This is a genomic window from Ruthenibacterium lactatiformans (assembly GCF_000949455.1).
Classification (GTDB): Bacteria; Bacillota; Clostridia; order Oscillospirales; family Ruminococcaceae; genus Ruthenibacterium; species Ruthenibacterium lactatiformans.
The window spans coordinates 1-45,059 of record NZ_JXXK01000030.1 but is presented as its reverse complement, the minus strand read 5'-3'; the positions used below and the strand labels follow the sequence as shown (position 1 = coordinate 45,059).

Sequence of the window (45,059 nt, the reverse complement as noted above, 5' to 3'; positions counted from 1 at the left end):
ACGGCGTTCGGCTCGGACGGCGGCGCGGACCAGTGGACGATGCCGCTGAGCGCACAGCAGATGGAAGATCTGGGAATTCTTTATACGAAATAAGTGGTAAGGAGGCTTACAAACATGACAAAGGAAGAAATGTTTAAAGAAATGGAAAAAATGGCCCCGGTGTTGGAACGGAACGGAGTAGATATTGTGCTGGGAAAAAGAATCCCAGGCTCTTTTACGAGAGGCTATTTTTTCAACGAGGAAGCGGGCTTGTGGGAGGTGTATTCCTGCGGGGAGCGAAATGAATATTTTGTACGGAAGCAGACCGGCTCGGAGCAGGAGGCGGTGGAAAAGTTGTACCGCATGGCAAAGTATGAGTACGAATCAGCCTTGCGGCATCTGGAACGAGAGCGGCAGAGAAAAGAGAGAATGCAGAACGGGCAGAAATGAGCCTTTCGGAGCAAAGCAAAAAAGGAAAGCGGGCGCGCTTTCCTTTTTTGGCATACGCGGCAAGGTGCGGAGAAGCAATTGGATCACAACTCCAATGAGAGACGGAAAAAAGAAATTGTTTATTGCTATGCAGAATCCCCAAAAAATATGCCGACGAGGCGGCGGGCGAACTGCTTCAGGTGTTGGGGAGAGGGAAATAGAGCCAGGAAACTGAAAAGGTGTTAAATCCGCGGCGGGGTATCCCCGCCGCGGATTTTTGTGTATCGGTGCGCCCCGGAGCCGATGCAAAAAAAGGGTGGGGGACAGATGAAAAAAACGGAAAATTCCGGAGAAACGGACATCCGGAAGCGTACAATTGTTTTAGGATGAAACGGAGCTGAGCGCCGGGGTGCGAGCGCGGGGCCGCATTTGAGCAAAGCGAAAATGGGGCAGCGAGCACGTTGCCCCCGGCGGGGGCAACGACCGGCCAGCGCGGTTTCGCGCAGGCGAAATGGAGCCGAACGGCGACAAGCGCCGGGGTTTTGCCGTTGGGGCCCCGGCGCGGCGCAGCCGTGACGGGAACGGCAAAATAGCGGCCCCGGTGGGGCCGATGACCGGCCAGCGCGGTTTCGCCGCAGGCGAAATGGAGGGCGAATGAAGCCCGACAAGCGCCGCCCTGCTCCATGCGGGACAAACGTCCGCGCGGCGGGCGGGGCGCGGCTTCCGGGGCATGCGGACGGAAACAGAAGGGAGATGCAGGAATGACATTGGGTGAAGCAAAAAGCGAAGTGCTGAAACTGCTGGATGAAACAAAGCCGAAGGCGGACCTGACGGGCAGGCTGGACCGCTTTTTTGACATGGGACAGAAAGAGGTAGCGTTGTATTACCCCATCTGGCGCGAAAAAACGTACGCGGCGGAGGATGAAAAAACGCTGCCGCAGGACTGCTGTAAACCGCGCTACGTGATCGTAGACGGCATTGCACATCCGTACACAAAATATTCGCAGCTGCCGGATGCGTTTACGCTGCGCTATGAGGCATACCCGGCGGACATTCCGGACAATGCGCCGGATGAAACGGAGTTTGATTTGCCGGATGAAGCAGTGTTGGCCGTGATTTTATTTGTCGCGGCGCAGACGCAGAGCATGGAATACGACCAGCGGTTTTTCCAGAGCTTTTACGCGCAGTATCAGGGCAAGCTTTCAAACCTTTCCGGCATGACAGATGGACCAACTGCGGTTGTAATGGGTGGCTGCAATGTTTAAGCAGACAAATATGCCGCGCGCGTCGGCTCCCACGCTGTCCCAGGTGAAAATTGATACCTTTTTAGGCGCGGACCTGACAAACAGCCCGGCCAACGCGGACGAAAACCGCTCGCCCGACTGCGAGAACATGATCCGCGATGTGCCCGGGAAGGTGCGCAAGCGCATGGGATGGCAGGTGAAGCGGACGCTGGACGGGCGAATCAACGGATATCACGCGCTGATGGGGCACGACCCGCTGGTACACGCGGGCACAAAGCTGTACAAGGGCGATTCCGTGGTGTATTCCGACGCAAACGACGCGCGCAGCCGCTCGTGGGAATTTGGCGAAAAACTGTACATCGCGGACGGAAAGGCGATGCTGTGCTACGACGGCACGGCCGTGACGCGGGTGGACGCGGACGCATACATCCCCACGCTGACCATCGCGCGCGCCCCAAACATCGGCGGGGAAGAATATGAAAACGCCAATTTGATATCTCCGAAATACCGGGAGCAGTTCCTCGGGACAGAAAATGATAAGGTGTATCAAATGTCCCTTGTGCCGCTGGACAGTACGCCCGTGGAGGTAGAGCTGTTACAGGCGGACGGAAGCTGGAAGCCGATGGCGGAAAACAGCGGCTTTACTGTAAACCGCACGGCAGGCACGGTCACGTTCACCACCGCGCCGGGCGTATCCCCGGTGGCGGGGCAGGACAATGTGAAAATCACCGCATCACACACAGTTGAGGGCTATGCGGACCGCATCAACAAATGCCGCATCGGCATCCAGTTCGGCGTGAACGGCGCGACGGACCGTTTGTTTTTGTCCGGCAGCCCGCAGCTCATCAACTACGACTGGTACAGCGGATTGAACGACCCCACCTACTGGGGAGACCAGGCCTATTCGGTGCTGGGCCAGAGCGACAGCGCCATTGTGGGATATTCCATTGTAAACGCCCGGCTGGCGGCGCACAAGGATTCCACCGATTCCGACCGGAACGTGATCGTGCGGGAGGGAACCCTTGTGGACAACAAGCCCGCGTTCCGCATTGTGAACATTTTACAAGGAGAAGGGGCAGTTGCTCCATATTCGTTTGGGTATTTGGGCACGGAACCGCTGTTTTTGACAAAGCTGGGCGTTTACGCCATCACGGCGCAGGACATTACCGGGGAAAAATACAGCCAGAGCCGCAGCTTCTTCCTGAACGGGAAGCTGCTGGAGGAAAATGGGCTGGAGGAAGCGTTCGCGCTGGTTTATAAAGATATGTACTGGCTGTGCCTGAATGGGCGTGCATACATTCTGGACGGGCTGCAGGCCACGCAGACGGACCGCTCGGCCCCCTATTCCACGCGCCAGTATGCGGGCTTTTACTGCACCAATATCCCGGCCCGCGTGTTGTGGGAGCAGGACGGCGCGCTGTGGTTCGGCACGGCGGACGGCAGGCTCTGCGCATTTGCAAACGAACCGTCCGACCCGCTGAACTACAACGACAACGGCGAGGCGATCTACGCGTGCTGGCGCACGCCGGACCTGAGCGGCCGGACCTTTTACCGCAACAAAACGTTCAGCCGGTTTTATGTGGCGCTGGCCAGCGCGCTGGCGACGGGCGTGCGGGCGTGGGGGCGCGTTGCGGGCATATGGGAAGAGTTGTTCAGCGATTTTGTGACGGCGCGGTATTTTTCCTATGCGCATCTGATCTATTCCAAGTTCACTTACTCCAACGACGACACGCCCCGCACGCTGGGGGACAAAATCCGGTTGAAAAAAGTGGACAAGGCGGGGTTCAAGGTGGAAAACGGCGTGCTGAACGAGCCGTTCGGGCTGGACAGCATCGGCATTGAATTTGTGGAGACCGGGTATTACCGGGCCTGAGAAAAGGAGGAGCTTATGGCGTTTCGAAAAATTACAGAAGGGGATATGCTGGGCAAGGGGAACGTGGGGCGGCCGGACACGCCCGGCGTTTCCACCGCCGAGATGCAGCGCATTATGGACGAGCTGCCGCGGGAGGTGCTTGCGCCCGCGTTCAACGAGCTTGCCGGCCAGCTGGAGGCCGAAACGGCGGCCGCCGACATCGGCGCCGCGGCGCCCGAGGGGGTGACGGCCGCGCCGGCGGGAAAGCTGCAGGCGGTGCTGAACGGACTGCGGGACCTTGTAAAAGCGCACACGGACCGCGCGGACAACCCCCACGGGGTGACGGCGGCGCAGGCGGGGGCCTATTCCAAGGCTGAGACGGACGCGGCCATCAGCGCGAAGGTGGTGGAGCTGGGCGCGGGCGACATGGCGAAAAGCATCTATGACCCCGGAAACGAGCAGCAGCCGCTTTTGCCGCGCAACGGGGACGGCTCCAACGTAACGGCATCTTTTACCGAGGCGGAGCAGGATGCGGATATCCAGACGGGGGAAGAGCTGACCGTGCTGTTCGGGAAGATCAAGAAGCGGTTTTCCACCTATGACGCGGACGGCGACGGCGTGGTGGACCGGGCGGCAGCGGCGGACCGGGTGGCTAAAAAGTTCATCCTCCAAAACAACGCCGGGCAGCAGATGGCTGAATTTGACGGGTCGGCCGACAGGACGGTACAGCTTACGCCCGGCCAGGTGGGGGCCGAACCCGCCTTCACGAAAAACAACGCCTTCAACAAGAACTTTGGTTCAGCGGCGGGCACCGTGTGCCAGGGCAACGACGGCAGGCTTTCCAATGCACGGCGGGCCAGCAATATATCAATGAGCCTGTCCGGCACCACGCTGACAATCAACTATTCGTGAGGCGGTGAGGGCATGGCTTTGGTTTTCAACAATGTCACAGTGCCGCAGAGCGGGAATGTGATCTATAACGGCACGTCGTTATCTGTAGTGAAACACGGAAACACGCAGGTATGGAAGCGCGCGCCGGAGTACCTGTACAACAATGGAGATCAGTGTTCCGGATTTACCGGGGGCTGGGATGCCCGCGCCGCTTATTTTCTGAATACCGATACTTATTACCGCAACCAGACGGGCACGAAGCCTGTTTTCAACACCGGAAATATTTCATTGACGTGTACCGGAAGCTATCTGGGCGGCGGCAGCGTCATCACAAACTGGCCTGTCGATCTGTCGGCGGTTTCATCACTGACGGCGAGTATCAATAAATTCGACCCTACCGAAACCTATTCAGCTTTCAACATCTATCTGCTCAGCGCGTGGCCTACGATCAACGCGGACAACTCATACGTTGCTGCAGTCCGTGTGCTGGGCAACCAGCAAGCGACCAGCGTGACGTTGAACACTTCCGGCTATAACGGCAGCTATTATGTTCTGATGGGTTTTTCAAACAACAATTCCCGTAGTTTTACAGGCTATATTTACAGCCTGAAATGCAATTTTTAGGAGGTACACAGAATGCTGAAAGTCACACTGAAAAACGGAAATGAATATGAACTGTTGGAAGATACAACAGTATACCCCAGCGGCAGCCCGAACGCCCGCAGCCGTATGGAAATCCACATGGGCGAGGATGCCATGACAACGGCCGAGTTCGAGGCCGCTTTTATGGATGAGGCCGCGACGGCGAAAATCCGATTGACAAAAACGACGGACGAGGACAACACGAAAATCGTGTTTGATACGGTGTACCAGCACTATTGCCTTGTGGCGAGCATCGGCAAAAAGCGCGTGAGCAAAACAGACATTGCCACCGGGCAGGTCGTTGAAGAAATGCACCTTGTGGCCGAGCTGGAGCAGCGCACCTACATCGAACAGCAGCTTGCCGCGCTGGGGCTGTAAAGGAGGCATGGCGTATGGCAATTTTTAAGGGCCGTGTGCGGGTGCGGTACGGGTACAGCCGGTGGGGCTATACCCGGAACAACGGCAAGGGCTGGCATGGCGGCAGCGACGAGGAGGGGCTGGACAGCACCACCATCCGAATGCCCGATTACAAGGGCAAAAGCATTTCCGGGCGGGTCGTTACGGCCCGCAAGGTGGACAGGTCCACGGGCAGCAAAACGTGGGAATGGGGCTGGTACGTGTGTGTGGAGCTGGACGCGGGCCAGACGCCGGACGCGGTGAACTGCCTGTATTTCTGCCACAACGCGCGGAATCTGGTATCCGTGGGCCAGCGGGTGAAAAGCGGCGACGCGCTGGCGGTGATGGGCAGCACGGGCAACGCGTCGCTGGCAAGCCCGCCCTTTGCGCACTGCCATTTCGAGGTGCGGGCCACAGCCGCCGGGGCGGGGCTTGACCCAACGGCATACACCGGGCACCCCAACGCCGTGGGTACATACGGTGAAGCAATCGACGAAACGGAGGACAGCGACATGAAGTTTCTGGAAGTGACGAGCGGCAAATGTGAGGTGTTCACCGCGCCCGATGTGAATGCGGTGGACAAGCACTATAACGGCGGAAAGCTGACCGAGGGCGTGTGCTACCCGGTGCAGGCCGAGGTGGGCAGCTCCGGCGGATACAGCTGGGTTCGCATCTTCGTGGCGGGAGTGCAGCGTTACGCCGCCGTGCTGGCCGACCGCTGCCAGCTTGTGACGCTCTCCCCGGGCGACGCGTTCGCGGCCTGCGTGGCGCAGGGCGGTGATGCGGCCGGGCAGCGCGCGCAAAGGGACGGGCGGCAGGCGGGCGCGTACGCGCAGCGCACGGAGGCATCCGGCACCGCGCCGGGGGTGTAGGAGCGATGGAGAGCATCATCGTCGCGCTCATCACGGGCGTGCTGTCCCTGGTTGGCGTGGTAATTACCAATACGGCGGCCGCCCGGCGAACAGAGAACAAGATCACCACAGCGCAGGCCGTGACGGACACAAAGCTGGACGAGCTGACGCGGGAGGTGCGGGAGCACAACGGCTTTGCCCGGCGCATGCCCGTTGTGGAGGAACAGATCAAGGTGGCGAACCACCGCATCAGCGATCTGGAAAAATGGATGGAGGGAAAACGGCAATGAACAGGACCGTACTTGTACTTATGATGGCCGTAACGGTGGAGGCGCTGGTGGAATACGCCAAGACCTTCGGCAAAGCGATTCTTGAAAAGCAGTGGAAAACCGCCGCCACGCAGGCGGGAGCCGTGGCGCTGGGCGTATCGCTGTGCTTCAGCGCCGGGGCGGATTTTTACGCTGCGCTGGGCGTGAGCTTCAACGCGGCGTGGCTGGGCGTTGCGCTTACCGGCGTCTTTGCCAGCCGCGGCGCGAATTATGTGAGCGACCTTGTGAAGAAGCTGCAGGCGCTGGGCGCGGCGCAGGCGGAGCGATGAAACGAAAAAGCCCGCCCGGAGAAAGCCCGGGCGGGCGTGGAAGGAGAAGAGAAAATGGCATATGTAAAGGGCGATGGAGTCAGTAATTCGTCGGGAAATTATAAATATTTTACAACGAATGATTGGAAGACAAAAATTCAGGGGTTGGAGGATAGTTATAATAAGCTGCTGGCCTCTGTAAAAAGTAATTCACAGACGAATGTTCCTTCTGGTGCGAATAATACAAGAAGCGGAAATGACTCTACGGCAAATCATTACGCCGCCCTGCTGGCCCAGGTGCAGGCACAGCAGGACGCAGCCGCCCGCCGGGCCGAAGAGCTGGCCCGGCAAAAACAGCAGGCGGCGCAGGCCGCCTATGACAAAAACATGGGATATCTGAACGAGGCATATGCAAACCGCAGCAATTTGCTTCAGCAGAACTACAACGATGCGCTGGCACAGCTGCAGGCCAGCTATGACAGCGGAGCGCGCGGGGTGAACCGGAACGCCGACAGCGCCCAGCAGCAGGCGTATATCAACTATATGATGAGCAAGCGTGACCTTCCCCAGGCGCTGGCGGCGCAGGGGCTGACGGGGGGCATGTCGGAAAGTGCGCTGGCGGGCATGTACAATTCCTACGGGAACAACCGAAACACGATTGACCGCGGGCGCAACGAAAGCCTTGCAGCGCTGCTTGACACCTTGAACAGCAATCGATCTTCGGCGCTGCAGAGCTACAACAGCCAGCTTTCGGCGGCCGAGCAGCAAAAAATGGCATACCAGATGCAATTGGAGCAGGCCCTTGCCAACGGCAGCGCCGAAATCCTGCAAAACAAGTATGATACGCTGCAGAATCTGGACAATGCCTATGCACAGCAGATTCTTGCCTTGCAGCAGGCGGCGGCCCAGGCGGCGCAGAAACGCTGGTAGCCGATGCAAACGGCGGCCAGGAAGGCGTGTCCGGAAAGCCGCCGGCGGAAAAAATGAGCCTTCCTTGCCGCCGGTTTCCCGGAGATCCCGCCGGGATTTGCGGCGGCCTGCCCTGAAACAAAAGCGGAGCCCGCCGCTGCACGACCCGCAAACCGGCCGGAGCAGACCCGGGCACAGTGCGGCGTGCCTGTGCCCGCACCGCGGGAAGCCGCTGCTATGGCTCGACGGCTGTTGTAAACCGTATTGGGAATGGACGTCTTTCCCGCGCGGCAACACGGTCTTGCTTCCGGGCTCCCCTGCAAAGCTGCCCCATACCTTTTTCGAGGATCCGATGGCGTGCGCGCCGTATTCCGTCAACTTGATGGGTGCGCGCACGCGCTGGCATGCCTCCGCGATGGACGCCGTCCCGCATCCGCTGCCGTCCGTGATGTTCCCGACTGTACCCGGGCTTTCAGGCGTGATGCCTGCAAAAGAAATTCCGCTGTCCGATATCGTGGTCTGGTACACCTGCCCGGCCGTCTTTCCAATGGGGCCGTGAAAATTCGGCGGACGGGGAGAAGCAGCGGCTTTTACGTCGCGTGCCGGGGCAAAAAAATGCCGCCGGACGGTACGCGGAAAAGCGAAGGCCCTGCGGAACGGGAATTTCTCTGCCGGCGGTTGGGGCGGCCGGTACTGGGCGGCTGCCCGCGGGCGGAGGCAAAGCAGCGGGCCTTTCCAAAGCGGGAAATGCCGGCGCCGGTGCGCGGACGGTTCCTCCGCATTTTTTACACAGAAGCAGAAGTGTGCGCCCATACCTGATGCAAAGCGCCCCGGACATTTGTCCGGGGCGGCGGTGTTTTTATTTAAAGGTCGTCGGGCAGGCAGCGGTGCTTCAAAAGATAAAGTTTGGCCGCGTCCACGGTGCTGAAATCCAGCGGGACGCCGAAAACGTACGTTAAAAATTCGCTCCAGGCCTGCGCGTCGTCCGCTGCCACCTTACAGTGCCGTACAGAGGCGGCGGGCCAGGAGATATAGCTTCTGTATCGAAGATCGGATTCAAAACAGTCTAATTCTTTTGCGAAATACTGATACAAATCCACTTGCTGCCCGTCTCCTTTCGATTTCCCTGTTTTTCAGTATAACAAAGCATTTTCAAATAATCAATCTAAAAACGCGAAAAACCCGTTTTAAAATGGTTATTTGACAAAGCTATTAACGATACTCTTATTACGGGAGGCGGTCTTGTGGAATACGATCTGCAATTGATCGGCGCGCGGCTGCAGGCAGCGCGCAAAGCAAAAGGATATACGCAGGATTATGTGTCTGCCCGTGCGGATATCACTGAAAAATTTCTCAGCCAGATCGAGCGGGGGAAGGCGGGACTTTCCGTTCAAACGCTGATCGCGCTGTGCGATATTTTAGAAATCACGCCGAATTATGTGCTGCTGCCGGACGCTGCGCGCGTGCTGGAGGAGCCGATTGGCCCTTTGCTGAAGGGCATGAGCCAGCGGCAGCTTCAGGACGTGGAGGAGATGGTGCGCATTTTTGTGCGCAACTGCCGCCACGAGGAAAAGGGCAGGCCCAGGGGCGGGCGCAGAAACATGCGGTGAACGCCCGCCGGGCCGTAACGAGGCCCGTGCGGGCAGCGCGCTGGCCGCCCTGGCTTTGAGGGCTTTTGCGCAAAATCGGGCGCGGCGTTTCGCCGCGCGAAACGACCCGGTGCGGTTTGTCCGCTTCGCGGCCATGGCTTCGCCACCCCGCACCGCTCTTTTGCCGTCCCGTCACGGCTGCGCCGCGCCGGGTCCCCAACGGCAAAACCCCGGCGCTTGCTCCCCACCGGCTCCATTTCGCCCGCGGCGAAACCGCGCTGGCCGGTCATCGGCCCCACCTTTTGGGTTTGCCGCGCAAAATCGGGCGCGGCGTTTCGCCGCGCGAAACGACCCGGTGCGGTTTGTCCGCTTCGCGGCCATGGCTTCGCCACCCCGCACCGCTCTTTTGCCGTCCCGTCACGGCTGCGCCGCGCCGGGTCCCCAACGGCAAAACCCCGGCGCTTGTCGCCATTCGGCTCCATTTCGCCTGCGGCGAAACCGCGCGGCAGGTTACCGGCCCCACCGGGGCCGTTATTTCCGCACTTTTGCCCGGCACGATTGTAAATCGGCCGGGTTTTCTTTATAATAAGAGGCAGGATTCCTATCATACATAAAGGGGCGCTTTTTATGGCGTATATTGACTGTAAGCTGAAATCGCAGATCCTCGGGACCACCGTGGGCGTGAAGCTGTATTTTCCCACAGACCTGCCCGCCGATGTGGGCTATACCGTGAAAGGTGTGCTGACGCTGCTGCACGGCTATACCAACAGCGGAGACGACTGGATGCAGATGACGGCCGCGCCGCGCTACGCGGCGGACAACGGTTTGGTGCTGGTAATGCCGGACTGCGGCAACTCGTTTTACCAGAACATGATGCACGGCGGCGCCTATAAGACCTTTGTCACGGAAGAGCTGCCCATGCTGCTGGGCCGTATGTTCAAGCTGCCGGCGCGCAGGGAACAGAATTTTATCGCGGGGCTTTCCATGGGAGGCTACGGCGCGCTGTTTCTGGGCCTTTCCCGGCCGGACCTGTACGCGGGCTGCGCCAGCTTTTCCGGTGCGGTGGACCTTTCGATGATGCTGGCGGACCCCGCGGCGCCCGGCGTGCGGGAGGTGTTCGGCCCGGTGTTCGGCGATGGGCTGCTGCTGCCAAAAAGCAGCGACCTGCGGGTGCTGGCCCAGCGGGTGGCCGCGCTGCCGGCCGCGCAGCAGCCAAAGGTGCTGCTGACGAACGGCCTGCAGGACGTGGAGCCGTATTTCATTCTGCAGCAGAACGACGCCATGCATAAATTCCTGAAGCCTCTGGGGCTTGCCGGCTACCGCCGCCTGCAATGGAACGGCGTGCACGAATGGAATTTCTGGGACCGCAGCCTTGTGTACGCCATCGATTATTTCCTGAACAACGGCTACGCCGCAAAAAAACTGAACGACTGGCGCAGCGCCGCGGTGGTATCCTGACGCGCGCGCCCGTTTCAAAAAGGAGAAGCTATGCAATCACCACTTGCCGACCGTCTGCGCCCGCGCACCCTTGCCGAGGTGTGCGGCCAGCAGCATCTGCTCGGCCCGGGGCGCGTGTTCCGCAAGGCCATCGAAAGCGGCCGCGTGCCCAATATGATCTTCTACGGCCCGTCCGGCGTGGGCAAAACCACCGTGGCGCGCATCATTGCCGAAAACAGCGGCATGCGCCTGCATAAGCTGAACGGCACCAGCGCGGGCACGGGGGACATCAAGGCCGTCATGGCCGAGATCGGCACGTTTCAAAGCCGGAACGGCCTGCTTTTGTATCTGGACGAGATACAATATCTGAACAAAAAGCAGCAGCAGAGCCTGCTGGAATGCATGGAGGACGGAACGGTCACGCTGATCGCCTCCACCACCGAGAACCCGTATTTTTATATTTACAACGCGCTGCTCTCCCGCGCAACGGTGTTTGAGTTCAAGCCCCTGACGCCGGAGGACGTGCGCCGCGGGCTGGAGAACGCTCTGCATAAGCTGGAGGAGCTGGACGGCGTGCGCATTGAAGCGCAGCCGGAGGCGCTGGACGCGCTGGCGGCGGCCTGCGGCGGCGACATGCGCAAGGCGCTGGGCAGCCTGGAGTTTGCCGTGGCGGGCGCCGCCGAGACGGACGGCGCAAAGCGGCTGACAACAGAGGCCGTGCGCCAGGTGACGCAGCGCTCCAGCCAACGCTACGACAAAAGCGACGACATGCACTACGACTGCATCTCGGCGCTGCAGAAAAGCATTCGAGGCTCGGACCCGGACGCCGCCGTGCATTATCTGGCGCGCATTCTGGAAGCCGGGGATCTGCTGTCGGCCTGCCGGAGGCTGCTGGTCATCGCGGCGGAGGACGTGGGCCTTGCGTACCCGCAGGCCATTCCCATCGTGAAGGCCTGCGTGGACAGCGCCCTGCAGCTGGGCCTGCCGGAAGCGCGCCTGCCGCTGGCGGACGCGGCCGTGCTGATGGCAACCGCGCCCAAAAGCAATTCGGCGCACAACGCCATTCTGGCCGCGGAACAGGACCTGCGCCGGGGCAAAACCGGCCCGGTGCCCCGCCAGCTGCAGAACAAGCATTTCGACGGCGAGGACGCGGCGCAAAAGGGGCAGAATTATCTGTACCCGCACGATTATCCGGGCCATTGGGTGAAGCAGCAGTACCTGCCGGACGCGCTGGCGGGCGTGCGCTACTACGAATACGGACAAAACAAAAACGAGCAGGCCGCGAAGGCTTACTGGGACAAAATCAAGAAGTAAGGGCCCGGCAGGCCGGGGCGGAGGCCGGAAGAGCACCGCCTGCGCCTGCGGCGCGGGCGGCGGGAGGCCGCCGGGAACAGGTGCGTAAAATACGATTTTTGGAGAAATACAATGAGTAAAAGAAAAATACTGAGTAACCCGTGGGTGGTGGCCGTGCTGGCGCTTTTTTGTGCGGCGCTGTGGGGCAGCGCGACGCCTTTTATAAAAATAGGCTATGAACTGATCCTGCCGGAAAAAAACGTGCCGTCCACAATTTTATTTGCCGGGGTGCGGTTTTTCTTTGCGGGCGTTATCACTGTTTTGATCTACAGCATCGCCAGCGGAAAGCTGCTGTACCCCCAAAAAGCCAATATCGGTAAAATTGCACAGGTAAGTGTTTTTCAAACGGTTTTGCAGTACATCTTTTTTTACGTGGGGCTTGCCAATACCTCGGGTGTAAAAGGCACGATTTTAAGCGGGACCTCCGCGTTTTTTTCGCTGCTGATCGCAAGCCTTATTTTCAAACAGGAAAAATTGACGCCCGGGAAAATCATAGGCTGTATTTCAGGCTTTGCGGGAATCATCTTTGTGAATTTAAACGGTTTGGATTTTACCATGAATTTTACGGGAGACTGCTTTGTGCTTTTTTCGGCTGTTGCACTGGGCTTTTCCTCCGTATTGATGAAAAAATATTCCAAAGATGAAAATCCTGTTGTGATAAGCGGATACCAGTTTATTATGGGCGGCATTGCAATGGTGCTGATCGGCATTGTGTTTGGGGGTAAGATCGTTGTAAGCGGGGGAAAGGCGCTGGGCGTTTTAACCTATTTATCGTTCCTCTCCGCAGCGGCATATGCCATTTGGGGCGTGCTCCTGAAAAACAACCCGGTTTCCAGGGTCACTGTTTACAGTTTTATGACCCCCGTTATGGGCGTTCTGCTTTCCAATTTGCTGCTTACGGAGCAAAACGGCGTTTCCGCCGTGAATTTGGTCGTTACGCTTGTGCTTGTGTGTGCGGGAATTCTTATTTTGAATTACAAAAAGGCGTGACGGAACCGGAGGGGCTGATTTTGCCGGCCTGCGCCGCAGGCGGCTGTTGGGGCGGGGGCAAAAAAAGGGCGCGCCGCACGGAAAATCCTCGGGGCGGAAAGTTTTTCGCCGCGTCTCTCGTTTTATGACTGAGCGCCGGGCGACCGGCACCGCAGCGGCCGCGGCACAAAGGCGTGTTTTCTTACGTCAGCACGCCGGAGGGCCCGGCGTATGGCCTAAGGCAAGGCCGCACAATTCACGGCTGACGCCTGAAGCGTCGCCTCGCTTGCAGATTTTCCGGCAACTGTCACAAAAATGCTCGCGAATACACAAAGTATTCGCCGCGCTTTTTGTTTGACCTGCCAAAAAACCGGTCGGCGCGCTTCGGCTCTTAGAATTGTGCGGTATTGCCCTGAATTTTAGGGCGCATGCCGCGCCGGAGGAAAATCCATGACAAATGATCGGATCGGGAACATCATCGCTTCGCTGACGCTGGAGGAAAAAGCATCCCTGGCCAGCGGAAAGAGCTTTTGGGAGACGCAGGACATCCCGGCCAAAGGCGTGCCTTCCATATGGCTGGCGGACGGCCCGCACGGCCTGCGCAAGGAGGACCGTCTGCACATCCGTGAGAACGGCGGCCACAGCGTGAAAGCAACGTGCTTTCCCACTGCGTCGGCGCTGGCCTGCGCGTGGAGCCCCGCGCTGGCGCGCAGGGTGGGCGCGGCCATCGGCCGGGAGTGCAGGGCCCACGGCGTGGCCGTTGTTTTGGGGCCGGGCGTCAACATCAAGCGCAGCCCGCTGTGCGGGCGCAACTTTGAATACTATTCCGAGGACCCGCTGCTGGCGGGCAAGCTGGCCGCCGGGTTCATCCGCGGGGCCGAGGGCGAGGGCGTGGGCACCAGCCTCAAGCATTTTGCCGTGAACAATCAGGAGACGCTGCGCATGAGCGTCTCCGCCGAGGTGGACGAGCGGGCGCTGCACGAGCTTTATCTCCGGCCGTTTGAAATAGCGGTGAAGGAGGGCGCGCCCTCCACCGTGATGTGCAGCTACAACCGCATCAACGGCGTTTATGCCAGTGAGAACCGCATGCTGCTCACCCGCATCCTGCGGGAGCAGTGGGGCTTTGACGGCCTTGTGATGAGCGACTGGGGCGCGGTATACCGCCGCCCGGCGGGCGTGGCCGCGGGGCTGGACCTGGAAATGCCCTCCTCCGGCGGCGTGACGGACCGGGAGATCGTGCGGGCCGTGCGCGCGGGCAGGCTGGACGAGGCGGCGCTGGACGCGCTGTGCGCCCGGGTGCTGCGCCTGGCGCTGGCCCATGCGCCGCAGCGCAAAAAGGCGTATCCCGCGCCCGTGCACAATGTGGCGGCGGTGCGCCGCATGCTGGACAGGCACCACGCGCTGGCCGTGCGCGCCGCGCGGGAGAGCGCCGTGCTGCTGAAGAATGAAGGCCGCGTGCTGCCGCTGGCGCCGGACGCGAAGGTGGCGGTCGTCGGCGCGCTGGCGGGCAGGCGCTGCCGGTATCAGGGCGCGGGCTCCAGCCTCATCAACGCCCACGGCAGGCCGGATTTCCTGCACGCGCTGGTGCGCGGCGGCTGCAGAGACGCCGCGTATGCGCCCGGCTATGACCCGGACAGCGAATGCGTGGACGCAAAGCTGGAGGAAAAGGCGCTGAACGCCGCCCGGGGCGCGGACACAGTGCTGCTGTTCCTGGGCCTGACGGACCTGTTCGAGACCGAAGGCTACGACCGCGCCCACATGCGCCTGCCGTTCAACCAGCTGCACCTGCTGGACCGCCTGGCCGGGGCGGGAAAAGACGTGGTGGTGGTGCTGGCGGGCGGCAGCCCCGTGGAAACGCCGTGGCTGCCCAGGGCGAAGGCCGTGCTGTACACGGCGCTGGGCGGCGAGGGCGTGGGCGAAGCCGTGTTCCAGCTTTTGTACGGCAGGGCATGCCCGGCGGGCAGGCTGGCGGAGACGTGGCCCAAAAGGCTGGAGGACACGCCCGCCGCGCGCCACTGGCCCATGGGGCCGGACGCCGTTACCTACAACGAAAGCATTTATGTGGGCTACCGCTATTACGACAAAGCGCATGTGGACGTGCGCTTTCCCTTCGGCTACGGGCTGAGTTATACGTCCTTTGCGTATTCGGGCCTTACGCTTTCCCGCAAGGTGCTGGCGCCGGGCAAGGCCATCGAGGTGCTTTTCACGGTGGAAAATACGGGCGCGATGGCGGGCGTGGAGACCGCGCAGGTGTACGTGGCCCACCGGAATTCCGCCGCGCACCAGCCCGTGCGCACGCTGGCGGGCTTTGCCCGTGTGGCGCTGAAGCCGGGCGAGCGCAAAACGGTCTGTGTGACGCTGCCGCCCAGCGCGCTGGAGTTTTATGATGTGGCGCGCCATGCGTTCGTGGTGGAGGCGGGCCGTTATGAGGTGTCCGTGGGGCGGCACAGCCGCTGTTTGCTGCTGCACGCCGCTTTTACGGCGCGGGGCGAAACGGTGGCGCTGCCGCCCGCCCACAGCGCCGGGGGGCCGTACGGCTCGTTTGCGGACAACACGTTCCCGGACGCGGCGTTTGCCGCCATCCACACGCGGCCGCTGCCACGCAACCAAAAGCCCGTCCGCGGCGAATACACCCAGACGACGGTGCTGGGCGACATGCTGGACAGCCGCACGGGGCGCGCGCTGCACGCGCTGGCTTTGTGCGCGGCGCGGCTGGGCATGCATTTTTCCAACAACCCGGCGGTGAACCGCCGGGTGTGCGAGATGACGGTGCGCGATTTGCCGTTTAAAAACCTGGTGCTCAACACCAGCGGCATCATCCGCTACCCCGCGGCCGAAGCATTGCTTGCGCTGGCCAACGGCAGGCTGTTTTCGCGCGGCGGGACGGTGCGGGCGGAGCGCGGCCGGAGCCGGAAGGGATGACGTATATGACAAAAGAGGAAATATGGGCCGCCGCGCTGCGGCAGTCCGCCGTTGATCTGAATTGCAGCCCGGAGGACTTCGGCCGGGAGCACAGCGTGGTGGTGCGTTCCGCGCCCCATGCCGGGGCGCGGAAATATCTGTCGCTGCCCTTTTTCTGCGACCTTGTCTCCTACGGCGGCAACGTGGTGGCTTCCGTCGCGCCCGAGGCCGAGGCAGCCGTGCGGGCCTACGTGGAGCGGTATGCGCCCGAGCATTGCTTTGAAACGCCGAACATGAACGTGCTGGCGGACGCGCTGCGTCCCTTCGGCATGCGGATATGCTTCATGGCGGAATATTTTCTTCCGGATGTTTCCCGCATGCGGCAGTGGGATTGCGGGTATGCGCTGAAGGTGCTGGGGCCTGCGGACTTCGCGGGCCTGTACCGGACGGAATGGAGCAACGCTCTGTGCGAAAAACGGAGGGAATTGGACGTGCTGGCCGTGGGCGCGTACGACGGCGCAAGGCTGGTGGGCCTGGCCGGCTGTTCGGCGGATTGTGAAAGCATGTGGCAGATCGGCGTGGACGTGCTGCCCGGATACCGCCGCCGGGGCGTTGCCGCCGCGCTGACGTCCCGCCTTGCGGCCGAAACGCTTGCCCGGGGAAAGGTGCCGTTTTACTGCGCCGCGTGGTCAAACATCAAATCGGTGCGCAACGCCGTGAAATGCGGCTTTGTGCCTGCCTGGGCCGAGCTGACGGCAAAGCCCGAGGCGTTTGTGCGGGAGCTGAACGGGCAGTGACGCGCCGCGCGCCCGGCCGCGGCCCGCGGGAATATTGGGAGGCGGCGCAAGGGCGGCCTGTAAAAAGAAAAGAGAGGGTCATACCATGCAATGGAAAGAGCTTTATGACAAAGCCGCGGAGAAGCTGGCCCCCCGCGCGGTCTCGCCGTTCATCGAGGCCGGCGGCGTGGCCGCCGCCATTCTCACCGCGGCGGGAAATGTTTACACCGGGGTGTGCATCGACACCGCCTGTACGCTGGGCATGTGCGCGGAGCGCAGCGCCATCGCCAATATGATCACGAACGGGGAGAGCCGCATTGTGCGGCTGGTGTGCGTGATGGGGGACGGGCGCGTGGGAATGCCCTGCGGCGCGTGCAGGGAATTCATGATGCAGCTGGATAAGGACAGCCCCGGCCTTGAAATACTGGCGGACGCCGAAACCGGGAAAACGGTGCGTTTGCGGGAGCTGATGCCGCACTGGTGGGGCGCGGAGCGGTTCCGGTGACCCTGCGCGGCGGCAGGCCGCCGGCTTTGACGGGGCGGGACGGGCCGCACGGCCGGAGCGTGGGATAACGCGCGCTGTTCATGTGCGCTGAAGAAGACGGTACAGAGAACAGGAGGATGGCTGTGACGTTTCATAAAATCGACATGCAGGCGTGGGAACGGAAAAAGAGATATGAGCATTATGCCGAAGCGGTGCCCTGCACATACAGTATGACGGTGGCGCTGGATGTCACAAAACTGTTGTGCGGGGTGCGGGAAAAGGGGCTGCCGTTTTTTCCCGTGGTCTTATATGGGCTTGCACGGGAGGTCAACCGGCATGCGGAATTTCGGATGGCCCAGGATGAAATGGGAAATGTGGGATATTACAGCCACTGCGACCCCTGTTATACGGTTTTCCATAAGGAGACAGAAAGCTTCACGGAGGTTTGGACGGCATACGATGCGTCGCCTGCGGTGTTTCTGGCGCGGTATCGGGAGGATATGGCGCGGTACCGGAATGCTCCGGAGCTTTCAAAGCCGCCCGCAGGCAAAAACCTGTTCAACGTGTCCTGCATTCCCTGGTCGAGCTTTACAGGCTTCAACCTGAATTTGCAGAACGGATATGACTATTTCCTGCCGATTTTCACGATTGGAAAATATTTTTCCGATGGCGGGAAAATGCGCCTGCCGCTGGCTGTGCAGGTACACCATGCGGTGTGCGACGGATACCATCTTTCACGGTTTATAAACGGGCTTCAGACATGGATGGACGCTTTTCCGCAGGAGCTAGAACAGGAGATAGAACAGCAGCCCGGGAAGCCGCCGCGTTGAGCGGCGCTTCCCGGGCTGCTTTATCTGTGCCGGATAAACTTTTTGTGCAGGTCACACTTCCGGAAAATCCGGGCCGAAATCGTCCATCAAAACCTCGTCCGCGTACAAAGCGGGAAACCAGGCGTTTTCTGCAAGGTTTTCATACACGTTTTCGCTGGTGGCAGTTTGGCCGTCCCTTCGGGCCTGCTCCACATGGCCGTGGGCCTTGTGCTGCTTGCCGTGGGCGCTGGGCTGCCCGTGCCGGTTTTGGCTTTCCTTGTTGGTTTGGTTTTGCATTTTAAACACCCCCGTGCTGTTATTGTGCGCAGGGGGGCGCGGGATACGCAAGGCAATTTCTTCCGGAAAGCGCGTCCCTTTGCCGGGCGCGGCGCGGGTCAATCGTCGCCGCCGTCCTCCTCTTCGGCGGCTTCGCCGCTTTCCCCGTCGTCCGCGCTGCCGTCCGGCGCGTCTGCCCCTGCGGCCTCCTCCGCCTGGGCGGCCAGGCGCGCGGCTTCGGCCTTCGCGGCCTCGGCCTCAATGTCGATGTCCTCGTCCAGATACAGCGCCCGCCGTTTGGCGTGCAGCTTTTCCAGCTCCCGGGCCTGTTCTTCCTTGATTTTTTCGGCCTGCTTTTTGTAGGCGCGCACGGCGCGGCGCGCGCTGACCACGCAGACGCCGATCATCACGGCGGCCATGGCCAGATACAGCCAGGAAAGCCATGTCCAGGACGCAAAGGGAACGGAAAAGGCCGTCAGGCCGCATTGCAGGGCCATATACGCGGCCGCGATGGTGAGGATCACCGATAAAAACATGTTTTTCACCTCATTGATTTTTTGCGCGGCCGCACAGGGCCGCAAATTACAACATATCCCATTATAGCCGGGATTTGTGAACAAGAAAAGCCCCCCTTTTGCCTTTTGAACAGGTTTAGGCTATAAATAACCTCCCTTTGCCGAAATTGACGGAGGGGCAGATTCATGGACGGCAAGCCCGGCAAACCGGAATTAGTTATTTTTATCCTCTCCCCGGATTTTCTTGTTTTTCCGTTCTTCCAACTCCGCAATTTGTTTCATCAAACAATCTGAAAAAGCCCCTTCAACCGGTGCAGCTTCTCCTGTTGTATAGCAGTCCAGAAGGACTATGTTATTATCCTTGTCAAAACAAAATATTTCATCACCATTCCCTATAATGGACAAGAACGGGATAAAACCAGTAAACCCTTCATCGTGCAGTTCTTTCGTTTTCTCACGAATATCCAAAAAATCGGGTATTCCATTGGCAATTCCATAGACTATAATTCCTCGGCAGAACGACCAAAATGGGCCTATGTCATACTGTTTCGCCCGTGGCCATATTTCTTCCCGAACCTCCATATAAAGTCCGCCTAATGGGGACATAGTGAACTCTCTAAAATCAGCAGGAAGATTTATCCCATACTGATGTTCAAATTTCTTTATATCGTGCTCCGACGGCTCATTTCCCATACAAGCTACAACCTGATAAGTCTGCCTATCATAATTATGGAAATAATCATAAACTTTTTCCAATGCCATCGTATGCCTCCTGCAATTACCAACTTTTCTTTTTATTTACCTATATACAATATTTTCCCGCTTTATTCAATGCATCGTGAAATGGACGAAGCTGAAGCCATCCGTCCAAAGGGGAATCGGGAGAAGAAAAGCCCCGCATTGCATTTTTTTCGCCGCGCCCTTATACTGAAAGCAGGAATACTGCACGGGCGCGGCGCGCCCGTGGGAAACGGAAAAGGGGAATCGTTATGGAATACCGTTCTTACAGGGATACGGACTGCCGCCCTTCGCTGCTGGGGCTGGGCTGTATGCGCCTGCCCACGCTGGAGCCGGGCGGCACCGCCATCGACTACGCGCGCGCCGGGGCGCTGGTGGACGAGGCCGTGCGCGGGGGCATTACCTATTTTGACGTGGCGTATCCGTACCACGGCGGCGGCGCGGAAAAATTCATCGGCGCGGCGCTGGAAAAATATCCGCGGGAATCGTTTTACCTGGCGACGAAGATGCCGCTGTGGAAGCTGGAAACGCAGGAGGATATGGAGCAGGTGTTCAACGAGCAGCTGGCCAACTGCCGTGTGGACTATTTTGATTTTTACCTGTGCCACGCGGTGGACGCCGAACGGTTCGAGAAGATCCGGCGCATCGGCGCGTTTGAATTTCTGGCGCGGAAAAAGGCCGAGGGGAAGATCCGCCGCCTGGGCTTCTCGTTCCACGACAAGCCCGCCGTGCTGCGCGCGATATGCGCCGCCTACCCGTGGGATTTTGCCCAGCTGCAGCTGAATTATCTGGACTGGACCGTGCAGCGCGCCCGGGAGCAGTACGAAATATTGCAGGAATACGGCCTGCCGTGCATCGTGATGGAGCCTGTGCGCGGCGGCGCGCTGGCTTCCCTGTGCCCGGAGGCCGAGGCGGTGCTGAAGGCGAAGGCGCCCGGCCGCAGCATTGCGTCCTGGGCCATCCGCTTCGCGGCCAGCCTGCCGGGCGTGCTGGTGGTGCTTTCGGGCATGAGCAGCGAGGAACAGCTTGCGGACAACCTTGCCGCGATGTCGCCCTTCCAGCCGCTGACAAAGTCCGAGCAGAACGCGCTCACCCGGGCCGTGCGCATCGACAAGCGGGCCCAGCGCATCCCCTGCACGGGCTGCCGGTACTGCATGCCCTGTCCGTTCGGGGTGGACATTCCCGGCCTGTTCAAAGCGTACAACCGCTGCGCCGCGGCGAAAAGCACCGGCCGCTTTTTGAAAGAGAGCGGGGATATCCCCGCCGCCGCCCGCCCGGCCGCCTGCCGCGCCTGCGGCAAGTGCGCCCGGGTGTGCCCGCAGCACATCGGCATCCCGGAGGAGATGGCAAAGCTGCGCGCGCTGGAGGAAAAGCTGCGGGAAAAATAATTCCCGCAGGGCACAAAAAGCCTCATGCAGATGAACTGCATGAGGCTTTTTTCGGGCTTGCCGAGCAAAGCGGCAAAAACGGCCGGGCGGGGCCGTTTTTGCCCGCAGGCTTAAAAGGACGGGCGGGCGCCCGGCCGCGCCGGCAAAACAGCGCCGCGGCCGCTGCTTTGGCGGGGGTCAGGGGCGGCTTTCCCGCCGGAGCGTGGTGGGCGTGCGGTTCTCCAGCTTTTTGAACACCCGGATGAAGTTGATGTCGCTGGAAAAGCCCACGGTCTGAGCGATGTCCTTGATGTTCATATCGGTGTTCAGGATCAGGCTCTTGGCCTGGTCCACCCGCAGGCGGTTGATGTACTGGATGATGCTGACGCCGTAGGTGGCCTTGAACGTGGTGGACAGATAGGAGTTGCTGACGTTGAGCTGCTCGGAGACGAGATAAAGGCCCATCATCGGGTCTGCAAAATTTTCGTCGATGATGCGCTTGGCGCGCACGGCCACGGGCTCCTTGTCCTCGGCGCCCGGCGCGGCGGCCTGTACCAGAACGGCCAGCGCGTGCTGGGCCTGGCGGCGCTGGGCGTGGGGCGGGCCGGCGGCCGTCAGCGCGCGCACCTCCTGCGCGGCGCGGGCCTCGGGCAAAGCGGCGCGCAGCGCGTCCGCCAGCAGATTGTCCACGGCGCTCTGCCGCATGGCCTCGGTGCCGGCGGGCGCGCCCGCGTACAGGTATTCGGTATAAAGGCGCTCCATCAGCTGCTGGGCCTGGGCAAACTGCTTTTCGTAAATGCGGTGGCTGAACGCCTGCATCACGCCGGGGTCGCCGCAGTCCGCGCGGGTAAGGCGGGGCGTATAGCGGTTCACCGGGTGGCGGGCCGAGGGCGCCTCGCAGCGCAGCGCCAGCAGCGCGCAGTTGTAGCTGGTCAGGATGTCCGTCATGCTGTCGTAGCAGGGGCCGACGCCCGCGTGGGCGGGCCGGGCGGGAAAGGCCTGGTCCAGCAGCGCGCGGGCAAGGGCCTCGGCCTGGCTGTCGGGCAGGCATTCCTCCGCGTTCAGCAGCACCACGTAGCGGCCGCCGTAAGCGGATACCAGCCCCTCGTGCCCCAGCGCGGCCAGCGTGCCGTGCAGCAGGCCGGGCTCCGGCCCGGCGTCCGGGACGCTGCGCTCGGTGCCGGCCAGCACCAGCACCTGATAGGTGGGATGCTCGAAGCTCACCTCGTAGCGCTTGGCCGCGGCGAAGATCGCGTTTTCGCTGTGCAGGCCGCCGCGCAGGACGGTGCTCAGGAACAGGCCGTTCAGCAGCGTCTGGTGCTCCTGCATCAGCTCTTCGCTCTTGTATTTTTCCGTCATCATCTGTTCGATCTTGTTGGTGATGAACTGGTATTCGTCCTGCGCGCCGGAGCCCTGCGCCCCCAGCGCGGCCAGCAGCTTTTCCATAGGCTTCGCGTTGCGGCGGCTGATGAACACGCTGGCCGCCACGCCCGCGGCCAGGCAGCACACCGCGCCCGCCACGCACACGGCCAGCGTAAAGCGCACCGTGCGCAGCAGGCCGCGCGCGGAATACACGCTCACATAATCCAGCCCGGGCAGGGCGGAGGCATTGAAAAACGCAAAGCTGCCGCCGCTTTCGGGGCTGGCCTGCGGGTCCGCGCACCAGGCCGCATAAAGCCCGGGCGTGTCCTCCAGCAGCGCCATATTGCCTGTGGCGGCCACCAGCTGCCCGTCCAGCAGCACCCCTGTGGCGGAGTCTCCGGGCAGGCCGGCCGCGTCGAAGGCGCGCAGCAGCTCCTCCCGGTCTATCTCGATCACAACGACCGCCGCGATCTCGCCCGTCATGCGCATCTCGCGCACATAGCACAGGCGTTCGTCCTTGGGCATCTGCAGCAGCATGAAGCGCGTGTCATGGCTTTTCGTCAGCTCCGCGAGCCATGCGTCATAGCCCTCGCGCTGCGGCACGCCCTGCAGGGCGTAATAGGAGGCGGCCTCGAAGCAGCCCATATTGCCCACCACAAGCCCCGTGCGCGGGTAATAGAGGTATACGCCCCGGGCGAGCTTGTTCGTGACGAGAAAATCCCGCAGCGTGACGGAAAGCTGGTACGCCTGCGCGGGCAGGGTGCCGGGCAGCTCCCGCAGGTTTTTGAGCAGCGTGTTGGCGTGCGTGATCTCAATGGTAGTGGAATAGCGGTGCAGCTCCTCCAGGCGGGTATCGACGCTTTTCTGCACATAAGCCGTCAGGGCGGTGTTGGTCTCCACCACCGTGCGCTCCAGCACATGCAGGACATACAGGCACAGCAGCGAGCAGAGCAGCAGGCACGAAAGCACTACGGCCAGAATGGAGCGCAGCCAGCGCATGGTATGTTTTTTGCGGTGCGGCACAAAACGCGCCCCCTTTTCCGTTTCCTCCGGTATCCGGATAGGACTATTCTATCATAAAACCGTGCCGGAGTAGAAATTGATTTTTTTTGGCCCCTTTTTCCCATCGGGAGGCCGAAATTGGAAGATTTGTTAATCCAAAGCCCGTTCCATCTAAAAAAATGTAAGTGAAAGACAAATAAGGTTTGGTTAATATGCATAAAACGAACGGTGAAAAATAGACGCTGGTTATGCATATAGGAAAAATTGTAAGTTTACAGCAAGATGGGCTTTCGGCTACCATGAAAGCATGGAAGGGGAGCGCGGAGGACGTTCCCGGCGGGACGCCGCCTTCCACATCAAGTAAAACAGGAGGAAAGAACTATGAAAAAACTGCTCAGCATCCTTTTGGCGCTTGTACTGGCCACGGGCCTGTTCGCAGCGTGCTCGGGCTCCGGCTCCGGCTCGCAGGCGGCGGGAAGCACGGCCTCCGGCAGCGGCGCGGCCGCCGCGCCGGACGGGAAAAAGACAGACCTGCTGCTTTGGCTGCCCCCGTTCGCGGCGGGCGACGACGGCGCGCTGGACAAGGAGTTCTGGACGGAAACGCTTGCGCCCTGGGCCGCGGAAAACAACGTGGACCTCACCATCGAGATCACGCCCTGGGGCAATTACGAGGAAAAATACCTGACGGGTTTTTCCTCGGGCGAAGGCCCGGACGTGGGCTATATGTATCTGGAGATGTTCAACGATTTTATTGAGATGGGCGCTCTGGAGCCCCTGGACGCCTACATAACGGATGCGGACCGGGAGAATTACCTCTACCTGGACAAGGGCTTTATCAAGGGCAAGCAGTACACGATGCCGTTCATCGTGGGCAACGCGCGCATCCTGTATTTCAATATGGACATTCTGGAGCAGGCGGGCGTGACGGAGCTGCCCGCCACCTGGCAGGACCTGGTGGACGTTGCCGTAAAGATAAAAGAGGCGGGCCTGCCCGGCGTGATGCCGTTTGCGGGCGAATGGGCCGACCCGGCCATCGGCGCGCTGAACAACCTGTACTATCCGTACCTGTGGCAGGCGGGCGGCGACATTTACAACGAGGACGGCACCAAGGTCGCCCTGATGGACAACGACGCCGCGGTGAAGGCCGCCCGGTTCCTGTACGACCTCAAGTTCAAATACGGCGTGCTGCCGGAGGAATCCATGGCGCTGGTGGGCACCGAGGTGCGCAACCAGTTCATTGAGGGCAATATCGCCATCGCTTCCATGGACGCGAAATCCGGCACGGTGCTCACGGACGCAGGCGTCAACTGGGATTTCATCCCCAGCCTGGAGGACGAGACCCGCGCCACATGGATCGCCTCTGACGCGCTCATCATGAACAGTGCGTCCCAGAACAAGGAGCTGGCCGCCAGCCTCATCAAATACATCACCAGCGCCGAGGTCATGGCGAAATTCCACACCGAGATCGCTCCCTTCCCGCCCATCACCAGGGACGAGGCGTACAACGACGACGAGCGCTTCAAAGAGATGTACGAGGACGCCGAGCACCTGCACACGCTGCCCGTCGCCAACGGCGCGTTCAAGGTGATGGACACCCTGTATAAGAATCTGCAGCTCATGATGCTGGGCGACCTGTCCCCCGAGGAGGCCATCCAGAACACCGTGGATTACGCCGAGAGCATCGGCTGACGGCGGAGGACGGGCCGGCGGGCGCGCCGCGGACGCTCCGGCGCGCGGCGTGCCGGCAGGCCCGGCGGTATGAAGCTGAAATCCGGCGGGCAGGCGCGGCGCGCCTGCCCGCCGCCTGGATAAAAGGGGTTGTGTGTTATGATCAATCGCAGAAAGGAGGCTGCGCAGGGCTTTTTGTATATCCTGCCCAGCCTCGTGCTGATCCTGGTATTCTCGGTGGTGCCCATCCTGATGAGCCTGTACTTCAGCTTTACGAAGTACAATGTGCTGCAGCCGCCCCAGTGGACGGGGCTGGACAATTACATCCGCCTGTTCCGGGACCCTTATGTGCGCGCCTCGCTGAAAAACACGGTGGTCTTTACGGTAATCACCGTGCCGCTGCAGACAGCCGGCTCGCTGGTGCTGGCGGCGGTCATCGCCGAGCTGTTCCACAACAAATTCGGCAATTTTGTAAAAAGCTCGCTGTTCGTGCCCGTCATTGCGTCGGCCATCCTTGTGGGCACGCTGTGGTTCACGCTGCTGTCGCCGCGCGGCGTGGTGAACAGCATCATCCATGCGTTCGGCCTGCCCTCGGTGAACTGGCTGGGCGGCAAGCTCACGTCCATGCTCAGCGTCTGCATCGTCAGCGTGTGGAAAAACGTGGGGTACTTCCTCGTTATTTACTTCGCGGGCATCATGGATATCCCGCGCAGCCTGTACGAGGCGGCCGAGGTGGACGGCGCCAATGCGTTCCAGCGCTTTTTCAAGATCACGCTGCCGGGGCTTTCCAGCGTGACGTTCCTTGTGGTGACGCTGGGGACCATCTGGTCGTTCCAGGTGTTCGACCTGGTGTACACCATGACGGGCGGCGGCCCGGGCACCTCCACCGTGACGCTGGTGCTCACAACCTACAACGCGGCGTTCAAAGAGTACAATATGGGCTACGCAAGCGCCGTGGCCATGCTGATGTTCGTGTTCGTGCTTGCCGTTTCCGGCCTGCAGAAGCTGCTGCTGAAGGGCGGTGAGGACTGATGAGCCGCAGAGCGAAAAAAAACGCCGCGCGCGCGGTGCTGGGGGCCGTGCTGCTGGCAATGGCGCTGTTTGCGCTGCTGCCCTTTGTGTACATGGGCCTGGTTTCCCTCACGCAGAAAACCGTGCTGGACCTCCGGTTCGATCCCGCGGAGTTCAGCTTCAAAAACTATGCCCGCGTGTTCAGCAACTTCAACATCGGGCGCAACCTGCTGAACAGCGTCATCGTCACAGGCGGCGCGTGCGTGCTCAACTGCATCGTGTGCGCCATGGCCGCCTACGGCTTTGCAAAAAAGCATTTTCCGGGGCGCGACCAGCTGTTCATGGTCTATCTTGCCACATTGATGATACCCGGGCAGGTGACGCTCATCCCGGTGTTCACCATCATCAAAAACCTGGGGCTGATGAACACCCACATCGCGCTGATGCTGCCCATCCTGAACGCGTTCGGTGTGTTTCTGGTGCGGCAGTTCATGGTCAACGTGCCGGACGAGCTCATCGAGGCCGCCCGCATTGACGGCTGCGGTGAAAACCGGCTGTTCCTCTCCGTGGTGGTGCCTTTGGTGAAGCCGGTGCTCGTCTCGCTCACCATCTTTACGTTCATCACCTGCTGGAACGACTTTTTGTGGCCCCTTGTCACCGTGACGGACGAGCGCATGCAGACGCTGACGCTGGCCATTGCGGCGCTCAAGGGCAACTACTCCACCAACTACGGCTTGGTGATGGCCGGCTCCACGCTGGCGTTCCTGCCGCCGTTCCTTTTGTATGTCGCGCTGCAGAAAGAATTTGTGGAAGGGATTGCGCTTTCCGGGATCAAAGGGTAATATGAAAGAAGTCAGACTGTCGAAAAAGGCAAAGAAGGAAAAGAAGCGTCCGGGGAAAAGGCTGGCGGTGGCAAAGCCATGCATCTTTGCGCAGCAAAGTGCAAGCCACGCGGCGAATGCCGCCAAAAAGGGGTGGAGACTGCGCCCGCAGGCGCGTGTCGGAGCGGTGCGAAGCCTCCCCTGCGGACAACCGCGCTGAAAGCGCGGCTCTTAGCGTGTGGACGCCCCTTTTTCATCTAGGGCAACCCCGCGACGCCCCGCAGGGCTAGTGCCGAGGCGTGTAGAGCGAAGCGACCGCCGAAGGCCGCCGTACGCGGCGAACGGGGCCGCAGGCCCTGTTCGCAGGCAGCTTGGCGCAAAAGCGCAGCTTTTTCGACAAGCTGCGAAATACACTCAGATCATAAAAGGAGTTCGTCTTATGGCCCGATATGAATTTTTCCTTGCGTCTTCTCTGGAGAAGGTATTCCCGGCACAGCGCCCCGCGGTGCTTTCGGACGGCGCGCGCCTTTCCGTCTGGCGGGGCGCCCGCGCCGCGGTGCAGCTCGTATACCGTGCGGACGACGCCGCGCCGGGCATGCCCGTGCAGAGCTTTACCATCGAGGCGGACGGCGCGCCTGCGCCCGCCGTTCTGCGCGCCGTGGAGCTGATGCCCTCCGATTATCCCTGCTACGAAAGCGCGGACGAGCACTACATCACGAAGGAGCCGGGCCTGTTCCCGGACCTGCTGGCCCCGCTGGAGGCGCCCGCGGTTACACCGCTGCCGCGCCAGTACCGCAGCGTGTGGCTGAGCTGGGATATCCCCGCGGACGCGGCCCCCGGCGCGTATGAGGTGGCCGTGACGGCGCGGGCCGTGGAGGAGCAGAGGATGCCCAACGGCGTGCTCTACCGGGACGCAGACGCGGCCGGGCTTGCGTTCACCTGCCGCTTTACGCTGTGCGTGGGCCGGGCGCGGCTGCCCGCCCAGACGCTGCTGCACACCGAGTGGTTCCATGCGGACTGCCTGGCCTCTTATTACGGCGTTGCGCCGCTGAGCGAAGAGCACTGGCGCATCCTGGAGAATTTCATCCGCGCGGCGGGGGAGGAGCACGGCATCAATATGCTGCTCACGCCCGTGTTCACGCCGCCGCTGGACACCGCCGTAAACGGCGAACGGCTGACCGTGCAGCTTGTGGACGTGCGCCGCGACGCCGGGGTGTATTCCTTCGGCTTTGAAAAGCTCGGGCGCTGGGCCGGGCTGTGCAGGCGCCACGGCGTGGAATATCTGGAGATCGCCCATCTGTTCACCCAATGGGGCGCGCACGCCACGCCCAAGATCATGGCCGTGGTGGATGGGCAGGAGCGGCGCATCTTCGGCTGGGACGTGCCGGCGGCAAGCGCGGAATACCGCGCGTTTCTGGAGGCGTTCCTGCCGGCGCTGCGCACCGCGCTGGAGGGCATGGGCTACGACAAAGAGCATGTGTACTACCACATCTCCGACGAGCCGTCGCCCGAGCATCTGGATTCCTACCGCGCGGCCAAAGCCCAGGCGGAGGATTTGCTGGAGGGCTGCCAGGTCATTGACGCGCTCAGCAGCCTTGAATTTTACAGGCAGGGCCTTGTGCGCCAGCCCGTGCCCGCCAACGACCACATCCAGCCGTTCATCGACGCGCAGGTGCCCGGGCTGTGGGTGTACTATTGCTGTGCCCAGAGCAGCCTTGTGCCCAACCGCTTTTTCGCCATGGAGAGCGCGCGCAACCGCATCATGGGCGTGCTGATGTACCTGTACGGCATCAAGGGCTTCCTGCACTGGGGGTACAATTTTTACAATTCCAAGTTTTCACTGCATCCTGTGGACCCGTACCGCGTGACGCACGCCGACTATGCATTCCCCTCGGGAGACCCGTTCCTTGTATATCCCGGCCCGGACGGCGCGCCGCTTTCGTCGGTGCGCGCGGAGGTGCAGGACGACGCGCTGCTGGACCTGCGGGCGCTGCGGCTGCTGGAGCAGCTTGCCGGGCGCGCGTTCGTGGAGGAGCTGATCTATGCGGACGCGGAGATGCGGCCCATGACGTTCCGGGATTACCCGCGCGGCGCCGGTTACCTGCTGGCCCTGCGCGAGCGGGTGGCCGCTGAGATCGAGAGCCGGCTGGCTTAAGGCAACACCGCACAATTCACGGCTGAAGCCTTAAGCGTCGCCTCGCTTGCAGATTTTCCGGCAACTGTCACAAAAATGCTCGCGAATACACAAAGTGTTCGCTGCGCTTTTTGTTTAACCTGCCAAAAAATCTGCCGGCGCGATTCGACTCTTAGAATTGTGCGGTGTTGCCTTAAAGAAATACCGCGCCGGGAACGGCGCGCCGCCCGTAGGCTTGAGCGCGCCGCCTTCCGGACAGCCTGAAAAGCGCGGCTGTAAGGCCAACCCCGGGGCCGTCCTGCCAAATGGGCGCGGGCGCAGCGGCCCGCACCGCAGGACGGCCCCTGTCCTTTTCCCGCGGCGCGGGAACAAACAAAACACCATCCAACAACAGAAACGGAGCGCGTTTGTTATGGAAGCACGGTACCGTTCCACGCTGTGGGCCTGCTGCTTTGCGAATTTTTTTCAGGCTGTGGGCAGCTGCTTTGCCATTCTGTACGTGCCGCTGCGCGGCCTGTACGGCCTCAGCTTTACCGATTTCGGCATCCTTGTCTCGCTGAATTTCATCACGCAGGTCGCGTCCGACGTCCTGTTCTCAAAGCCGGTGGAAAAATACGGCTTCCGCCCGTTTGCCGTGGCCGCTCCCCTCGTCAGCGCGGCCGGGCTGGGCCTGTTTGCCGCCGCCCCCCTACTGTTCCCCCAGAGGCCCTTTGCAGGCTTTTGCGCGGGCATGTTCCTGTTCGCCGCGGCGGGCGGCCTGCAGGAGCTGCTGCTCAGCCCCATTTTGGACGCGCTGCCCATCCCGGAGGAGCGCAAGGCCCGCAGCATGAGCATGCTGCACTCGTTTTTCGCCTGGGGGCAGATCTTCGTGGTGCTGGCCACCACGGGCCTGCTGGCGGTGTGGGGCGCCGCGCGCTGGCAATGGATCGTGCTTTTGTGGGCGGCGCCGCCCGTGGCCGGCGCCGTGCTGTTCTGCCGCGTGCCGCTGGCCCGCAAAAACGGCGGCGCCCCGCCCCTGCCGCTGCGGGCGCTGGCCCGCAAAGGCGTGTTCTACGCGCTGCTGGCGGCCATCGTGCTGGGCGGCGCGGCCGAGGTGACCATGGCCCAGTGGGCGTCGGCCTTTTTGGAAAAGGGCCTGCAGCTGCCAAAGCTGGCGGGCGACGTGTGGGGCGTGTGCTTTTTCTCGCTGATGCTTGCGCTGGGGCGCAGCGGCTATGCGGCGCTGGGCGCGCGCGTGCCGCTGCACCGGCTGCTCATCGGCGGCAGCGGCGCGGCCGCCGTGCTGTACGTGGTCTGCGCGCTTGCACCAAGCCCTCTGCTGGGGGTGCTGGCCTGCGGGCTTACGGGCCTTTGCGTCAGCCTGCTGTGGCCGGGCGCGATCATTCTTGCGTCCCGGCGCATCCCCTCCGCGGGGGCGGCCATGTTCGCGCTGCTTTCCGCGGGCGGCGATGTGGGCGCGTCCCTGGGGGCGTTCTGCGTGGGCCGCGCGGCGGACTGGGCGCAGGCGTCCGGCACGGTGTTTGCGGGGGCCGCGGGGGAGTCTGGGGCGCTGCGCGCGGGCCTGCTGCTGGCGGCGGTGTTCCCGCTGCTGTGCTGCGGCGTGCACACGGCGCTGCACTGCAGCGAAGCGCGGGCCGGCTTACCCGCAGGGAGCGAACGGCGGCGCAGGCAATAGAAGAAAGCTGTCTTTCCAAACCGGAACCGCCGTTTGCAGACGGGGGCGAAAGACCGCAAAATGAACAAACGGCGCGGCCTTCATGGCCGCGCCGTTTTTGCACCGGGAGGACAGCCGCAAAGCGGCGAAAGGGATGCGGCTGCCGGTTCGGCAAACGGGAAGTTCCTGTTCTTTCACATAATCCAATTTAGCTTAATTGGATAAATGTCTATCACAAAATGTTCTCTCTGTATATTTGTTCTGGGATATGAGGTTGCAACCCCTAATTCTACATTCCCGATTTTTTTTACCAATTCACCAGATGTTTTGCCAAACACGACATATTGACATACGCAATACTCCAACATTCCATTCACAGGTTCTAATGGAGAAGTCTCAAGAGGCTTTTCAATGTCAACACCCAACGCATTCAAATAATCAGCGACAAGAGGATATGCTTCTTTTACTTGCAAATAAAAGTTCTTGCAATAATCGCAATCGCACAAATCTTCTGTTTTGATTTCCGTATAATACTGGCGTGTCTGCTCAATATTAATTCCCATTAGCTCACCTCCAAATTTGGATTTGTAGTTCTGTTCAATTCCATATTATCAGCCGACTGGATAAAATACAAGAACAGCCGTGCAAGCGGCTGTGCCTGTTTGCTGTTTTATGAACAACACACGTTGCCGGCAAGGGGGGCTATTTTCGGAAAGGGCGAAAGAAAAAAGACGCCACATGGTCGTGACGTCTTTTCTATGGTCGGAGTGTAATTATAGGACTTGGGAAGACCCAATCGTATCAATAGTTTATAGGCAATCAGCAAGCTGTATTTACAAAAATGATGCCCCATGCTAAAATTGCCTTAATCATTTTAGCAGTAGATAGGGAGTGCATAGTTATGGATAATATATATACAAACGCATTGGTCGAAATGGGGACATCCTTGACCGCTCTTGCAGTAAAAGGAACTGCTTCAGCAGTCAATACAAAGATTAAAGCAATAAAAGAAGAAAAAATGTCGAGCGCATACGCTCGACTTATGATGAAATTGTAAACGAGTTAATTTCAGAACGAGAAGAAGCTATCCGAATTGCTCAGGTCTATAAAACAGAGCTGGATCGAATTGAAATAAGTGATGATGATATAAAACATCTTCATAATACAGTAGAACGTCTACTTGAGCTTTTTAAAATTATGAGTCCTAATGCACCGATAGAAACATTTGAGCAGATGAAAGAATTAATAAGTGTAGATACATTAAAAGCAATTCAATTGTTGGGTTTTAATTATAAAGCAGCCATTGGTGAACCATTAACGCAACTTTGCGCCGATGCCATTTTATCTAAATCTAAATCAAAAGGGAACCTTGTGCCAAGTAAATCGAAAAGATAATAAATTATCAAAACTACAATACATAGAAAGACCGCCGACATAAGTCGACGGTCTTTCCATTTTTGGTGCGAGGAACGAGACTTGAACTCGCATGGTATAACCACACGCCCCTCAAACGTGCGCGTCTGCCGATTCCGCCATCCTCGCTTATCTGTACGGCGTTTGTGCCGCGAATGATATTTTACCATACTGCGGCGGTAAAAGTCAATATGGTTTTTCGTTTTCTCCGCACCTCCTTGACACCGCCGGGCGGACGAAACTATAATCGGAACAGAACAGGCGGAAAGGGAGGGGTGCATGGGTGAAAAAAGAGGAGCGTGCGCGCATGCGCCGGCTGGCCCGGTGGCTGCTGCCGCCTGTGCTGCTGTGCGCGGGGTATGCGCTGTGGGTCGGCCTTACAGGGCGCGGCCCGGCGTGCCCCATCCATGCGGCGCTTGGGCTCTGGTGCCCGCTGTGCGGCGCGTCCCGCATGGGGCTGGCGCTGCTGCGGTTGGATCTTCCGGGCGCGCTGCGGGCAAACGCGGTTCTGCTTGCTTTGCTGCTTCCCGGTACCATTTGGGGCGCGGTGCACGCCGTGCGCTATGTCCGCACGGGGGACGGCTCTGTGCGCCGGTGGGAAAGGGCGCTGCTTTGGGGGGCCGTGGGCGTGCTGCTGGCGGGCGGCGTTTTGCGCAACCTGCCGGCATTCGCTTTTTTGGCGCCGCATTGAGCGGCTGTGTTCCCGCCCAAAGGGATTTTGTTTTTTATGCGGGCTCATTGCCTTTCCGGGCGATAGAAGTCATGCTATTGTTTAGAAAAGCACACAAATATTTTATGCTCCATGAACAAGCCTAGGGTTCTACCCCCTGATTAAAAATGTTTGCTCTTTTTCTGCATCAACGATGCGAGTATCAAATGCGACTGCCACTACATCGTCCCAACTTGATAGAATGCTCTTTCCGTTGCACTTAATGACTGGTAATTGTGCACTGTCCCAAACTACATAATAATCACGGTTTTCCAGAGGTATTGGTTTTTCACAATGGCTCATTTGTTTTGCGTCATTGGTGTTAATGATTTTTACAATTTGAGCAATCTCTTTTTCATCTTTAAGGATTTGATACCTTTCTAACGAATGAAAACATTCTTGCAATAAAGTGTTCCGGTTCCATTCCGATTCTTTTATATGTTGAGCGTTTACTGATTTTAATATAGCCAACCGTGCCCTTTGCTTTTGGTCCATTTTTATTCCCTCCAATTCTCTGTGCGGATGCCAATATACCATGCTCCGCATCCAACAGCAAGCGTCTGCGCGGCATTCAAATAATTATAAAGGGCAGCCTGAACGGCTGCCCTTTAAAAATTGCTTTTTGCTGCCCCGCGGGAGGGGCCCTTTATCCCGCCCGGCGGGCATGCGGCGAAGGGCGGCCGTCAGGCGTTGAACACGTATTCGTCCAGGCGGCGGAAGGCCTCCTGCACGCGGGAGAGCGGCAACGCCAGATTCATGCGGATGTGGCACGGGCCGTGGAAGGGACGGCCGTCCTGCCAGGCCACGCCCACGTCCCAGCCGGCGCGCTGCAGCGCTTCAATGCTCTTGCCGTGGGCTTCGCACCAGCGGGTGCAGTCCAGAAACAGCATGTAGGTGCCCTGGGGCCTGGAGACCTCCACGCCCTCAAAGCGGCGGGCGATAAAGTCGCAGGCGAAATCCACATTGGCCGTCAGCACCTGGCACAGCTCGTCCACCCACTCGTAGCCTTCGGGCCGGTACGCGCCGAGGAGCGCGTGCATGGAGAGCACGTTCATGGAATTGTAGTGGGACAGGGAGGCTTCCTTCTCCACGCGGTCCCGCAGAACGGGGTTGTAAATAATGTGGTAGCTGCCCACAAGACCCGCCAGGTTGAACGTTTTGGAGGGGGCGTATACGGCAACGGTGCGGCTGCGGGCGTCCTCGCTGACGCTCTGCGTGGGGATATGCCTGTGCCCACCGAGGATGATGTCCGACCAGATCTCGTCGGACACGACCATTACATCGTGCTTTTTGTACAGCTCCATGGCGCGCTCCAGCTCCCAGCGCTCCCACACGCGGCCGCAGGGGTTGTGGGGCGAGCAGAACACGGCGGCGTGGACCCTGTTGTCCACGATCTTTTTTTCCATGTCCTCAAAATCCATGCGCCAGACATTGTTTTCGTCTTTTACCAGCGGGCTGTGGACGATGTTGTAGCCGTTGTTCTCCAGGCTGTGGGTAAAACCGATGTAGGTGGGGGAGTGCAGCAGGACATTGTCTCCGCGGGAGCAGAAAATGTTCAGCGCGCTGACAACGCCGCCCAGCACGCCGTTTTCATAGCCGATGCACTCCTTTGTCAGGCCGGTGACTCCGTTGCGCGTTTCGTGCCAGCGGATGATGGAAGCAAAATATTCCTCCGTGGGAGAAAAATAGCCGTAGGCCGGATGCCGGGCGCGGGCGATGATGGCCTCGGGAATGGTGGGCACAGTGGGGAAGTTCATATCCGCCACCCACATGGGAATGGCGTCGAAGCCCTCCTTCGGAGCGCCGGGTGCGAAGCCGGGCGCGCCCAGTGCATCCACGGCGATGGCGTCCTTGCCGCGGCGGTCCATGATACTGGTAAAATCGTATTTCATATGCTCCTGCTCCTTTCACCCGCCGGAACGGGCGTTGAAAATACTGCTGTAAAGCAGCTTAAATGTTAAGCAGCTTCATAATAACACCGCACAGGGCCGCGTGCAAGGGGGAGCGCTTCTTTTTTATATGGTTCGTCCTTTTTAACAAAAGCCGCGCGTGTTTTTGCACACCCTGACGAAGCGCCGCTGTGCGCTTTCAGGTGAAGTATTCGCGGCTGCGCCGCACGTCGTCCGCATAGGCCTCGTTGATGCGCCGCTGGATGGAGAGGTAGGTGGCGAGCTCCGCCTCGGTGAACCCCTCCAGGCGCCGGAAGGTCAGCGCCTGGCACTGCTTGTCGAAGGCGGCGTGGTCCCGGTATACATGCTCCCCGGCGGGGGTGAGGCGGAGCATTACCTGGCGGTTGTTGGCGGTGTTGCGCACCTGTTCCACCCAGCCCTTGTCCCGCAGCCTGCGCACGAGCTGGGAGCAGGCGCTGGGCGTTTTGCGCACCATATTTGCAAGGTCGGTGACGGTGACGCCGGGGTGAAGGGCGATCCGGTCGATGAGATGCGCCTCCGCCTGGTACAACACATTTTCACCGTAGGAATGGGGCAGGGAATCGTATTCGCTCATCAGGTCATAGGCGGTGTCCTGCGCAGCCCATATTTGCTCCAGAAGCTCCTCGCGCTTTTTGCTCATGGCGCCACCCCTTTCTTTGCTTCTATTATTGTACTTTCTTTTTACGGCCGCTGCAAGCCGTGCTCAGGGCTCGCGCAGCAGCTCAAATTCGTTTTTGCGGAAACGGATAAGGCCTTCCGCGCGCATCCGGCCCAGCTCGGCGGAAAGCGCGCTGCGGTCCACGCCAAGGTAATCCGCCAGCTGCTGGCGGTCGAAGGGAATGGCGAAGCTGCGGCTGTTTTCCCGCAGCGCCTGGGCGGAAAGGTAGGACAGCAGCCGCCCGCGGATGGTTTTGGGCGAGGTGTGGAAAATCCGGCGGGAGAGCGCGAGGTTCTTCTGCGATGTCACGGCCAGCAGGTTGCGGATGAGCGCCGCATGGTGGGCGCAGGCGGAGGGACAGGTGCGCAGCAGGCGCGCCGTATTCAAAAACAGCACCTCGGTGCGCTGGGCCGCCACGGCGTCCACCATCAGCGGTTCGCCCGGCAGACAGGCATAGGTTTCGGCAAAAACCTGCCCGGGGCCCACATGGCCCAGAATGCTCCGGCTGCCCCAGACGTCCACGCTCTCGATGTTGACGCCGCCGGAGAGCACCAGGCCCAGCGCTTCCACGGTGTCCCCCGCATGGCAAATGACGCGGTCCTTCTCGTAAACGCGGCGCTCGGCGCGCAGGCATTGCAGCATATCGGCGGTTTCCCGGGGGGAGCAGCCCCGGAACAGCGCGGTTTGAGAGAGAAATAAAAAGTCCATGGCGCCCCTCCTTTTGTTGGAATAACAACAGACCGTTTGGGGAAATCATAGTATACTCTATCCGGAAAGTCAAGAAAAGCATCCCTGCCGCGCGCCGGCAGGGAGAAGGGTCGGCGTCTTGACAAACTATACTAAAATGGTATAATAGACATGACCGGAAAACGCGGATGTGCCGCGCGGCCCGGCAGAAACAAGCGGAGGGCTATGCATGAGAAACGAATGGACCGGCTTTGTGCCCGGCGTATGGGAAAAAGAAATCGACGTCCGGGACTTCATCCAGAAAAATTATACACCCTATGACGGGGACGACGCGTTCCTTGCCGGGCCGACGGAGGACACGAAGGCGCTTTGGCAGCAGGTGCTGGAGCTTTCCAGAGCCGAGCGCGAGGCGGGCGGCGTGCTGGACATGGACACCCGCGTCATCTCCACCATCACCTCCCACGCGGCGGGCTATTTGGACAAGGAGAAAGAGACCATCGTGGGCTTTCAGACGGAAAAGCCTTTCAAGCGGGCGCTGATGCCCTACGGCGGCATCCGCATGGCGCAAAAGGCCTGCGAGGACAACGGCTATCATGTGGACCCGGAGGTCGTGGAATTTTTTACAACACACCGCAAAACGCACAACGCGGGCGTGTTCGACGCATATACGCCCGAAATGCGGGCCTGCCGCTCCAGCCATATCATCACCGGCCTGCCGGACGCCTACGGCCGGGGCCGCATCATCGGCGATTACCGCCGTGTGGCGCTGTACGGCGTGGACCGGCTGATCGAGGACAAACGGCACCAGAAGGACACCACCCGCGTCATCATGTATTCCGACGTCATCCGCGAGCGGGAGGAGCTCAGCGAGCAGATCCGCGCGCTGGACGACTTGAAAAAGCTGGGGGAGATCTACGGCTTCGATATCTCCCGTCCGGCGAAGGACACCCGTGAGGCCATCCAGTGGCTGTACTTCGGGTATCTTGCGGCGGTAAAGGAGCAGAACGGCGCGGCCATGAGCCTGGGCCGCACCTCCACGTTCCTGGACGTGTACGCCCAGCGCGACCTTGCGGCGGGCGTTTACACCGAGCGGCAGATCCAGGAGTTTGTGGACCACTTCATCATGAAGCTTCGGCTCATCAAGTTTGCCCGCACGCCCGAATACAACGACCTGTTCTCCGGCGACCCGCAGTGGGTGACGGAATCCATCGGCGGCGTGGGCATCGACGGGCGGCACATGGTCACCAAAATGTCCTACCGTTACCTGCACACGCTGCAGAATCTGGGCACCGCGCCGGAGCCCAACCTGACGGTGCTGTGGTCCACCCGTCTGCCGGAAAGCTTCAAGCGCTTCTGTGCGAAAACCTCCATCGAATCGTCCAGCGTGCAGTACGAGAACGACGACCTGATGCGCGTGACCCATGGCGACGATTACGCCATCGCGTGCTGCGTGTCCTCCATGCGCGTAGGCAAGGAGATGCAGTTCTTCGGTGCGCGCGCCAACCTGGCCAAGTGCCTGCTGTATGCCATCAACGGCGGTGTGGATGAGATCACCAAAAAGCAGGTGGGGCCCAGGTACCGTCCCGTCACAGGGGATTATCTGGATTACGACGACGTGATGGAAAAGTACCGGGACATGATGAAGTGGCTGGCGCAGGTGTATGTGAACACGCTGAACATCATCCATTATATGCACGATAAATACTGCTACGAAAAGCTGCAGATGGCGCTGCACGACAAGAAGGTGACCCGCTGGTTCGCCACGGGCATCGCGGGGCTTTCCGTGGTGGCGGATTCCCTCTCGGCCATCAAGTACGCCCGGGTGAAATGCATCCGCGACGCGGACGGCATCGTGGTGGATTACGAGGTGGAGGGCGACTTCCCCAAGTACGGCAACGACGACGACCGGGTGGACGGCATCGCATCGGAGCTGGTGGATACCTTTATGAGCTATGTGAAGGGCAACCACACCTACCGCGGCGGCATCCCCACCACTTCGATCCTGACCATCACCTCCAACGTGGTGTACGGCAAAAACACGGGCTCCACGCCGGACGGCCGCAAAAAGGGCGAGCCCTTCGCGCCGGGCGCGAACCCCATGCACCGCCGCGACACCCACGGCGCGGTGGCCAGCCTGGCCTCTGTGGCGAAGCTGCCCTTCAGCGCCGCGCAGGACGGCATTTCCAATACCTTCTCCATCGTACCGGGGGCGCTGGGCAAGGACGACCGGATCTTCGCGGGCGACCTGGAGGTGGAAATGCCCGAGTTTGAGGCGGAGCATTGAGAGAAAGGCGGCGGCCATGACGGAACAGGAAAAGCAACGGCAGATCGACGCGCTGGTGGAGCGCATCGATGCCTTTATGAAAAACGGCGGGGGCCGCATGCGCGTCACCGGCGGCGAGGGCGAAGCGCAGGAGACCCGCTGCGCCGCCTGCTGCGGCGAAGGCGCGGCCGAAGCCTGCAACGCACCGGCCAAACGGGCTGGGCATAAAAGCCGCTGAAAAAGCGGCACAGCAGAGAAAGGAACCTGTTTATGAAAGCAAACGAACGACAGATCGACAACCTTGTCAGCCTTCTGGACGGCTATGTGGCCGAGGGCGGACACCACCTGAACGTGAATGTATTCACCAAAGAAACGCTGCTGGACGCCCAGCGGCATCCGGAAAAGTATCCGCAGCTCACCGTGCGCGTTTCCGGCTATGCGGTGAACTTCATCAAGCTGACGAAGGCCCAGCAGGACGAGGTGATTTCCCGCACCTTCCATCAGGCGATGTGAGATGGCCGCGCAAGTAACGGGCCGCGTCCATTCGGTGGAGAGCTTCGGCACCGTGGACGGCCCGGGCGTGCGGTTCGTGGTGTTTTTGCAGGGATGCCCCATGCGCTGCCTGTACTGCCACAACCCGGACACCTGGGACCCGGGCGGCGGCGTGCCAACCACGGTGGAGGAGCTGCTGGCGCAATACGCCCGCAACGAGGCGTTTTACCGGAAAGGCGGCATCACCGTCACAGGCGGAGAGCCGCTGCTGCAGATCGAATTTGTGACCGCGCTGTTCCGGGAGGCAAAGCGGCGGGGCATCCACACCTGTCTGGATACCTCGGGCGCCACGTTCCGGCCGGAGGACGCGGCGGCGCTGGCGCAGTTCGACGCGCTGTGCGCCGTTACGGACCTGGTGCTGCTGGACATCAAGCAAACCGACCCGGCCGCCCACAGGCGGCTGACCGGACGTGAAAATGGGAACATCCTTGCGTTTGCCCGCTATCTGGCGCAAAAAGAGGTGCCCGTATGGATACGCCATGTGGTTGTGCCCGGCCTTACCGACAGCGAGGCAGGCTGGAACGCGCTGGGGACGCTTCTTGCGTCGCTGCCCAACGTCCGGGCGCTGGACGTGCTGCCCTATCACACGATGGGGCGTTCCAAGTACGACGCGCTGGGCATCCCTTATCCGCTGGAGGGTACGCCCGCCGCAGAAGCCCCGCTTGCCGCCCGGGCGCGGGATGTGATTCTGGCCGCGCGCAGGGCGGCGCTGGAAAAGCCCGGCGGGCGCGCGGAGGAATAGGAATAACAGAAAATACAGCCCCGGCTTCCCGACAGAGAAGCCGGGGCCTTGTGCGCTGTGCATTATTCCGGCGTTTGCGGCGCCGGACGGGTATACCGGACGATCAGCACGCACACGCCCACGGCGGTGACGGCCTCGGTGACGGGCATGGCGAACCAGACGGCGCCGGGCCCGAGCAGGGCCGGCAGCGCATAAATCAGCGCGCCGCTGAGCACCAGCCCGCGCAGGACCGAAACAGAAAACGAGGCGCGGGGCTTCATCAGGGACTGGAAATAGTAGGTGGAGAAAATATTGAGCGGCAGCAGCAGGAACGAAACGCCGTAGCTGCGCAGAATGGCGGGTGCGATGCGCAGGATGTCCCCGGTGGGGGACATGAAAATGCGGATGAACCCGTTGGGAAACAGAAAGACGAGCAGCGTCCACACCGCGCTGAAAAAGGCGGCGGCCATCAGCGCGTACTTCAGCGCCGCGCGGATGCGTCCCCATTTGCCCGCGCCGAAGCTGGCCGAAAGGATGGGCTGGGCGGCCTGGCCCACGCTGTATGCACAGCACTGGACCATGGTGCTCACGTTCACGATCACACCGTACACGGCCAGTGCGTCCGTGCCCAGTCCCTGCAGGATCTGGCGGTTGAACAGCATGGTCAGGATGCCCATGGCGATGTCGAGAAAGAACGTGGAAAAGCCGGTGGTCAGAATCTGCCGCAGCTTGGTTCCGGCCTTTCGGAACCGGACAAGCCGCAGCGTGCAGCGCCGGGAGAAAAAGTGGGACAGCATCACCGCGAAGGTGATGCCCGCGCCGATGGCGGTTGCCAGCCCCGCGCCGAATACGCCCATGTCACAGGTGAACACAAAAAAGTAATCGCCGAACACATTGAAGACGCCGCCCGCCAGCACCGCCGCCGTGGCAAGCCCCGGCGCGCCGTCGTTGCGCAGGAACGCCGCCAGCATCTGGTTGAACAGGAACAGCGGCACCACGAATTTGACGGGGAGCAGATATTGCTGCGCCAGCGGCAGCAGCGCGTCCCGCGCGCCGAACAGGCGCAGCAGCGGCGCGTCGAAAAATGCGATGGCGAGCCAGCTCACGGCGGCAAAGAACACGGTGCCCGCCAGCGCGGCGGTAAAATACTCGTCGCCTTCTTTCCGCCTGCCCGCGCCCCGCGCCGCGCTTAGCAGAACCGAGCCGCCGATGCCTGTCAGCAGCCCCAGGCTGTAAATGATGTTCCACACCGGCGCGACGATGGCCAGCGCGGCCGTGCCCTCCGGCCCCTGGTACTGCCCCACCATGGCCGAATCCACCAGGCCGTAGATGGAGCTGATGAGCGCGCTGCCGAACGCCGCGCCCAGATACCTGAAATAAATTTGCCTGACGTTTCCTTTCAGCAGATCCATTGAGATCCCTCCCGTTGTTTTGCACACCCCGCGGGCATCAAAAAAGCCGGATAAAGAAACAGGCGTCTCAGCCTGTCACCTTATCCGGCCCATCATTTCCAAGTGAATGATCTGCCCTCCGAGTGAGCAGTTGACATTATACTAAAACAAAAGAGCGAAGTCAAGCCCTGTCTTACGGCGCGGGGCACGGCGCTATGGCAGGGCGGGCTGCTCCGGCGGCAGGTTGTCCTCGGTGTAGTATCCCACAGCGCCGCCCGAGGGGATAAGGCATCCGGTGGCGGGGTCGTAGCGGCGTGCAACGACGCCCTCCGGCACGGGAAATTCCAGATAGGGCAGCCCTTCCTGTGCCTGCTGCATATAATCCCGCCAGAGCGTCTGCAGCGGTTTGCCCGTGCGCACGCCCTGCTGGGACAGGTCGGCCGGGACGTCGTAGCCCCACCAGCCCGCCGTGACGTAATAAGGCGTCAGGCCCACAAAGGTGAAGTCGCGGTAATCCGTCGTAGTGCCCGTTTTGGCGGCGGCTTCCATCTCCCCGGCGGGCGCCATGCCCCGGGCGGTGCCGCCCGGCGCGGTGAGCACGCCCCGCAGCAGCCGGTTCATGATATAAGCCGTCTGCGGGCTGACGGCCTGCACGGCATAGCTGTCCTGCGCGGGGTCCAGATAAGTGGAGCCGTCCGCCAGCGTGACTTTGGTGTAATAGAGCGCGGGACGGTACACGCCGTCGCGGAAAACGGAATATGCGTTGGCAAGCTGCACGGGCGTAACGCCGTGGGTCTGGCTGCCCAGCACCAAAGGGCCGAGATCGTTGTCCCGCTCCGGGTCCAGATGGGTGAGGCCCAGGCTGCCGTACGCAAAGTCGAACAGCCTGCGCTTGCCCAGCATGTCGCCGATCTGCACCGGGACGGTATTCAGCGACTGCGCAAGCGCATCCGCAACCACTACGGGCCGCCCTGTGCCGGGCCCGTTGTAATTGGTGGGCCAGGCGCGCCAAACGTCGTCCCGCGCCTGGTTGGCGGGGTCGCCCGGGTCCAGCGAAAGGCCCAGCTTGCGGCAGTATTCCGTGTTCAGCATGCGGTGGTCCTGCTGGGTGTAGAGCGGCGCGTCCGCAATGAGGGAGGAATAGTTGATGACGCCGTTTTCAATGCCCAGCGCATACGCGGCAAGGGGCTTCATTGTGGAGCCGATCTGACGGGGCACGTCGGCGGCGCGGTTCAGCGAAAGGTCGTACCGTTTTTCGCCCACGCCGCCCACAAGCGCCAGCACGTGGCCTTCATAGTCCATCGTGGCCACGGCGGCCTGCGTGCGGATGTTCCTGTAAAATACCAGTGTGTGGACGCCGTCGGCATTGGGCTGCGCGCTGGAGCCGCGGAGCAGCGTTGTGCCGTCCTGCTCATAGACGGGCGTGTCGTCCGGCCTGAACACCGGCTCGCCCTGTGCGTTCAGCGGCAGGCCGTCGTCTCCGTAGGAAACGGCGTCGGCGCTGTCGAAGGGAATGCCTGTGTCGGCTTCTTCCTGCCGCCACAGAGCGGGGAAGTAGCCGTCCTCGCCGTCGTTTTCCATGAAAGCTTCCAGCATGCGCTGCAGGCGCAGGTCCACGGTGGAAAAGATGCGCAGGCCCCCGGTTCGGATGCGGGTGACGGCGGCGGCACGGCCGCAGTTCTCTTTTTCCATGATATCGTCCGCCAGCCGTTCAAACACAGCGTCGGTGAAATAAGAGTTCACCTTTCCCCTGGGGGAGGCGGCAGCGGCCTCCTCGCGGCTGCGCACGCCCAGCGGAGCGGCCGCCGCCGCGTCGTAATCGGCCTGGGAGATGCGCTCCTGGTCCAGCATCAGCCCCAGCACCCAGTTGCGCCGTTCCAGCAGCTTTTCCGGGTTGGAGTAAGGGCTGTACGCCACCGGGCTGCGGGGGATGGAGGCCAGCGTGGCGGATTCGGCCAGCGTGAGCTGGGAGGCGTCTTTGCCGAAATACTGCTGTGCGCCGGCCTGCATGCCGGAGAGCGTGCCCGTGAGCGGCGCGATGTTTAAGTAGGCCTCCAGGATCATATCCTTGGAGTAGCGCCCGGCCATTACGATGGCGCGTGAGATCTCTTTGAATTTGCCGGAAATGCTCTGGGCGCTGTCGCCGGTGAGGTTTTCGATAAGCTGCTGTTCCAGCGTGGACGCGCCCTGGCGGCTGCCGTACAGGCGGTGGCCCGTCAGCTCGTTGACGGCCGCGCCGAGGATGCGCCCCGGGTTGATGCCGAAGCGCTGGTTCCAGAAATTGCGGTCCTCCACACTGACGACAGCGTCCCGCAGCGTTTGGGGGAACTGCTCCAGCGGCGTCCAGACGCGGTCGTTTTCGCCGGTAAAAACAGCGTATTCCGTCCAATCGCCGCCGGCCGGGTCCGCTGCATATACGATGGAGTTTTCTGCCATCTTCAGCACATAGAGGTCGGGCATGTCGGCGTCCGTGCCGGACAGGCGGGCCAGATACGAGGCAAATACCACGGCGGCCACGCTCGCCAGCATCACGCCCACGCAGCAGCAGCACGCCGCGATATACCCGATGCGGCGCAGAACGCGCCGTGCGGTTTTGCCGCCGCGCGTTTTGAGGGGCGCTGCGGCCGGAGCGCCGCCATCCTGCCTGCCGGGGCCGGAAACGGCCCTGCGTTCGGGGAGCTTCACTTTCATTCCACTGCCTTCTTTCCTTGGATCGTTGAATGCTCCGGCACGCCTGCGGCGCGCGGGAAACAGCTCTTTCCCGTTTGAAACACAATACGTTTTCAAAAGACGGATTCTTGCATTTTGCCGCGATTGTAACGAATTGGTAATGAATGTTAAGGCAATACCGCACAATTCTAAGAGTCGAATCGCGCCGGCCGGTTTTTTGGCAGGTTAAACAAAAAGCGCAGCGAATACTTTGTGTATTCACGAGCATTTTTGTGACAGTTGCCGGAAAATCTGCAAGCGAGGCGACGCTTAAGGCGTCAGCCGTGAATTGTGCGGTGCTGCCTTAAGAATATTGCAGCCCCGCCGCAGGCTTCCAGTGAAGTGTACGGCGGGGCTGTCCGTTTTATGAATGGATCGGGCCTGGCGGCAACGAAAAAGGCGAAAAACGGGGCGGTTTGTAAGGAAGAACGCCTGTATGTTGATAAACTTGACACGTTGGAAGATAAAATATATAGTAAAGTTGAAATGCATCCGAGCGCGGCAGTTGGAGATTGCGGCTGCGCAGGAGGCTTTGCGGGGAAAATATCCGGGTGGCGTTTTGAAAAGAGAGGGTGAAAGCAGTGACTTGGGTTGTATGGGGAAAAGAACATGCGACGGGTGAAATGTTTACGCGTTTTTTGAACGCTCCAACGCGGGAGAAGGCCCTCGAAAAAGCCTGGTTCCTTTATGGCAACATCTGGTATATCTTAACCGTGCAGAAAATCTAAAAAGCGCACCGCGCCGGAACAGTTCTTGGTATGGTATAATAATCACCGTTTTCATCTGCAAACCGGCATAGTTGTAGTTCCCTAACAGTTCTTGGTATGGTATAATCGCCGCCACCTCTATTGAGAACGCACAGCTGTTGTAGTTCCCTAACAGTTCTTGGTATGGTATAATTCATATTCCATTTATCAAACCTCCGCGCATGTTGTAGTTCCCTAACAGTTCTTGGTATGGTATAATTCAACCCTCCAGCATCGTGTCTGTCATCATGTTGTAGTTCCCTAACAGTTCTTGGTATGGTATAATTGGGGATTTTTCGAAGTACCCACATAACCAGTTGTAGTTCCCTAACAGTTCTTGGTATGGTATAATGTCGGGGTTCTGCAGGCGCTTAATAAAGTCGTTGTAGTTCCCTAACAGTTCTTGGTATGGTATAATGCCGCTGCGTGTAGCTGTCCGTCACTTCTCGTTGTAGTTCCCTAACAGTTCTTGGTATGGTATAATAACGCCGCGGATATTCCGATGTAATGTAATGTTGTAGTTCCCTAACAGTTCTTGGTATGGTATAATCTTCGATGGCAACATCCTCTTGCGCGGTCTGTTGTAGTTCCCTAACAGTTCTTGGTATGGTATAATTCCGCAAGTGCCAAACCAATCAGGCGT

45 protein-coding genes, 1 tRNA gene and 1 CRISPR repeat array are annotated in these 45,059 nt (G+C 60.5%); of the genes, 33 read left to right on the top strand and 13 right to left on the bottom strand.

What is annotated here, in order from left to right; translation table 11 throughout:
• Window positions 1-114 precede the first annotated feature (114 nt).
• The 11 genes from TQ39_RS15905 (at window position 115) to TQ39_RS20990 (ending at window position 8,329) form a co-directional block, all read left to right on the top strand.
• Window positions 115-429: a hypothetical protein gene (locus TQ39_RS15905; protein WP_009324278.1), complete on the top strand. Its 315-nt coding sequence runs from the start codon at window positions 115-117 to the stop codon at window positions 427-429.
• A 740-nt stretch (window positions 430-1,169) separates the two neighbouring features.
• Window positions 1,170-1,673, top strand: a complete 504-nt coding sequence (locus tag TQ39_RS15900) for a hypothetical protein (protein ID WP_050006267.1) — start codon at window positions 1,170-1,172, stop codon at window positions 1,671-1,673.
• On the top strand, window positions 1,666-3,525 hold the full coding sequence (locus tag TQ39_RS15895) for a hypothetical protein (RefSeq protein ID WP_050006266.1): 1,860 nt from the start codon (window positions 1,666-1,668) through the stop codon (window positions 3,523-3,525). Before TQ39_RS15900 ends, TQ39_RS15895 begins: the two co-directional genes overlap by 8 nt.
• A gap of 15 nt (window positions 3,526-3,540) precedes the next feature.
• The gene (locus tag TQ39_RS15890) at window positions 3,541-4,416 is read left to right on the top strand and encodes a hypothetical protein (RefSeq protein ID WP_009324284.1); all 876 of its coding nucleotides are present in this window, start codon (window positions 3,541-3,543) and stop codon (window positions 4,414-4,416) included.
• Between the two features lie 12 nt (window positions 4,417-4,428).
• Window positions 4,429-5,019 (top strand): hypothetical protein, encoded by a 591-nt coding sequence (locus tag TQ39_RS15885; protein WP_050006265.1) that lies wholly within the window; start codon window positions 4,429-4,431, stop codon window positions 5,017-5,019.
• 12 nt (window positions 5,020-5,031) lie between these two features.
• Window positions 5,032-5,415: a hypothetical protein gene (locus tag TQ39_RS15880; RefSeq protein ID WP_009324286.1), complete on the top strand. Its 384-nt coding sequence runs from the start codon at window positions 5,032-5,034 to the stop codon at window positions 5,413-5,415.
• Window positions 5,416-5,429: 14 nt separating this feature from the next.
• Entirely contained in the window at window positions 5,430-6,305 is an 876-nt protein-coding gene (locus TQ39_RS15875) for a M23 family metallopeptidase (protein WP_050006264.1), read from the top strand.
• A 5-nt stretch (window positions 6,306-6,310) separates the two neighbouring features.
• The gene (locus TQ39_RS15870; RefSeq protein WP_009324288.1) at window positions 6,311-6,574 is read left to right on the top strand and encodes a hypothetical protein; all 264 of its coding nucleotides are present in this window, start codon (window positions 6,311-6,313) and stop codon (window positions 6,572-6,574) included.
• Entirely contained in the window at window positions 6,571-6,882 is a 312-nt protein-coding gene (locus tag TQ39_RS15865) for a hypothetical protein (protein ID WP_009324289.1), read from the top strand. Before TQ39_RS15870 ends, TQ39_RS15865 begins: the two co-directional genes overlap by 4 nt.
• Before the next feature lie 54 nt (window positions 6,883-6,936).
• The gene (locus tag TQ39_RS15860) at window positions 6,937-7,791 is read left to right on the top strand and encodes a hypothetical protein (protein WP_050006263.1); all 855 of its coding nucleotides are present in this window, start codon (window positions 6,937-6,939) and stop codon (window positions 7,789-7,791) included.
• Between the two features lie 331 nt (window positions 7,792-8,122).
• A complete protein-coding gene (locus TQ39_RS20990) occupies window positions 8,123-8,329 on the top strand; it encodes a hypothetical protein (protein WP_156146364.1) in 207 nt (68 codons plus the stop codon).
• Between the two features lie 304 nt (window positions 8,330-8,633).
• Here the strand turns inward: TQ39_RS20990 and TQ39_RS15845 are convergent, their stop codons facing one another.
• Window positions 8,634-8,870 carry a hypothetical protein gene (locus tag TQ39_RS15845; RefSeq protein ID WP_009324292.1) on the bottom strand — a complete coding sequence of 79 codons (237 nt, stop codon included), beginning with the start codon at window positions 8,868-8,870 and terminating at the stop codon, window positions 8,634-8,636.
• A gap of 144 nt (window positions 8,871-9,014) precedes the next feature.
• On the opposite strand from TQ39_RS15845, the gene TQ39_RS15840 reads away from it, so the two are divergent.
• The 8 genes from TQ39_RS15840 to TQ39_RS15805 all read left to right on the top strand — a co-directional run bounded on the left by TQ39_RS15840 (window position 9,015) and on the right by TQ39_RS15805 (window position 18,109).
• Window positions 9,015-9,380: a helix-turn-helix domain-containing protein gene (locus TQ39_RS15840; protein ID WP_009324293.1), complete on the top strand. Its 366-nt coding sequence runs from the start codon at window positions 9,015-9,017 to the stop codon at window positions 9,378-9,380.
• A 606-nt stretch (window positions 9,381-9,986) separates the two neighbouring features.
• Window positions 9,987-10,817, top strand: coding sequence for an alpha/beta hydrolase (locus TQ39_RS15835; protein WP_009324295.1), 831 nt, complete (start codon window positions 9,987-9,989; stop codon window positions 10,815-10,817).
• 30 nt (window positions 10,818-10,847) lie between these two features.
• The gene (locus tag TQ39_RS15830) at window positions 10,848-12,110 is read left to right on the top strand and encodes a replication-associated recombination protein A (RefSeq protein ID WP_050006260.1); all 1,263 of its coding nucleotides are present in this window, start codon (window positions 10,848-10,850) and stop codon (window positions 12,108-12,110) included.
• 111 nt (window positions 12,111-12,221) lie between these two features.
• A complete protein-coding gene (locus TQ39_RS15825) occupies window positions 12,222-13,139 on the top strand; it encodes a DMT family transporter (RefSeq protein ID WP_050006259.1) in 918 nt (305 codons plus the stop codon).
• Window positions 13,140-13,568: 429 nt separating this feature from the next.
• Window positions 13,569-16,040, top strand: a complete 2,472-nt coding sequence (locus TQ39_RS15820; protein WP_050006258.1) for a glycoside hydrolase family 3 C-terminal domain-containing protein — start codon at window positions 13,569-13,571, stop codon at window positions 16,038-16,040.
• Window positions 16,037-16,816: a GNAT family N-acetyltransferase gene (locus TQ39_RS15815; protein WP_173022243.1), complete on the top strand. Its 780-nt coding sequence runs from the start codon at window positions 16,037-16,039 to the stop codon at window positions 16,814-16,816. The genes TQ39_RS15820 and TQ39_RS15815 overlap by 4 nt, the downstream gene beginning before the upstream one ends.
• A gap of 85 nt (window positions 16,817-16,901) precedes the next feature.
• Window positions 16,902-17,300: a cytidine deaminase gene (locus tag TQ39_RS15810; RefSeq protein WP_009324300.1), complete on the top strand. Its 399-nt coding sequence runs from the start codon at window positions 16,902-16,904 to the stop codon at window positions 17,298-17,300.
• Between the two features lie 122 nt (window positions 17,301-17,422).
• Window positions 17,423-18,109: a CatA-like O-acetyltransferase gene (locus TQ39_RS15805; protein ID WP_009324301.1), complete on the top strand. Its 687-nt coding sequence runs from the start codon at window positions 17,423-17,425 to the stop codon at window positions 18,107-18,109.
• A 51-nt stretch (window positions 18,110-18,160) separates the two neighbouring features.
• On the opposite strand, the gene TQ39_RS15800 is transcribed toward TQ39_RS15805, so the two are convergent.
• The 3 genes from TQ39_RS15800 to TQ39_RS15790 all read right to left on the bottom strand — a co-directional run bounded on the left by TQ39_RS15800 (window position 18,161) and on the right by TQ39_RS15790 (window position 19,641).
• A complete protein-coding gene (locus TQ39_RS15800; protein ID WP_133304195.1) occupies window positions 18,161-18,385 on the bottom strand; it encodes a hypothetical protein in 225 nt (74 codons plus the stop codon).
• A 98-nt stretch (window positions 18,386-18,483) separates the two neighbouring features.
• Complete coding sequence (locus TQ39_RS15795; protein WP_139056081.1) at window positions 18,484-18,900, bottom strand: hypothetical protein; 417 nt, start codon at window positions 18,898-18,900, stop codon at window positions 18,484-18,486.
• Between the two features lie 192 nt (window positions 18,901-19,092).
• Complete coding sequence (locus TQ39_RS15790; RefSeq protein ID WP_050006256.1) at window positions 19,093-19,641, bottom strand: SMI1/KNR4 family protein; 549 nt, start codon at window positions 19,639-19,641, stop codon at window positions 19,093-19,095.
• A 227-nt stretch (window positions 19,642-19,868) separates the two neighbouring features.
• Between TQ39_RS15790 and TQ39_RS15785 the strand changes: the two genes are divergently transcribed.
• Window positions 19,869-21,005 (top strand): aldo/keto reductase, encoded by a 1,137-nt coding sequence (locus tag TQ39_RS15785; protein WP_050006255.1) that lies wholly within the window; start codon window positions 19,869-19,871, stop codon window positions 21,003-21,005.
• 177 nt (window positions 21,006-21,182) lie between these two features.
• Here the strand turns inward: TQ39_RS15785 and TQ39_RS15780 are convergent, their stop codons facing one another.
• Window positions 21,183-23,369 (bottom strand): helix-turn-helix domain-containing protein, encoded by a 2,187-nt coding sequence (locus TQ39_RS15780; RefSeq protein WP_050006254.1) that lies wholly within the window; start codon window positions 23,367-23,369, stop codon window positions 21,183-21,185.
• 360 nt (window positions 23,370-23,729) lie between these two features.
• On the opposite strand from TQ39_RS15780, the gene TQ39_RS15775 reads away from it, so the two are divergent.
• From TQ39_RS15775 to TQ39_RS15750, 5 genes are all read left to right on the top strand, one after another.
• Window positions 23,730-25,037 (top strand): ABC transporter substrate-binding protein, encoded by a 1,308-nt coding sequence (locus TQ39_RS15775; RefSeq protein WP_009324308.1) that lies wholly within the window; start codon window positions 23,730-23,732, stop codon window positions 25,035-25,037.
• A gap of 138 nt (window positions 25,038-25,175) precedes the next feature.
• Window positions 25,176-26,048, top strand: a complete 873-nt coding sequence (locus tag TQ39_RS15770) for a carbohydrate ABC transporter permease (protein WP_050006253.1) — start codon at window positions 25,176-25,178, stop codon at window positions 26,046-26,048.
• On the top strand, window positions 26,048-26,869 hold the full coding sequence (locus tag TQ39_RS15765) for a carbohydrate ABC transporter permease (RefSeq protein WP_009324310.1): 822 nt from the start codon (window positions 26,048-26,050) through the stop codon (window positions 26,867-26,869). Before TQ39_RS15770 ends, TQ39_RS15765 begins: the two co-directional genes overlap by 1 nt.
• Before the next feature lie 418 nt (window positions 26,870-27,287).
• On the top strand, window positions 27,288-29,003 hold the full coding sequence (locus TQ39_RS15755; protein ID WP_050006251.1) for a DUF4091 domain-containing protein: 1,716 nt from the start codon (window positions 27,288-27,290) through the stop codon (window positions 29,001-29,003).
• A 391-nt stretch (window positions 29,004-29,394) separates the two neighbouring features.
• Window positions 29,395-30,657 carry an MFS transporter gene (locus TQ39_RS15750; RefSeq protein ID WP_156146363.1) on the top strand — a complete coding sequence of 421 codons (1,263 nt, stop codon included), beginning with the start codon at window positions 29,395-29,397 and terminating at the stop codon, window positions 30,655-30,657.
• A 173-nt stretch (window positions 30,658-30,830) separates the two neighbouring features.
• On the opposite strand, the gene TQ39_RS15745 is transcribed toward TQ39_RS15750, so the two are convergent.
• Window positions 30,831-31,199 carry a hypothetical protein gene (locus TQ39_RS15745; RefSeq protein ID WP_050006249.1) on the bottom strand — a complete coding sequence of 123 codons (369 nt, stop codon included), beginning with the start codon at window positions 31,197-31,199 and terminating at the stop codon, window positions 30,831-30,833.
• 338 nt (window positions 31,200-31,537) lie between these two features.
• Here TQ39_RS15745 and TQ39_RS21470 point away from each other — a divergent pair, with 338 nt between their 5' ends.
• Both TQ39_RS21470 and TQ39_RS21465 read left to right on the top strand, forming a co-directional pair.
• Window positions 31,538-31,693 carry a hypothetical protein gene (locus tag TQ39_RS21470; protein ID WP_207641408.1) on the top strand — a complete coding sequence of 52 codons (156 nt, stop codon included), beginning with the start codon at window positions 31,538-31,540 and terminating at the stop codon, window positions 31,691-31,693.
• Between the two features lie 140 nt (window positions 31,694-31,833).
• Window positions 31,834-32,031, top strand: coding sequence for a hypothetical protein (locus tag TQ39_RS21465; protein ID WP_207641407.1), 198 nt, complete (start codon window positions 31,834-31,836; stop codon window positions 32,029-32,031).
• Window positions 32,032-32,094: 63 nt separating this feature from the next.
• Here TQ39_RS21465 and TQ39_RS15740 read toward each other — a convergent pair.
• A tRNA-Leu gene (locus TQ39_RS15740) sits at window positions 32,095-32,178 on the bottom strand.
• 154 nt (window positions 32,179-32,332) lie between these two features.
• Here TQ39_RS15740 and TQ39_RS15735 point away from each other — a divergent pair.
• Window positions 32,333-32,740 (top strand): DUF2752 domain-containing protein, encoded by a 408-nt coding sequence (locus TQ39_RS15735; protein WP_050006248.1) that lies wholly within the window; start codon window positions 32,333-32,335, stop codon window positions 32,738-32,740.
• Between the two features lie 129 nt (window positions 32,741-32,869).
• Here the strand turns inward: TQ39_RS15735 and TQ39_RS15730 are convergent, their stop codons facing one another.
• The 4 genes from TQ39_RS15730 to TQ39_RS15715 form a co-directional block, all read right to left on the bottom strand.
• Window positions 32,870-33,253 carry a CDI toxin immunity protein gene (locus TQ39_RS15730; protein WP_050006247.1) on the bottom strand — a complete coding sequence of 128 codons (384 nt, stop codon included), beginning with the start codon at window positions 33,251-33,253 and terminating at the stop codon, window positions 32,870-32,872.
• A gap of 188 nt (window positions 33,254-33,441) precedes the next feature.
• Window positions 33,442-34,650: a MalY/PatB family protein gene (locus TQ39_RS15725; RefSeq protein ID WP_050006246.1), complete on the bottom strand. Its 1,209-nt coding sequence runs from the start codon at window positions 34,648-34,650 to the stop codon at window positions 33,442-33,444.
• Between the two features lie 196 nt (window positions 34,651-34,846).
• Window positions 34,847-35,329, bottom strand: a complete 483-nt coding sequence (locus tag TQ39_RS15720) for a MarR family winged helix-turn-helix transcriptional regulator (protein ID WP_009324317.1) — start codon at window positions 35,327-35,329, stop codon at window positions 34,847-34,849.
• A gap of 63 nt (window positions 35,330-35,392) precedes the next feature.
• On the bottom strand, window positions 35,393-36,055 hold the full coding sequence (locus tag TQ39_RS15715) for a Crp/Fnr family transcriptional regulator (protein ID WP_050006245.1): 663 nt from the start codon (window positions 36,053-36,055) through the stop codon (window positions 35,393-35,395).
• A gap of 208 nt (window positions 36,056-36,263) precedes the next feature.
• Here TQ39_RS15715 and pflB point away from each other — a divergent pair, with 208 nt between their 5' ends.
• The 4 genes from pflB to pflA are packed head-to-tail and all read left to right on the top strand — an operon-like array spanning window position 36,264 to window position 39,591.
• Window positions 36,264-38,318, top strand: coding sequence for a formate C-acetyltransferase (gene pflB / locus TQ39_RS15710; protein WP_009324319.1), 2,055 nt, complete (start codon window positions 36,264-36,266; stop codon window positions 38,316-38,318).
• A gap of 16 nt (window positions 38,319-38,334) precedes the next feature.
• Complete coding sequence (locus tag TQ39_RS15705; RefSeq protein ID WP_009324320.1) at window positions 38,335-38,535, top strand: hypothetical protein; 201 nt, start codon at window positions 38,335-38,337, stop codon at window positions 38,533-38,535.
• Window positions 38,536-38,567: 32 nt separating this feature from the next.
• Window positions 38,568-38,810, top strand: coding sequence for an autonomous glycyl radical cofactor GrcA3 (gene grcA3, locus TQ39_RS15700; RefSeq protein ID WP_009324321.1), 243 nt, complete (start codon window positions 38,568-38,570; stop codon window positions 38,808-38,810).
• Between the two features lies 1 nt (window position 38,811).
• Complete coding sequence (gene pflA, locus TQ39_RS15695; protein ID WP_050006244.1) at window positions 38,812-39,591, top strand: pyruvate formate-lyase-activating protein; 780 nt, start codon at window positions 38,812-38,814, stop codon at window positions 39,589-39,591.
• Between the two features lie 62 nt (window positions 39,592-39,653).
• Here the strand turns inward: pflA and TQ39_RS15690 are convergent, their stop codons facing one another.
• Window positions 39,654-40,982, bottom strand: coding sequence for an MATE family efflux transporter (locus TQ39_RS15690; RefSeq protein WP_050006243.1), 1,329 nt, complete (start codon window positions 40,980-40,982; stop codon window positions 39,654-39,656).
• Window positions 40,983-41,174: 192 nt separating this feature from the next.
• Window positions 41,175-43,652, bottom strand: coding sequence for a transglycosylase domain-containing protein (locus TQ39_RS15685; protein WP_050006242.1), 2,478 nt, complete (start codon window positions 43,650-43,652; stop codon window positions 41,175-41,177).
• A gap of 384 nt (window positions 43,653-44,036) precedes the next feature.
• Here TQ39_RS15685 and TQ39_RS15680 point away from each other — a divergent pair, with 384 nt between their 5' ends.
• Window positions 44,037-44,246 (top strand): hypothetical protein, encoded by a 210-nt coding sequence (locus tag TQ39_RS15680; RefSeq protein ID WP_133304192.1) that lies wholly within the window; start codon window positions 44,037-44,039, stop codon window positions 44,244-44,246.
• 222 nt (window positions 44,247-44,468) lie between these two features.
• A CRISPR array of direct repeats spans window positions 44,469-45,032; the repeat unit is 36 nt; unit sequence GTTGTAGTTCCCTAACAGTTCTTGGTATGGTATAAT.
• Window positions 45,033-45,059: the final 27 nt, after the last annotated feature.

Excerpts from the sequence above, each read along its gene's own strand:
- TQ39_RS15800 (WP_133304195.1), bottom strand. The coding sequence starts at position 18,385 with ATGCAAAACCAAACCAACAAGGAAAGCCAAAACCGGCACGGGCAGCCC.
- pflA (WP_050006244.1), top strand. The coding sequence starts at position 38,812 with ATGGCCGCGCAAGTAACGGGCCGCGTCCATTCGGTGGAGAGCTTCGGC.
- TQ39_RS15875 (WP_050006264.1), top strand. The coding sequence starts at position 5,430 with ATGGCAATTTTTAAGGGCCGTGTGCGGGTGCGGTACGGGTACAGCCGG.
- TQ39_RS15820 (WP_050006258.1), top strand. The coding sequence starts at position 13,569 with ATGACAAATGATCGGATCGGGAACATCATCGCTTCGCTGACGCTGGAG.
- TQ39_RS15885 (WP_050006265.1), top strand. The coding sequence starts at position 4,429 with ATGGCTTTGGTTTTCAACAATGTCACAGTGCCGCAGAGCGGGAATGTG.
- TQ39_RS15705 (WP_009324320.1), top strand. The coding sequence starts at position 38,335 with ATGACGGAACAGGAAAAGCAACGGCAGATCGACGCGCTGGTGGAGCGC.
- TQ39_RS15690 (WP_050006243.1), bottom strand. The coding sequence starts at position 40,982 with ATGGATCTGCTGAAAGGAAACGTCAGGCAAATTTATTTCAGGTATCTG.
- TQ39_RS15795 (WP_139056081.1), bottom strand. The coding sequence starts at position 18,900 with ATGTTTTTATCGGTGATCCTCACCATCGCGGCCGCGTATATGGCCCTG.
- TQ39_RS15905 (WP_009324278.1), top strand. The coding sequence starts at position 115 with ATGACAAAGGAAGAAATGTTTAAAGAAATGGAAAAAATGGCCCCGGTG.
- TQ39_RS15870 (WP_009324288.1), top strand. The coding sequence starts at position 6,311 with ATGGAGAGCATCATCGTCGCGCTCATCACGGGCGTGCTGTCCCTGGTT.
- TQ39_RS15825 (WP_050006259.1), top strand. The coding sequence starts at position 12,222 with ATGAGTAAAAGAAAAATACTGAGTAACCCGTGGGTGGTGGCCGTGCTG.
- TQ39_RS15790 (WP_050006256.1), bottom strand. The coding sequence starts at position 19,641 with ATGGCATTGGAAAAAGTTTATGATTATTTCCATAATTATGATAGGCAG.
- TQ39_RS15745 (WP_050006249.1), bottom strand. The coding sequence starts at position 31,199 with ATGGGAATTAATATTGAGCAGACACGCCAGTATTATACGGAAATCAAA.
- TQ39_RS15765 (WP_009324310.1), top strand. The coding sequence starts at position 26,048 with ATGAGCCGCAGAGCGAAAAAAAACGCCGCGCGCGCGGTGCTGGGGGCC.
- grcA3 (WP_009324321.1), top strand. The coding sequence starts at position 38,568 with ATGAAAGCAAACGAACGACAGATCGACAACCTTGTCAGCCTTCTGGAC.
- TQ39_RS15770 (WP_050006253.1), top strand. The coding sequence starts at position 25,176 with ATGATCAATCGCAGAAAGGAGGCTGCGCAGGGCTTTTTGTATATCCTG.
- TQ39_RS15880 (WP_009324286.1), top strand. The coding sequence starts at position 5,032 with ATGCTGAAAGTCACACTGAAAAACGGAAATGAATATGAACTGTTGGAA.
- TQ39_RS15895 (WP_050006266.1), top strand. The coding sequence starts at position 1,666 with ATGTTTAAGCAGACAAATATGCCGCGCGCGTCGGCTCCCACGCTGTCC.
- TQ39_RS15890 (WP_009324284.1), top strand. The coding sequence starts at position 3,541 with ATGGCGTTTCGAAAAATTACAGAAGGGGATATGCTGGGCAAGGGGAAC.
- TQ39_RS15860 (WP_050006263.1), top strand. The coding sequence starts at position 6,937 with ATGGCATATGTAAAGGGCGATGGAGTCAGTAATTCGTCGGGAAATTAT.
- TQ39_RS15750 (WP_156146363.1), top strand. The coding sequence starts at position 29,395 with ATGGAAGCACGGTACCGTTCCACGCTGTGGGCCTGCTGCTTTGCGAAT.
- TQ39_RS15685 (WP_050006242.1), bottom strand. The coding sequence starts at position 43,652 with ATGAAAGTGAAGCTCCCCGAACGCAGGGCCGTTTCCGGCCCCGGCAGG.
- TQ39_RS20990 (WP_156146364.1), top strand. The coding sequence starts at position 8,123 with ATGGCGTGCGCGCCGTATTCCGTCAACTTGATGGGTGCGCGCACGCGC.
- TQ39_RS21470 (WP_207641408.1), top strand. The coding sequence starts at position 31,538 with ATGGATAATATATATACAAACGCATTGGTCGAAATGGGGACATCCTTG.
- TQ39_RS15865 (WP_009324289.1), top strand. The coding sequence starts at position 6,571 with ATGAACAGGACCGTACTTGTACTTATGATGGCCGTAACGGTGGAGGCG.
- TQ39_RS21465 (WP_207641407.1), top strand. The coding sequence starts at position 31,834 with ATGAGTCCTAATGCACCGATAGAAACATTTGAGCAGATGAAAGAATTA.
- TQ39_RS15830 (WP_050006260.1), top strand. The coding sequence starts at position 10,848 with ATGCAATCACCACTTGCCGACCGTCTGCGCCCGCGCACCCTTGCCGAG.
- TQ39_RS15785 (WP_050006255.1), top strand. The coding sequence starts at position 19,869 with ATGGAATACCGTTCTTACAGGGATACGGACTGCCGCCCTTCGCTGCTG.
- TQ39_RS15730 (WP_050006247.1), bottom strand. The coding sequence starts at position 33,253 with ATGGACCAAAAGCAAAGGGCACGGTTGGCTATATTAAAATCAGTAAAC.
- TQ39_RS15775 (WP_009324308.1), top strand. The coding sequence starts at position 23,730 with ATGAAAAAACTGCTCAGCATCCTTTTGGCGCTTGTACTGGCCACGGGC.
- TQ39_RS15835 (WP_009324295.1), top strand. The coding sequence starts at position 9,987 with ATGGCGTATATTGACTGTAAGCTGAAATCGCAGATCCTCGGGACCACC.
- TQ39_RS15815 (WP_173022243.1), top strand. The coding sequence starts at position 16,037 with ATGACGTATATGACAAAAGAGGAAATATGGGCCGCCGCGCTGCGGCAG.
- TQ39_RS15810 (WP_009324300.1), top strand. The coding sequence starts at position 16,902 with ATGCAATGGAAAGAGCTTTATGACAAAGCCGCGGAGAAGCTGGCCCCC.
- TQ39_RS15715 (WP_050006245.1), bottom strand. The coding sequence starts at position 36,055 with ATGGACTTTTTATTTCTCTCTCAAACCGCGCTGTTCCGGGGCTGCTCC.
- TQ39_RS15725 (WP_050006246.1), bottom strand. The coding sequence starts at position 34,650 with ATGAAATACGATTTTACCAGTATCATGGACCGCCGCGGCAAGGACGCC.
- TQ39_RS15680 (WP_133304192.1), top strand. The coding sequence starts at position 44,037 with ATGAATGGATCGGGCCTGGCGGCAACGAAAAAGGCGAAAAACGGGGCG.
- pflB (WP_009324319.1), top strand. The coding sequence starts at position 36,264 with ATGAGAAACGAATGGACCGGCTTTGTGCCCGGCGTATGGGAAAAAGAA.
- TQ39_RS15755 (WP_050006251.1), top strand. The coding sequence starts at position 27,288 with ATGGCCCGATATGAATTTTTCCTTGCGTCTTCTCTGGAGAAGGTATTC.
- TQ39_RS15720 (WP_009324317.1), bottom strand. The coding sequence starts at position 35,329 with ATGAGCAAAAAGCGCGAGGAGCTTCTGGAGCAAATATGGGCTGCGCAG.
- TQ39_RS15900 (WP_050006267.1), top strand. The coding sequence starts at position 1,170 with ATGACATTGGGTGAAGCAAAAAGCGAAGTGCTGAAACTGCTGGATGAA.